46 protein-coding genes and 3 pseudogenes (2 of these 49 cut by a window edge) are annotated in these 57,671 nt (G+C 56.5%); 19 read left to right on the top strand and 30 right to left on the bottom strand.

Annotated features, from left to right (window positions below; all coding sequences use genetic code 11):
• The 7 genes in view from Q8X48_RS12875 to Q8X48_RS12845 are tightly spaced (at most 12 nt apart) and all read left to right on the top strand, a layout consistent with a single transcriptional unit that may run on beyond the window.
• Window positions 1-364 carry the final stretch of a 3-hydroxyacyl-CoA dehydrogenase NAD-binding domain-containing protein gene (locus tag Q8X48_RS12875; RefSeq protein ID WP_407800259.1) on the top strand. The gene continues 1,772 nt to the left of window position 1, outside the view, so 364 of the gene's 2,136 nt are visible here — the last part of the coding sequence; its start codon lies off the left edge, out of view; it ends in the stop codon at window positions 362-364.
• 12 nt (window positions 365-376) lie between these two features.
• Window positions 377-1,555, top strand: a complete 1,179-nt coding sequence (locus Q8X48_RS12870) for an acyl-CoA dehydrogenase family protein (RefSeq protein WP_407800258.1) — start codon at window positions 377-379, stop codon at window positions 1,553-1,555.
• 10 nt (window positions 1,556-1,565) lie between these two features.
• Window positions 1,566-2,348 (top strand): SDR family NAD(P)-dependent oxidoreductase, encoded by a 783-nt coding sequence (locus Q8X48_RS12865; RefSeq protein ID WP_407800257.1) that lies wholly within the window; start codon window positions 1,566-1,568, stop codon window positions 2,346-2,348.
• 7 nt (window positions 2,349-2,355) lie between these two features.
• A complete protein-coding gene (locus Q8X48_RS12860; protein WP_407802763.1) occupies window positions 2,356-3,369 on the top strand; it encodes a phosphotransferase family protein in 1,014 nt (337 codons plus the stop codon).
• Window positions 3,369-3,767 (top strand): DUF6285 domain-containing protein, encoded by a 399-nt coding sequence (locus Q8X48_RS12855; RefSeq protein ID WP_407800255.1) that lies wholly within the window; start codon window positions 3,369-3,371, stop codon window positions 3,765-3,767. The genes Q8X48_RS12860 and Q8X48_RS12855 overlap by 1 nt, the downstream gene beginning before the upstream one ends.
• Complete coding sequence (locus Q8X48_RS12850; protein ID WP_407800254.1) at window positions 3,764-4,420, top strand: TetR/AcrR family transcriptional regulator; 657 nt, start codon at window positions 3,764-3,766, stop codon at window positions 4,418-4,420. Before Q8X48_RS12855 ends, Q8X48_RS12850 begins: the two co-directional genes overlap by 4 nt.
• On the top strand, window positions 4,413-5,135 hold the full coding sequence (locus tag Q8X48_RS12845; RefSeq protein WP_407800253.1) for a histidine phosphatase family protein: 723 nt from the start codon (window positions 4,413-4,415) through the stop codon (window positions 5,133-5,135). The genes Q8X48_RS12850 and Q8X48_RS12845 overlap by 8 nt, the downstream gene beginning before the upstream one ends.
• A gap of 137 nt (window positions 5,136-5,272) precedes the next feature.
• Here Q8X48_RS12845 and fadB read toward each other — a convergent pair whose 3' ends face one another.
• From fadB to Q8X48_RS12815, 6 genes are all read right to left on the bottom strand, one after another.
• A complete protein-coding gene (fadB, locus tag Q8X48_RS12840; protein WP_407800252.1) occupies window positions 5,273-7,411 on the bottom strand; it encodes a fatty acid oxidation complex subunit alpha FadB in 2,139 nt (712 codons plus the stop codon).
• A gap of 1 nt (window position 7,412) precedes the next feature.
• On the bottom strand, window positions 7,413-8,396 hold the full coding sequence (locus tag Q8X48_RS12835; RefSeq protein WP_407800251.1) for an NAD(P)H-dependent flavin oxidoreductase: 984 nt from the start codon (window positions 8,394-8,396) through the stop codon (window positions 7,413-7,415).
• 20 nt (window positions 8,397-8,416) lie between these two features.
• The gene (locus Q8X48_RS12830; protein WP_407800384.1) at window positions 8,417-9,574 is read right to left on the bottom strand and encodes an acyl-CoA dehydrogenase family protein; all 1,158 of its coding nucleotides are present in this window, start codon (window positions 9,572-9,574) and stop codon (window positions 8,417-8,419) included.
• Between the two features lie 18 nt (window positions 9,575-9,592).
• Window positions 9,593-10,756, bottom strand: coding sequence for an acyl-CoA dehydrogenase family protein (locus Q8X48_RS12825; protein ID WP_407800250.1), 1,164 nt, complete (start codon window positions 10,754-10,756; stop codon window positions 9,593-9,595).
• Window positions 10,757-10,930: 174 nt separating this feature from the next.
• Window positions 10,931-12,109 carry an acetyl-CoA C-acetyltransferase gene (locus Q8X48_RS12820; protein ID WP_407800249.1) on the bottom strand — a complete coding sequence of 393 codons (1,179 nt, stop codon included), beginning with the start codon at window positions 12,107-12,109 and terminating at the stop codon, window positions 10,931-10,933.
• Window positions 12,110-12,289: 180 nt separating this feature from the next.
• Window positions 12,290-12,943, bottom strand: a complete 654-nt coding sequence (locus Q8X48_RS12815; RefSeq protein WP_407800248.1) for a TetR/AcrR family transcriptional regulator — start codon at window positions 12,941-12,943, stop codon at window positions 12,290-12,292.
• Window positions 12,944-13,136: 193 nt separating this feature from the next.
• Here Q8X48_RS12815 and Q8X48_RS12810 point away from each other — a divergent pair, with 193 nt between their 5' ends.
• Window positions 13,137-14,348 (top strand): oxygenase MpaB family protein, encoded by a 1,212-nt coding sequence (locus Q8X48_RS12810; protein ID WP_407800247.1) that lies wholly within the window; start codon window positions 13,137-13,139, stop codon window positions 14,346-14,348.
• A gap of 57 nt (window positions 14,349-14,405) precedes the next feature.
• Here the strand turns inward: Q8X48_RS12810 and Q8X48_RS12805 are convergent, their stop codons facing one another.
• Genes Q8X48_RS12805 through Q8X48_RS12790 form a run of 4 tightly spaced genes read right to left on the bottom strand, consistent with a single transcriptional unit; the run spans window position 14,406 to window position 19,975 of the window.
• Window positions 14,406-15,194: an enoyl-CoA hydratase-related protein gene (locus tag Q8X48_RS12805; protein ID WP_407800246.1), complete on the bottom strand. Its 789-nt coding sequence runs from the start codon at window positions 15,192-15,194 to the stop codon at window positions 14,406-14,408.
• Entirely contained in the window at window positions 15,191-16,705 is a 1,515-nt protein-coding gene (locus Q8X48_RS12800) for an acetyl-CoA acetyltransferase (protein WP_407800245.1), read from the bottom strand. The genes Q8X48_RS12805 and Q8X48_RS12800 overlap by 4 nt, the downstream gene beginning before the upstream one ends.
• Entirely contained in the window at window positions 16,702-18,813 is a 2,112-nt protein-coding gene (locus Q8X48_RS12795; RefSeq protein WP_407800244.1) for an acetate--CoA ligase family protein, read from the bottom strand. The genes Q8X48_RS12800 and Q8X48_RS12795 overlap by 4 nt, the downstream gene beginning before the upstream one ends.
• A 37-nt stretch (window positions 18,814-18,850) precedes the next feature.
• Entirely contained in the window at window positions 18,851-19,975 is a 1,125-nt protein-coding gene (locus Q8X48_RS12790) for an NAD(P)-dependent alcohol dehydrogenase (protein ID WP_407800243.1), read from the bottom strand.
• 209 nt (window positions 19,976-20,184) lie between these two features.
• On the opposite strand from Q8X48_RS12790, the gene Q8X48_RS12785 reads away from it, so the two are divergent.
• The 5 genes and pseudogenes from Q8X48_RS12785 (at window position 20,185) to Q8X48_RS12765 (ending at window position 27,160) form a co-directional block, all read left to right on the top strand.
• Window positions 20,185-21,129: a LysR family transcriptional regulator gene (locus tag Q8X48_RS12785; protein WP_407800242.1), complete on the top strand. Its 945-nt coding sequence runs from the start codon at window positions 20,185-20,187 to the stop codon at window positions 21,127-21,129.
• A gap of 14 nt (window positions 21,130-21,143) precedes the next feature.
• Complete coding sequence (locus Q8X48_RS12780; protein WP_407800241.1) at window positions 21,144-23,861, top strand: LuxR C-terminal-related transcriptional regulator; 2,718 nt, start codon at window positions 21,144-21,146, stop codon at window positions 23,859-23,861.
• Between the two features lie 381 nt (window positions 23,862-24,242).
• A complete protein-coding gene (locus tag Q8X48_RS12775) occupies window positions 24,243-25,496 on the top strand; it encodes an OmpP1/FadL family transporter (RefSeq protein ID WP_407800240.1) in 1,254 nt (417 codons plus the stop codon).
• A gap of 113 nt (window positions 25,497-25,609) precedes the next feature.
• A pseudogene (locus Q8X48_RS12770) lies at window positions 25,610-26,302 on the top strand (HAMP domain-containing protein); the annotation flags it as partial.
• A gap of 225 nt (window positions 26,303-26,527) precedes the next feature.
• Complete coding sequence (locus Q8X48_RS12765) at window positions 26,528-27,160, top strand: methyl-accepting chemotaxis protein (protein ID WP_407800382.1); 633 nt, start codon at window positions 26,528-26,530, stop codon at window positions 27,158-27,160.
• Window positions 27,161-27,212: 52 nt separating this feature from the next.
• Here Q8X48_RS12765 and Q8X48_RS12760 read toward each other — a convergent pair whose 3' ends face one another.
• Entirely contained in the window at window positions 27,213-28,160 is a 948-nt protein-coding gene (locus Q8X48_RS12760) for an oxygenase MpaB family protein (RefSeq protein ID WP_407800239.1), read from the bottom strand.
• 76 nt (window positions 28,161-28,236) lie between these two features.
• Window positions 28,237-29,661: an aldehyde dehydrogenase family protein gene (locus Q8X48_RS12755; RefSeq protein WP_407800238.1), complete on the bottom strand. Its 1,425-nt coding sequence runs from the start codon at window positions 29,659-29,661 to the stop codon at window positions 28,237-28,239.
• Between the two features lie 383 nt (window positions 29,662-30,044).
• Here Q8X48_RS12755 and Q8X48_RS12750 point away from each other — a divergent pair, with 383 nt between their 5' ends.
• Entirely contained in the window at window positions 30,045-31,598 is a 1,554-nt protein-coding gene (locus Q8X48_RS12750; RefSeq protein WP_407800237.1) for a long-chain-fatty-acid--CoA ligase, read from the top strand.
• Between the two features lie 19 nt (window positions 31,599-31,617).
• The gene (locus tag Q8X48_RS12745) at window positions 31,618-32,421 is read left to right on the top strand and encodes an enoyl-CoA hydratase-related protein (protein ID WP_407800236.1); all 804 of its coding nucleotides are present in this window, start codon (window positions 31,618-31,620) and stop codon (window positions 32,419-32,421) included.
• Window positions 32,422-32,865: 444 nt separating this feature from the next.
• Here the strand turns inward: Q8X48_RS12745 and Q8X48_RS12740 are convergent, their stop codons facing one another.
• Window positions 32,866-33,450, bottom strand: coding sequence for a serine hydrolase domain-containing protein (locus tag Q8X48_RS12740; RefSeq protein WP_407800235.1), 585 nt, complete (start codon window positions 33,448-33,450; stop codon window positions 32,866-32,868).
• Window positions 33,451-33,554: 104 nt separating this feature from the next.
• Window positions 33,555-34,397, bottom strand: coding sequence for an IclR family transcriptional regulator (locus tag Q8X48_RS12735; protein ID WP_407800234.1), 843 nt, complete (start codon window positions 34,395-34,397; stop codon window positions 33,555-33,557).
• A 327-nt stretch (window positions 34,398-34,724) separates the two neighbouring features.
• Between Q8X48_RS12735 and Q8X48_RS12730 the strand changes: the two genes are divergently transcribed.
• Entirely contained in the window at window positions 34,725-36,476 is a 1,752-nt protein-coding gene (locus tag Q8X48_RS12730) for an FAD-dependent oxidoreductase (protein WP_407800233.1), read from the top strand.
• A gap of 466 nt (window positions 36,477-36,942) precedes the next feature.
• Complete coding sequence (locus tag Q8X48_RS12725) at window positions 36,943-38,223, top strand: OprD family porin (protein ID WP_407800232.1); 1,281 nt, start codon at window positions 36,943-36,945, stop codon at window positions 38,221-38,223.
• A gap of 121 nt (window positions 38,224-38,344) precedes the next feature.
• On the opposite strand, the gene Q8X48_RS12720 is transcribed toward Q8X48_RS12725, so the two are convergent.
• The gene (locus tag Q8X48_RS12720) at window positions 38,345-39,193 is read right to left on the bottom strand and encodes a sugar phosphate isomerase/epimerase family protein (RefSeq protein ID WP_407800231.1); all 849 of its coding nucleotides are present in this window, start codon (window positions 39,191-39,193) and stop codon (window positions 38,345-38,347) included.
• A 382-nt stretch (window positions 39,194-39,575) separates the two neighbouring features.
• Between Q8X48_RS12720 and Q8X48_RS12715 the strand changes: the two genes are divergently transcribed.
• Both Q8X48_RS12715 and Q8X48_RS12710 read left to right on the top strand, forming a co-directional pair.
• The gene (locus Q8X48_RS12715) at window positions 39,576-40,913 is read left to right on the top strand and encodes an MFS transporter (RefSeq protein ID WP_407800230.1); all 1,338 of its coding nucleotides are present in this window, start codon (window positions 39,576-39,578) and stop codon (window positions 40,911-40,913) included.
• 193 nt (window positions 40,914-41,106) lie between these two features.
• Entirely contained in the window at window positions 41,107-41,847 is a 741-nt protein-coding gene (locus tag Q8X48_RS12710; RefSeq protein WP_407800229.1) for an SDR family NAD(P)-dependent oxidoreductase, read from the top strand.
• A gap of 106 nt (window positions 41,848-41,953) precedes the next feature.
• On the opposite strand, the pseudogene Q8X48_RS12705 reads toward Q8X48_RS12710, so the two are convergent.
• The 15 genes and pseudogenes from Q8X48_RS12705 to Q8X48_RS12635 form a co-directional block, all read right to left on the bottom strand.
• Window positions 41,954-42,120 (bottom strand): annotated as a pseudogene (locus Q8X48_RS12705) (AsnC family protein); the annotation flags it as partial.
• 12 nt (window positions 42,121-42,132) lie between these two features.
• Window positions 42,133-42,373, bottom strand: a pseudogene (locus tag Q8X48_RS12700) (histidine/lysine/arginine/ornithine ABC transporter ATP-binding protein); the annotation flags it as partial.
• Window positions 42,374-42,798: 425 nt separating this feature from the next.
• Entirely contained in the window at window positions 42,799-43,755 is a 957-nt protein-coding gene (locus Q8X48_RS12695; RefSeq protein ID WP_407800228.1) for a cyclase family protein, read from the bottom strand.
• 173 nt (window positions 43,756-43,928) lie between these two features.
• Complete coding sequence (locus Q8X48_RS12690) at window positions 43,929-45,173, bottom strand: OprD family porin (protein ID WP_407800227.1); 1,245 nt, start codon at window positions 45,171-45,173, stop codon at window positions 43,929-43,931.
• Window positions 45,174-45,356: 183 nt separating this feature from the next.
• Window positions 45,357-46,511 carry an iron-containing alcohol dehydrogenase gene (locus Q8X48_RS12685; RefSeq protein ID WP_407800226.1) on the bottom strand — a complete coding sequence of 385 codons (1,155 nt, stop codon included), beginning with the start codon at window positions 46,509-46,511 and terminating at the stop codon, window positions 45,357-45,359.
• Between the two features lie 17 nt (window positions 46,512-46,528).
• Window positions 46,529-47,683: an iron-containing alcohol dehydrogenase gene (locus Q8X48_RS12680; protein WP_407800225.1), complete on the bottom strand. Its 1,155-nt coding sequence runs from the start codon at window positions 47,681-47,683 to the stop codon at window positions 46,529-46,531.
• Window positions 47,684-47,692: 9 nt separating this feature from the next.
• Window positions 47,693-48,340, bottom strand: coding sequence for an ATP-binding cassette domain-containing protein (locus Q8X48_RS12675; RefSeq protein ID WP_223502624.1), 648 nt, complete (start codon window positions 48,338-48,340; stop codon window positions 47,693-47,695).
• Window positions 48,337-49,119 (bottom strand): ABC transporter ATP-binding protein, encoded by a 783-nt coding sequence (locus Q8X48_RS12670; RefSeq protein WP_407800224.1) that lies wholly within the window; start codon window positions 49,117-49,119, stop codon window positions 48,337-48,339. Before Q8X48_RS12670 ends, Q8X48_RS12675 begins: the two co-directional genes overlap by 4 nt.
• A complete protein-coding gene (locus tag Q8X48_RS12665; protein ID WP_407800223.1) occupies window positions 49,116-50,060 on the bottom strand; it encodes a branched-chain amino acid ABC transporter permease in 945 nt (314 codons plus the stop codon). The genes Q8X48_RS12670 and Q8X48_RS12665 overlap by 4 nt, the downstream gene beginning before the upstream one ends.
• Entirely contained in the window at window positions 50,060-50,959 is a 900-nt protein-coding gene (locus Q8X48_RS12660) for a branched-chain amino acid ABC transporter permease (protein ID WP_123722561.1), read from the bottom strand. Before Q8X48_RS12660 ends, Q8X48_RS12665 begins: the two co-directional genes overlap by 1 nt.
• 72 nt (window positions 50,960-51,031) lie before the next feature.
• A complete protein-coding gene (locus Q8X48_RS12655) occupies window positions 51,032-52,351 on the bottom strand; it encodes an ABC transporter substrate-binding protein (RefSeq protein ID WP_407800222.1) in 1,320 nt (439 codons plus the stop codon).
• A gap of 30 nt (window positions 52,352-52,381) precedes the next feature.
• Window positions 52,382-53,713, bottom strand: a complete 1,332-nt coding sequence (locus Q8X48_RS12650) for an ABC transporter substrate-binding protein (RefSeq protein WP_407800221.1) — start codon at window positions 53,711-53,713, stop codon at window positions 52,382-52,384.
• Window positions 53,714-53,999: 286 nt separating this feature from the next.
• The gene (locus Q8X48_RS12645; protein WP_407800220.1) at window positions 54,000-55,349 is read right to left on the bottom strand and encodes a sigma-54-dependent transcriptional regulator; all 1,350 of its coding nucleotides are present in this window, start codon (window positions 55,347-55,349) and stop codon (window positions 54,000-54,002) included.
• 7 nt (window positions 55,350-55,356) lie between these two features.
• Window positions 55,357-57,072 (bottom strand): sensor histidine kinase, encoded by a 1,716-nt coding sequence (locus tag Q8X48_RS12640; RefSeq protein ID WP_218497854.1) that lies wholly within the window; start codon window positions 57,070-57,072, stop codon window positions 55,357-55,359.
• Window positions 57,073-57,433: 361 nt separating this feature from the next.
• On the bottom strand, window positions 57,434-57,671 hold the 3' end of the coding sequence (locus Q8X48_RS12635) for a hypothetical protein (protein WP_218497853.1). 1,205 nt of this gene lie beyond the right edge of the window; only the last 238 of its 1,443 coding nucleotides appear in the window; its start codon lies beyond the right edge, outside the window; it ends in the stop codon at window positions 57,434-57,436.

The following is a 57,671-nucleotide window of genomic DNA, read 5'->3' as shown; positions in this document are numbered from 1 at the left end:
TGGATTCTATGAATTCCCCGTCGGCGGCCGTAAACATCTGTGGTCTGGATTGGCGGAACTGTACCCACCACGGGCCGAACAACCCGAAGTGCAGGAAATCATTGACCGGCTTTTGTATATCCAGGCCCTGGAGAGCGCGCGCTGTGTCGAAGAAGGTGTGATCACCGACGCCATGGATGCCGATCTCGGAGCAATACTCGGCCTTGGTTTTCCCGGCTGGACGGGCGGTCCGCTGTTGTTCATCGACACGCTAGGACTGGCTCCCTTTGTCGAACGTTGCAAGCAACTTGCGAGTCATCACCCTCGCTTCCAGCCCTCAGCCTGGCTGATCCAGCGCGCAGCATTGGGCAAAAACTTCTATTGAAGGAACACCGCTATGCCAGATTTCAATCTCAGTGCACGCCAGCAAGCGCTGCAGGAACGCACCCGGGCCTTTATCGCCGAAAAAGTCATACCTTACGAACGTGACCCGCGTTGCACCGCTCACGGCCCGAGTGAAGACCTGCGCCAGGAACTCATCAGCCTCGGTCGCGCCTCCGGCCTGTTGAGCAGCCACGTCAGCACCGACTTCGGTGGCCTTGCCCTCGATCATGCCAGCAAAGCCATCCTGTTCGAGGAAGCCGGTTACTCCCCGTTGGGGCCGGTAGCACTGAACATCGCCGCGCCGGACGAAGGCAACATGCACCTGCTTCAGGAAGTTGCGACGCCCGAACAGAAAGAACGTTGGTTGCGACCGCTCGCGGCCGGACATATCCGTTCCTGTTTTTGCATGACGGAACCTGCGCCTGGTGCCGGCTCTGATCCCGGCATGTTGCAGACTACCGCCCGCAAGGATGGTGATGACTACGTTATCGATGGGACCAAGTGGTTCATTACTGGCGCCGAAGGTGCCGGCTTCGCGATCATCATGGCCAAACTGGAGGACGGCAATGCCACCATGTTCCTCGCAGACATGGACAGTCCTGGTATCACGATAGAACGTGCAATGGGCGCCCTTGACAGCTGTTTCCCCGGTGGTCACGGCGTAGTGCGTTTCGACGGCCTGCGTGTCTCGGCATGCGACATTCTGGGCGCCCCCGGCGAAGGACTGCGCTACGCCCAGGTACGCCTTTCCCCTGCGCGACTGACCCACTGCATGCGCTGGCTCGGTGCCGCTCGCCGCTGTCATGACATTGCCAGCGACTATGCCCGCCAGCGCCAGTCCTTCGGCAAGACCCTGGGTGAACACGAGGGCGTGAGCTTCATGCTCGCTGACAATGAGATGGACCTGCACGTCGCTCGACTGGCGATCTGGCACTGCGCAGCAGTACTCGACAGTGGCGCTCTGGGCAAGCATGACTCCAGCGTGACCAAGGTCATCGCTTCGGAAGCATCCTGGAGAGTGGTCGACCGCAGCGTACAAATGCTGGGGGGCCAAGGGGTGACCCATGAAACGGTGGTAGCGCGGACTTTTGCCGACATGCGGGCCTTCCGTATCTATGACGGCCCCTCCGAAGTCCATCGCTGGAGCATCGGTCGCAATATCCTGCGTGGCCGCAAACCTACCCAACTCTGAGCGAGTCGACATGACCCTATCCTTCACCAGTGAACTGTTCGATCTCGCCGGCCGAAAAGCCTTGGTGACCGGTGCATCCAGCGGGCTCGGCAGGCATTTCGCCCTGAGCCTTGGACGCGCAGGCGCCGAAATCATTGTGGCGGCGCGGCGTGCGGAAAAACTCACCGAACTGCTCGAAGAATTGCATGCCGAAGGTATCAAGGCCCGTGCCCTGAACCTGGACGTCACCCGCGCGTCGAGCGTGCATCAAGCATTCAATACCATCGAACATGACGGAGGCCCGGCACGCATTATCGTCAATTGTGCCGGTGTGACCGTCACCAAAGCGCTTTTGGAGCAAAGCGAAGATGACTGGGATAGCGTGCTCGATACCAATCTCAAAGGCAGTTGGCTGGTGGCACAAGAAGCCGCACGTCGCCTTGTCGCGGTACAACGCACCGGCACTATCGTCAATATCGCCTCGATCCTTGGCGAACGGGTCGCAGGGGGTGTCGCGCCCTACAGCATCTCCAAAGCCGCGTTGATTCAAGCGACCAAAGCCATGGCCCTCGAACTGGCGCGTTACGGAATTCGTGTCAACGCGCTGCTCCCCGGCTACATCGTCACCGACCTGAATCGGGAGTTCCTGGCCAGTGAGGCGGGTGAACGTCTGCGAAGCCGTATTCCCAGCCGTCGCTTTGGCCAACCCGAACACCTCACCGGGCCGCTACTGCTGCTTGCCAGCGACGCAGGGCTTCACATGACAGGCGCAACCCTGGCAGTGGACGGCGGCCATCTACTCAGTTCGTTGTGAGGTACGTATGTCCAAGACATCATTTCAGAAAACCATCGAATTGTTCATCGCCCGTAGCGCTCCCGCCGATCAGGTGGTGATCCGCAACCTCAGTCTACTATCCGGCGGAGCGATCCAGCAAAACTGGGCTATCGATGCGCAGGTCATCGGCGGTCCGTTTGCGGGCGAACTAAACGTTGTACTACGTACCGACGCGCCTTCTGCAGTCGCCGCCAGTCATGGCCGTGCTCAGGAGTTCGCCTTGTTGAAGGCGGCCTTGCAGGCCGGAGTATTAGTCCCAGAGCCGCTCTGGTTAGGTGAAACGGAGATCATTGGCCGCCCGTTCTTCATCATGCGACGGATCAAGGGCAGCGCAGCCGGTCATCGCCTGGTCAAAGACCAGCGCCTTGGCGGCGATCGAGTGCACCTGGCGGAACAATTGGGCGAGCAACTGGCACGTATCCATTCGATCAGTCCTGCGTGCAACGACCTGGCCTTCTTGAGTCGCTCTGAATCATCGCCCGTGCACACCCTGATCCAGCGTGCGCAGGACTTTCTCGACAAGCACACAACGCCTCATCCGGTTCTTGAATGGTGCTTGCGCTGGCTGGAGCTGAACGCACCACCAAGCAACCAACAGGTGCTTTGCCATCGGGACTACCGAACCGGAAACTACATGGTTGATGAACAAGGGCTGACCGGTATCCTCGACTGGGAGTTCGCTGGCTGGAGCGACCCACTTGAGGATATTGGCTGGTTCTGCGCCAAGTGCTGGCGATTCGGTAACAATGCGGCACAAGCCGGTGGTGTTGGACAGCGCGAGGATTTTTATCGTGGCTACGAGCGCATCGCGCAAACTTCGATCGCCACAGAGCACGTGTTGTATTGGGAAGTCATGGCTCATCTGAACTGGGCGCTGATTGCCATTCAGCAAGCTGAACGCCATGTGTCCGGTCAAGAACGATCACTCAACCTGGCACTCACCGGGCACATCGTGCCTGAGCTGGAGTGGGAAATTCTCAACCTCACGGAGTACCGCTGATGCGCGATCGTCCTTATGGTCATGAACTGCTGGAGTCCGCTCGAGATCTGCTGCGCGAGGAAATCCTGCAAACATTGCCTGCAGATAAACGCCTGGCGGCATTGATGATCGCCAACGCCATGGGCATCGTGGCACGTCAGCTAGCGGTTGGCGATGCACCGGAGCAGGCTGAGCTCGCCAGGCTCGGCGAACTGCTCGGCAAACCGTTACCCATCCCAGTGTCGAACTCGCCTCACGAGTACCTGAAACGTTTGAATCGAATGCTTTGCGAGCAGATCCGGGCAGGCCAGGCCAATCCTTCCAGCCCGCGCTCCGCGCTGATTTTCAGCCACTTGCGCGAGGTAGCGCGCTACAGACTGATGGAGAGCAACCCCAAGTACCTGGAGCCGCACATATGACCAGGAATGAGCGCTATACATTTGATGCGGACTCCCCTTCGCCGCTCTGCGACCGTCGTACGCAGACGCGGATGAAAGCACTGGCACTATTCGCCAGCCGAGGGTTCCAGCAAGTTAGTCTGCGCGAACTGGGCAACCACCTGGGAATCAGTGCAGGATCTCTGTACAACCATTTCGAAAGCAAGGAAACCCTGCTGTTCGAACTGGTTGAAGATCTTTACGAAGAGCTTCTCGAACCGGTTCTCAGCCAATCGCCGACAAAGCTCGACCAAGGAGCACGCGTACGCGAATTCATCAGCCGGCATATCGCGCTGCAAAAGCTCAAACACGATCAATTTCAGCTCGCCGAACTCGAATTGCGTAACCTCAGCGTCGAGCATCTGGCACAAATCGAGTCGCTGCGCGGGCAATATGAACTGCGCTTGCTGAACCTATTATCAATGCCTGACACACCTATCTATAAAAGCGCGGTGCGAGGCCTGATGTCCCTGCTCAATAGTCTCCCCACCTGCGAGGCGGATACCCCACTCACAGACGAGCATCATCTCGAACTGGCGACTGGTATGACCTTGGGTGTATTGGCGGCTGCCAGGCAGACAAGCAAATCGATGTCAGCGCCCGTCATTGCCATGAGGGTCGCCAGAAATGTCTAACCTTTCGCTAGAGGCTGTAGAGAACTACCCCGCACAGCGCCGTCGGCTCTATCTGATGCGCCATGCCTCAGTGTGCTACTTCAATGACGATGGTAGCCCCGTCGACCCCAGGTATGTCCATCTGACGGAAAGAGGTCGACATCAGGCACATTCTGCAGCCCAGGTATTGGCCTCGGTGGAGTTGGATCTGGCCGTCTGCTCAGGCCTCACACGTACCCGGGAAACTGCCAGTATCGTTCTTGGCGACCGCAGTTTGATCCTCGAAGAGGTACCGGGATTCCGGGAGATCCGCAGCGGCCGGCTACGCGAACTGGCACCGGAACGGTTGGGACAAGAGTTGGCGTATCCCTACGAACTGGCAGCCCAACACGACAGTCGTTTTCTTGGTGGAGAAACCTACCTGGAGTTCAGCCAACGGGTGTTAGCCGCTTGGCATGATCTGCTCGCGCTCGATTGGCGGCATGCCCTGCTGGTGGCCCACGATGCGGTCAATCGGATTCTGCTTGGTGAAGCGCAACCCGGCAACACCCTGAGCGGCATGTCGGCGTTTGAGCAAGACCCGGCGTGCATCAACATCATTGACCTGGATATCGTCGAGGGCCAACTGAAACGCATGCTGCTACGCACCGTCAATTTCACCCCCTATGACCCACTCAAGCATTACGCGCGCCTTACAGTGATGGAACGAGTCCACCGCCAATACAAGCACGCTTGATAACGCGTACCTGTATTGGACTTGACCCGATTGTTCGAATGAGCGTTAGCGCAGCCTGCCTGGCTATAGAGTCATCATGTGGTACCGGCAGCGCCTGATCCATCGGCGCTGCCAATCACCGCTACCCTACTGCTGCATTAGTAGAACGTACGACCCTGCGCGGCCATTACCCGAAGAGTATCGGTAGCCTGATACATCGGCCCCAGTTCCGGTGCGTACGTATCGCACAGTGCAACCAAATGCGGCAGGCCCAACCAATCCGCATATTTCAGTGCGCCGCCAAGGTAGGCCGGAAACCCGATGCCCAGAAGCAAGGCGGTATCCAGCTCGGTAGCACTGGCAACGACACCCTCTTCCAGACAATGCACGGCTTCAAGAATCAACGGCAGCATACACCGCTCAATGATTGTCTCTGGATCGAAGTCTTGCCTGCCGACGGGCTGAACCGCAGCGAGTAATTTATAGGTATCGACTGCTGCGATTTTCTTTGGTTTGCCATTGGGATCCGCTTCATAGCGGTAGAAACCAAGCCCGTTTTTTTGACCAAATCGACCGTTTTCCACCATCAGGGCAACGGCATCCTTGCTCTGCCTGGACATGCGTTGCGGATAGCCGGCAGAAATGATTTCGACGACGTGGTTACCGGTATCCATACCCACCACATCCTGCAAGTAAGCGGGTCCCATTGGCCAACCGAATGCCTCGAGCACGCGATCCACGACAGCGAAGTCGGCACCGTCAGCCACTAACCGGGTAAAGCCCATGATATAAGGCGTAAGAATGCGATTGACCAGGAAGCCCGGGCAATCCTTGACTACGATTGGGGTCTTGCCCATCGCCAAAGCATAGCCGACAGCAGTAGAGACTGCTTCGTCGCTGGTTTTCTCGCCTTGAATCACTTCGACCAACGCCATGACCGGTACCGGGTTGAAGAAGTGCATGCCGATAAAGTTCTGCGGTCTTGCCAGTGGTGCAGCAAGATCATCAATGCGCAGACTGGACGTGTTGGACGCAATAACACAGTCGTCACGAGTGACTGACTCCAGTTCGCACAATACGGCATGCTTGACCTTGAGATTCTCCACCACAGCCTCGACCGCCATGTCCACTTGCTCGAACCCGGTGTAATCCAGTTGCGGTGTAATCGAAGCCAATATTCCCGGCGCCTTCTCTTCACCCAGACGACCATTTTTGACCTGTCTGGCCAGTAGTTTTTGTGCCTCGCCGATACCCAGGTCGAGCTGCGCCTGGGCGATATCCTTGAGGCGTACCGGAGTACCTCGCAAAGCACTCGTATACGCAATCCCGCCACCCATGATTCCAGCACCCAATACCGCCCCAAGGGTCAGCTTGCGTGACTGGTCAACATGCGCCCGAAAGGTCTTTTTGAGTTTTTGCTCGTTGAGGAAAGCTTGTACCAAAGACGCCGCAGCCTGACTTTTGGCGATTCGCGCGAAAGCTTTGCACTCCAGTGCCTGAGCCCCTTCACGAGACTCACCTGCCGCCAGGGCCATCAACTCCAGGGCAGCCAAAGCCGCGGGCTGGTGTTTCGGGCTACGTGCCTGAATCGGACCTTTGGCAGCTTCGAATAACCTTTTGGCCGGTGTCGGCAGTGGCCGCAGCTTGCGCGCACGTCGAGATTTCCAGTCCAAAGTACCCTCTACCGCTTCGCGCAGCAGCTTCAAAGCAGTATCGCGCAACACCTCAGGCTCAACCACCTGATCCACGACACCAGCAGCCAAAGCGGATGAAGACTTCTGCACCTTTGCACTGGTAATCCACTCGATGGCCACGTCAGCGCTTGCCACACGCGGTAGCCTCACGGTACCGCCAAATCCCGGGAACAACCCGAGCTTGACTTCCGGCAAGCCAATCTGCGCCTGACTGGACAAGACTCGGTAATCGCCACTGAGCGCCATTTCCAGCCCCCCGCCCAAGGCATATCCGTTGATTGCCACAACCGTGGGAACCGGCAGATCTTCAAAAGCGGTGAAGGCGCTATTGCTTTTCAAGCTATCGAGTTCCAATGCCTGCTCGGGCAACTTGAATAACTCACCGAACTCACCGATGTCGGCACCGACAATGAAAACCTCCTTGCCGCTAGTGACCAATACCCCACGCACGGCGGGCTGCATAGCCAGAAACTCAGAAGCTTGCCGCAGCTCATTGACTGTTCGCTTGTCAAGCTTGTTGACCGTTTCGTCGCCACGCTGGAAATGCAACTCGATCAAGCCGTCGCCCAACTCGATCAATTGAATGCTTTGTCCCTGAAACACGTTACTTACCCTCGCCAATGAAATAGCTGTTTGCCCGAAGCAGGTGTTCACGCGCCTCAGCGACCATTCGTTCAATCAGTTGCGCACAACTTGGTATGTCTTCAATAAGACCCACCACCTGACCGGCAGTGATAACCCCGTTATCCACCTCTCCGGCTTCCAGTGCCGCACGCCCGCGCACCCCGGCCACCAATGGCCGCAAGTCCTCGAATTCGCAGCCGCCGACACGCCGTTCGATGCTCACTACTTCTTCGGAAATGCTGTTGCGCAACACGCGAGCGGTATTTTTCAAACTGCGAAATATCAATCGGGTATCACGCTCGCTGGCACCAACCAGCGCCTGCTTGATGTTGTCGTGAATCGGCGCTTCATGTGTGGCGCAAAAACGCGTCCCCATGTTCACGCCTTCAGCCCCCAGCGCCAGGGCGGCAGCCAGCCCACGTCCCTCGCCGATACCGCCCGAAGCGATGACCGGAATCCGCAGCGCCCGCACAGCCAAGGGGATGAGGATCAGCCCTGGCACATCGTCTTCACCCGGATGGCCGGCACACTCGAAGCCATCAATGGAAATGGCGTCCACCCCATTACGTTCGGCGGATAGGGCATGCCGCACGGTGGTGCATTTGTGCAGAATCTTTACCCCATTAGCCTTGAACAGTTCGATGAACTCTTTCGGGCTATTACCGGCGGTTTCGACCACTTTGACCCCGCCTTCGATGATCGCCGCCACATATTCCGCATAAGGAGGCGGTTTGATCGACGGCAAAATAGTCAAGTTGACGCCAAATGGCTGGTCAGTCAGCTCGCGGGTCAGAGCGATCTCTTGCGCAAGCGCCTCTGGAGTCGGCTGAGTCAAAGCGGTGAGAACACCCAGGCCGCCAGCATTGGAAACCGCGGAGGCCAGGGACGCACGCCCTACCCACTGCATGCCGCCCTGGATGATCGGATAACGCACGCCCAGCAGTTCGGTGATTCGGGTTTTCATGATGTTCTCCAAAAAAACGCTCAGGTCAGCTTGCGCTCGTCCAGCCCCAAGCTACGCCCTATGATTTCCAGCATAATTTCGTTAGCGCCGGCAAAGATCCGAGAGACTCGAGCATCGGTATAGAGGCGGCTGATTCGGTACTCATCCATATAACCCGCACCGCCATGCAACTGCACACACTGGTCCACCACCTGCCCTTCCAGCTCACTGGCCAGCAGTTTGGCTTCGGAGGAAAGCTCTGAACTCAAACGCCCGGCATTACCGAGCATCACGCACTGATCGACGAAACACTGCACCGCATCCAGCTTTGCCCGCAGCTCGGCCAGGGTGAAGCGCACATGCTGCAATGCTCCCAATGGCTTACCGAATGCCTGGCGTTGCTTGACGAACTCAAGGGTGATATCGAAAGCCACCTGGGCGGCTGCGATTGAACCGATGGCCACCTGTAGCCGCTCAATAGCCAGGCATTGGGCCATATAGACGAAACCCTTGGTCGGCTCTCCGAGAAGGTTTTCCTTGGGGAGCCGGACGTTGTCGAAAAACAACTCAGCGGTGTCCTGACCATGCAGGCCCATCTTCTTCAGTTTCAACCCGCGCTCGAATCCCGGCATGCCGCGCTCGACGATAAACAGCCCGATGCCATACCGGTTATCCGGATCAGTACGCGCCGCGACTATCACCACGTCGGCCAGAATTCCATTGGAGATGTAAGTCTTGGAGCCATTGAGCAGCCAGTGGTCGCCCTTATCCTCGGCACGGGTCTTGATGCCGGCCAGATCGCTGCCAGCGTTGGACTCGGTCATCGCGATAGCCAGGATGCTCTCGCCACTGATCGCCCCTGGCAGGTACTTGCACTTTTGTTCCTCGTTGGCGAACTTATCAAGATACGGAGCGACCACCATGGAGTGCAGATTCTGGTAGAACGCTGCGTCGCCATGACGGATATTCTCTTCTTGAAGAATCTGCTCGTAACGCAGGTCCCGCAGGCCGCTGCCGCCAAATTGCTCGTCAGCCCACATCAGCAGAAAACCCTGCTCGCCGATCTTTTGATAAGCCTCACGATCGACGTAGCCCTGCTCGCGCCAACGTTCGGCGTGAGGGCCAATCTCTTTCTGCATAAAGCGTCGTACTGAATCACGGAACAGCTCGTGATCGGCGTCGAAAATCGTGCGTTGCAAACTCATCTTTGTGCTCCTTCAACCCAGTTGCCGAGGATCAAGCCCAAGGCCACGGCCGATGATCTCTTTCATGATTTCACTGGCCCCGGCGTAGATCCGTGAGATCCGCGCATCGGTGTACATCCGGCTGATACGATATTCGTCCATATAGCCGGCTCCACCGTACAGTTGCACACAAGCATCCATTACTTGCCCCTCTAGTTCCGAGGTCAGCAACTTGGCCGCCGAGGCGGCTTCTGCACTCAGCTGCCCCTCATTGGCCAACAACACGGCCTGATCGACATAGCTTTGCAAGGCGTCGATTTGCGCGCGCAGTTTTGCCAGCGTGAAACGAGTGTTCTGTAAAGCCCCAATCGGTTTACCGAAAGCGCGGCGCTCCTTGACGAACTCAAGCGTGATATCGAACGCCACTTGAGCATGGGCAATGGAAGTTATGGCGCTCATCAAGCGCTCGACTGCCAGGCACTGGGCCAGGTAGCTGAAGCCCTGATCGAGCTCGCCTAACAGGTTCTCTTTAGGCAGCTTGAGATTGTCGAAGAACAGCTCGGCGGTATCCTGAACATGCAGCCCCATCTTCTTGAGCTTGCGTCCGCGCTCGAAGCCCGGCATGCCTCGTTCCACCAGGAACAGACTGATGCCGTGACGATTCTGCTGATTGGTACGCGCAGCCACCACCACCAGATCAGCGAGAATGCCGTTGGAGATATAGGTTTTGGAACCGTTGAGCAGCCAGTGGTCACCCTTATCCTCGGCACGCGTCTTCATTCCGGCCAGATCACTGCCAGCATTGGATTCAGTCATGGCGATGGCAAGGATGGTTTCGCCGCTGATCGCACCCGGCAGGTACCTGTGCTTCTGTGTGGATGTCGCGAACTTGTCCAGGTACGGGCCGACCAGCATCGAGTGAGTGCCCTGAAAAAAACCAATATCACCGTGACGCACGTTCTCTTCGACCAGCACTTGCTCAAAACGCAAATCTCGCAGGCCCAGCCCGCCATACTCCTCTTCAGCCCACATCAGCAGATAGCCCTGAGCGCCGGCCTTCAGGAAGGCGTCACGATCGACGCAACCCTGCTCACGCCAACGCTCGACGTGAGGTCCGATTTCTCGCTGGTAAAAACGTCGAGCGGAATCACGGAACTGCTCGTGTTCGGGCTCGAAATGGCTTCTGGGGAAATTCATCGGTGGGACCTGGCATTTTTTCTTGTGAGGACCAAGTCTAGGGAGATGAGCGCTGGAGATTCCTCGTTCGTTTTGACTATTTCCTCTCGGGCTGCTTTGATGCCCGAAATGACAAAGCCCGGTAGCGTCAGCTGACCGGGCTTTATGGCCTGTCGAAAAGCAAGCAGACCTAAGTTAGAGCCGTTCGATGATCGTCACATTCGCCAATCCACCACCTTCACACATCGTCTGCAAACCGTAGCGCTTGCCACGATCTTTCAGGGCATAAAGCAAGGTGGTCATCAGCTTGGTACCAGAAGCACCGAGTGGATGTCCGAGAGCAATCGCGCCGCCATGCACATTGAGACGCGCCGGGTCAGCCCCCAACGCTTGCAGCCATGCAAGGGGAATAGGCGCAAAAGCTTCATTTACTTCGTACAGGTCAATGTCGGCGATATTCAAACCGGCTTTTTTCAATGCCAATTGCGTCGCCGGAATCGGCGCTTCAAGCATGACTACCGGATCGTGACCAAGGACTGTCATCTGATGCACACGCGCCAATGGTTCGACACCGAGTCTTTTCAATCCGCGCTCGTTGACCACCAACACGCCGGAGGCACCATCGCATATCTGGCTGGCGTTGGCGGCACTGATACGCCCCCCTTCCTGCAACAGTTTGACGTTGGCAATACCTTCCAGGCTTGCATCGAAGCGAATGCCTTCGTCGAACCGGTGTAGCTCGTTCGGTGCGTGCCCCTCGATAATCCGAACCGGCACACTGATGATCTCACTGTCGAATTTACCCGCCCGGGTTGCAGCACCAGCCAATTGATGACTACGCAAGGCATACTGATCCAGCTGCTCCTTGCTGATGCCATAGTTCCTGGCAATGGCCTCGGCGCCACTGAACTGGCTGAAATCCCCCCCCCGATACCGTTGCTGCATGCCTGGGCTGACATAGTAGCCAAGGTCATTTTTAAGCGGCAGAGAAACCGGCATTCCCATGGGAACGCGACTCATGCTTTCGACACCTGCGGCGATGACGATATCCATACTGCCGGACATCACGGCTTGGGCAGCAAAGTGCAGCGCCTGCTGTGAAGAGCCACACTGGCGGTCAATCGTGGTAGCTGGCACGCTTTCTGGCAGGTTTGACGCCAAAACCGCGTTACGCGCGATGTTGGTTGCTTGTTCGCCCGCCTGACTGACACAACCAAGGATGACATCTTCGATCAGCGCTGGATCGACATCCGCCCGTTGCACCAGTTCATTTAGAACCTGTGCGGCCAGATCAGCCGGATGCCAACCCGAAAGCCGACCGTTCCTGCGGCCGCCCGCGGTCCTTGCCGCCGCAACTATGTAGGCTTCTGCCATGAGGATTCCTCTTGCTTGATGAGTGAGAGATCGCCAAGGCTAGCGTCATTGCCGTCAGCCACCATTGTTCATTCGGACGATTTTTACTCCAGTCTGCCGACTGCAGCGACACACTCAATTGCTGCCAGGAATGACAGTCCCTTTTCTCGGAATCACCCAATGGCTACTCTCCAGAGCAACTCAGTCTCCGGGAAAGCCCTGCAAGAATAATTTAACGGCCCTGCGCAGCCTTTCCCGCTTGCCGTCATCAAGCCCAGGGGATTCCAATCCCTGGATGGCGCGATGGAAAGGCTCTGCAGCAACGGTCTGCATGAATTGACCAGCCACGAAGGCAATTTCTTCGTCATTCATCTGCACTTTCGCATGAGCGCGTAAAGTCGACTCGAACGCACGTGTCGCATCGACGACAGCGTACTCAGCCACCATGTGCGCCAATTGGGGAAATCGCTGCACCTCAGCGATAGTCATTCGATAAATTCCCAGCACATCCGGCTGCAATATCCATTCAAGCAAATGAATCCCCATGTCGTACAAACGCTTTTCCAGCGGCTGATCAGGAGCTGCGCTCACAGGCTGTGAACGAACATTGCGTCGCACATAGCGCAACACCACGGCCTCGAACACTTCGGCCTTTCCAGCGAAGCGCGTGTAGAAGGTACGTTTGGAAATCCCTGCCGCCTGCGCTATGGCTTCGACGCTTGTAACGCCGAACCCCTGTTCCATAAACAGCAGGCTGGCACGATCCAGGATGTCGTCGACCAGTCTCTCGGCTTCCTCCAACGAGGGTCGACCTCTACGTACTCCACGGACTTCTTGTTGAGTTGAAGCTTCCATCAATTGTCTCTCCTCACCGATGCTGTGGATGGTCGCACGGCTGGGCCCATAGGCCAAAGGCCTGGAAAGCGCTGCTTGCATTTTCATAAATATAAGAATAAAAGAAACGGTATCGTTTACTAAAATAAACGAAAGATGTCATCCCAACAACAATCCCGGGCAAAACCTTACGGGAAAGATAGAAGTCACGACCATGCCACAGACTCCCGACGAACTGCTGTCCAGCCCTCCATTCAACATCATCAACCGCGCCCATATCATTGAGCGTTTTGGCTCTGACAAACTGACATTACTTCTTGAAATGGCTGCCGCAGGCGATGCTCTGGCGGACAGCACAGTTTTCGAATTGAGTAAGGCGCCTGTCGGCACACAAGGGATCCTGGATGCAGGCATCCGCAAGGGACGTGACAGCCTGCAATCACCTCCCGATTCAGTCGGGGCATTGCTGGAGCAAACCGAGACGATTCCTCAGTGGGTCGATGAAACCAGCATTCAACGTGGCTCGGAGGCTTATCTGAGCATTGGCTCATTGTGGCTGACCATCTCGCTCGGCCCTGGATCTTTGGCGCACACCTACAGCTCACCAACCATTGCCAAGGTCCTGATGGGCACCGGCAATCTTGATGACCGTGCGGCACGACGACTGGCTGAGACTGCTACTTGGGAACAACGAGCGTTACGCCCCGGAGGTCTGATCAAGGGGTCGGAGGGTTACATCCATACCCTGCAGGTGCGCATGTTGCATGCTCGGGTAAGAGCAGGCCTGCGCAAACGAGGATGGAACCAAGCGGAGCTCGGCATGCCGATCAGCCAACTGGATATGCTCAGAACCTGGTTGGACTTTACCTATGTGCCATTCAGTGCCCTGGAAAAAATCGGTATCACCTTCGATCAACAGGAGTTTCAGGACCTCTATCATTTGTGGCAGTTGGTTGCTCATCTGCTCGGCATAGAACCTCGATTCTATCGACAAGTGGTTGATCAGCACTCCGCTGCGCAGCTTCTGGCGCTGATCGATGCATCCTGTGCAGAGCCGGACGAAAACTCGCGGGCACTCACAGAAAGGATGCTCACTGCACTCGGCCAACTTCTGCAACCCGCCCTTGGATTGCCGGAAGATGTAACGGTCTTGCTGATGCATGCCTTCTGCCGACGGTTCCATGGCGCCGAGCTTGCCGACAAGCTCGGCGCGCAAGAGAACTGGGCTGCCAATCTGCTACCGATCATCACAGATGCCAACCGCTATCAGCGTCAGCTGGAACGCTCGGACAGCGCCGTACGACAACGGAAGATCGCGCAGACGCTGACGTCTTTCGATAAGGCCATCGCGGCCCTCGAAGGCAAGACAACCTATCAGAGCAGTATCGACGCGGTCGCGAGTGAGGAGTTGCCACAGACTGCCTGATAGCCTGAGTGGCCCCGGAGTATTGCTCCGGGGCATTGATCGTGAACAGGCGCGCCCTCAGCGCCCCTTCCATTGCGGCATGCGCTTCTCTACAAAGGCCCGCGGCCCCTCGAGATAATCCTCAGTGGTCACCAGGTAATTGCGCGCCTGACGGCTCATTTGAAAAAGCTCCTCTTCGGAATGATCATCGGTCTGTCGTGCGATACGCAGGCTTTCGCGCACGGCTATTGGCGCATTGCGTGCGATAACCTGCGCCAGGCTCAAGGCTTTGGGCAGCACCTGCTCCGATGGCTCAAGATGATTGACCAGCCCCAATTGCCAGGCACGTTCTGCCCCCAGATTCTCACCTGTAATGATCATTTCAAGTGCTACGGCTCGCGGCAAGGCCCGTGGCAGGCGGTAAAGCCCACCGGCTAACGCCATCAAACCACGCTTGACCTCGGGCAGTCCAAACGCTGCCTGAGCAGACGCAACCACCAGGTCGCAAGACAATAGAATTTCCAACCCACCGGCCAGTGCCAGACCATTAACTGCAGCAATCCAGGGTTTGCTGCGGCGAGATTCAACAAAACCGGCAAAACCACCATCTGCGGTGAACAAGGAGGCCGCATTGCCTGCTGCCACTTCCTTGAGGTCAGCACCTGCACAAAACACCTGCTCGCCGCATCCTGTCAGCACCACCACCCAGATGTCCGGGTCACTCTCGGTCTGCCGTACGACGGCCTCAAGGGCTTGAGCCAGTTCAGCATTTACTGCGTTGCGCGCATGCGGTCGATTGAGCGTGACCAGTGCCACATGTTCACCGACTTGCTCGACGGTAACTGTTGCCTGTACGTAGTCATTCATCGTTCGCTACTCCATTGCAAGAGCCCATTATCCCCCTGAGAAACCTGTCCATATCCCCCAACAGGAGAGTGCAGTGGATCGGTCAAAAACGAGAGTGTCCGCTCATCATCTGCCGAAACTCGAGCCAGCAAACGCTGCCTCTGCGGCGTACGGGCAACGACAAAACCGAACTCCACCGCTCCATCGCGCTGATGCACCAACGTGAAAGTCTCGACGCTTGCACGCCCCTCGTAAGTCCCGATCAACTCAGGAATCACCCCACGTCGCGCCTCCACGATCGACTGCACGCTGTAATCCTGCGAGAGAGCCACCTGCGGAGCTGTCGAGGCCAGCACTAGGGCATGGTGTTTGGTAACGAACTCGCCTTGCCCATACAACAAACCCAGGCCATCGACCTGGTTACGCAGGCGACGCACCATAGCAGCCGCCGCATGGGTCATGTAATTGTTCAAGGGAGCACCGAAAAAGCTGAGACCGCCGGTCACAGTTGCCTCAACGCTGTCGTCCAGGCCCAAGGTGCGACGCGCCATCTTTGGCACGCAAGGAAAACAGCTATACAGCTCCAGAGCCGTGAATGCCTGTGCATCGCCGCCGACGCTGGTCACGACCGCTTCGAGTACCGCGTCCTGCGCATCGGAACGCTGGAGTTGTTCCCGCGCCAGGTAGTCCCTGGGTTCTCGAGCGGCGGCCCCTGCATGGACAAAGACCATCTGTTCTGGCGCGATTCCCAGTTCACGGGCATGCGCCAGGCTGGTCAACAGAATCGCGGCCCCTTGATTGACCATCGGGTTGGCCACCATCTGCTTGGTATACGGCCAGGCAATAAGCCGGTTCTGTGGCCCTGCTGCGACAATGCTCTCTGCTTCAGGGACATCCTGGCTCCATGCAAATGGGTTATGTGCCGCCACCTGCGCATAACGTCGCCACAGGTGTCCTGATTCAGTCAGCGCCTGCTCTGGGGTTTGCCCCCACGCCGCTAAAGTAGCGTTCTCATAGAGTGGGTAAATGGTAACCGGTGAAAAAATCCCATGCGCCAGTGAGAAGGGATGCACCAGATCCTTGCCACGAGTCATTCGCGGGTTAGCTTCACGCTCCGCCCATGGCAGCGTCAGGCCCACCTTCTGCGCCTTACTTACAGTGTGCGTAGCTTCCGCTCCGACTACCGCTGCCACGCGGCTTTCACCACGAGCAATACGTAACGCAGCCTCGTGTATAAATCGCACGGGACTTTCCCCACCGACCTCTCCATAGCAAGCATGTCGAGGTGTAATCCCCAGTCGCTGACCAAGCAGAGAGAGTGCATCCGGATACGGCCAGGACACTTCATTGACGATATCCAGCGCATCCAGCTCTGCCAGCAACTCAACACCGGCATCTTGCTCCGCACGCCGCAAGGCATACTCCATCAACGCAATGGGTTCCAACCCTTCCAGAAGTTGATCTGGACGGTCAGTGATCTCTCCGACACCGACAATGACCGGGATCCGCTCAGCAGACAGTTCGCTTTTCACAGCGCCTCTCCCTCTGGCTTGGAGTCCCAGATGGCTAAGGCATCCAGAGCCTCGATTCTCTCGCCATCACTCCACAGAGGATTAATTTCCAGCGACACCAGTTCCGGCCCCAAAGCCAATGCGGCATTGCCAATTTTTGCGATTATTTCAGCCAAAGCCTGGCGATCCACCGCGGGTGCACCACGGAAACCATCCAGTAATTTGCTTGCACGCAATTCCGAGAGTTGCTCCAGAACATCCTCGGCCTTTACCGGCAGCAACCTGAGGCTGGTGTCCTGTAAAGCCTCGACCCAAATGCCACCTAACCCCACCACCAGGACAGGCCCCCACTGCGCATCGCGCAATGTACCGACGAAGAGTTCGACCCCTTTGCCGCGCATCGGCGAAACCACTAGCCCTTCGACCTCCGCATCCGGCCGGGCTTGACGGACACTTTCACTGATACTCAGAAAAGCCTGCGCGACCGCCTGATCGCCAAGCACATTCAACTTCACGCCACCGATGTCAGTCTTGTGGGCGATATTCCTGGACGCCACCTTTAGCGCCACCGATTCGCCAATGCGGCGTGCGGCATCTACCGCTTCAACGGCAGAGTGTACCAACTGCGCAGGCACCACCGGCACCGCGTGACTGGCGAGATAAGCCAAGGTCGAACGTTCGGAGTCAGGACGCACATTAGCCTGGGTTACAGTCTCTTTTGTCGCAATCCCCTTGCGCCGTCTTGCTGACCAAGCGAACAGCCGGGACAACGCGGCCATGCCAAAGTCCACGCCGCAGCCCAGGTAAGCGATCCCGGCCTGGTGAATGATTTCCCTGGAACGCTCGGTCACCGGGCGAACACTATGGCTGATCACCAGTCCAGGCACGGGAATCTCACGCAAGGCGTTGCCAATATGTGCCAGCGCATTGCGGGCGAACTCGCCATCGTTGCTCTCGTCGGTGGGCACATCGAACACGGTTACCACTGCGGCGATATTCGGCTCTTGTCCCAAGCCATGTATCGACTTCTCAAAAATTTCCGGCTTGAGCATGGCCCCGCCAGTGACATCGAGCGGGTTATGCGGCGTTCCAAAACCCGGCAAGGCGTCGCGCAAACGTTGCACGGTATTTGAACTCAGTTCGGCCAAAGGCAAACCGACGTGGCTGGCACGGTCAGCCGCAATTTCACAGATCCCACCCGAGAGTGAAACAAGACCCAGGCCACCCTCACCCACCTCTCCCAGTTGCTGGAGCAAATCGCAAGTCACCACCAGATCCTCGATGGAAGCCACACGAATCAACCCCAGTCGTCGACAGGCAGCCTCGAATACACGGTCATCACCCACCAGCGCTCCGGTATGCGCCTGAGCCGCCTTGGCGGTGATCTCACTGGCGCCGACCTTGAGCACTACTACCGGTTTACCGGCTGCCAGGGCGCGCTCGGCAGCCCGGGCGAAAGCGTTGGCGTCGCGGACCGTCTCGATGAACAAGGCAATCGCTTTGGTATTGGGCTCATCGACCATGAAATCCAACACCTGCGCGATGTCCACATCGACCTCGTTCCCGGTGGAGACCAGGTAACTGAGAGCCAGTCCCTGCTGCTGCGCAAAATAGGAAATTAGTGCTGCAGTCGCGCCGCTCTGCGAAATGATCGCCAGCGAGCCAAAATGCCCCTGAGGACGCGGCGCCAGGGTCCATACCGGGGCTTTGTCGATATAGTTGATGAAACCCAGACAATTGGGTCCAAGCAAGGCTATGCCATGAGCGGCGGCGCGTTCGTGAAGGGCTGCCTGCAACTTAGCCCCCTCCTCACCCAATTCAGCAAAACCGGATGTGAGCATCACCGCATTAGCAATACCCGCGGCCTGCAAATCATCCAATGCTTCCAGCACGCCGGCAACCGGCACCATCAGCAAAGCCAGATCCACAGGCTCACCAATAGCGCTGGCGCTGACATAAACCGGCTGACCATAAACACTGCCAGCATTGCGGTTGACCAGGTAGACCTTACCGCTGTAGCCAAAACTGGTCAGGTTGCGATGGGCCGCATTCGACCAGATAGAACGCTCGGTAGCACCGATCAAAGCAATGGAACGCGGGCGCAACAAGGCGCCAAGAGAACGACTCATGTTTTATCTCTCAATAAGCAAAGGAGGAGACAGCCCGTCAGGCCGGATGCGGCATGCGCAGGATCGGCTTGAGGACCTCTCCGCTTTCCGCTGCTTCGATGGCCTGGTTGATCTGTGCCAGATCGAAAAAACTGTACAGCCGCTCGAAGGGAAAACGCCCCTGGCGCCATAGCTGAATCAATTCAGGAATGAACAGGTCAGGAATGCTGTCGCCTTCGATTACGCCACGAAGGGTTCTACCCATAAGCAGAGTGCGCATATCAAGCTCGACCTGGACTCCGGGCGCAGGTGTGCCAACATAACCACACTCGCCAGTAGGCCGTAGCGCCTCTACCGCTTGACGCAGGATCATCGGTGAACCGGTGCACTCCAGAGAAAACTGCACACCATCCCCGGTCAGGGCACGGATGGCCGCTACCGCATCCGTCTGGCGACCATCGATGCAGTCCGTGGCACCCAGTTCACGCGCCAAATCAAGGCGCTCTGACTTGATATCGATGGCGATTATGCGAGTACAGCCAACGATCCTGGCCGCCATGACCGCCGCTAACCCCACCGTACCAGCACCGAATATCGCAATACTGCTGCCAGCCGCCGGCTTGAGCACATTCATCACCGTGCCAGCACCGGTCTGAATGCCACACCCCAAAGGCCCCAGTAGTTCCAGCGGGACATCCTCAGGCACCTTGACCACATTGCGTTGCTTGGCCATTGCGTAGTTGGCAAAAGAGGACTGGCCGAAAAACGATCCTTGAACCGGTTCCCCATGTTGCGTAGAGAGTGCGGTTGAGCGATCAGCGCGCGTGCCGGAAAGGTTCAACTCCACGAATTTGGTGCAATAACTTTCACGAGCGCGCCGACAGTTAGGGCATTCACCGCATGAGGCGTAGGTCAGCACAACATGATCACCAGGCTTGACCTTGGTGACAGCACTCCCCACGCGCTCAACAACCCCAGCACCTTCATGCCCCAGTACGACTGGTGCGGTGGGTACCCCGGCGGCGCGAAAAACCAGATCCGTATGGCAAATCCCCGTGGCCACCACCCGCACCAGAACCTCATCCGCACGAGGCTCATCAATATGAAGGGTTTCCAGCACAAAGGGCTTCAATGGACTATGAATCACAGCGGCAGTAATGGCTTTCATTTTGTTATTTTCCAATGAACAACTCTGATCCGCCGACAGTGTTCCCGCGATCCGACAACTGATGCGAAACCAGAAATACTGGACGAACTCCAGCTCTCAAACTAAATCGCCAGACACTTCTCGTCTAAGACGTATGCTGGTCGATCAAGCCGGTTTTCTTATGGATCAGCACGCGCTATGCTAAAAGAAACGCGACCGGATACTTAAACTATAAAGGCCTCTGTATGCGCATTGATACTCGTTTGTTTCTGTACTTTGTCGCTGTAGCACAGGAGCTTTCATTTACTCGCGCGGCAGAACGGTTGTATATCGCTCAACCTTGGTTGTCCTCGCAGATTCGCAAGCTGGAGTCGATTCTTGGTTTCGACCTGTTCCTGCGTAACAGTCGGCATGTCGAACTGACCGAGCAAGGACGCGACCTTCTGCCCGATGCGATCAAGCTGTACCAAGCCAACCAGATACTGGAGGCATCGGTGCAACGTATTCGGCATACGCAGCAGAAGCGGCTGCGTATCGGCATCCCGCCCTATGGCGCCCATTTCGAACGCTACTTGAGTCTGATCGACAGTTTCACCCAGCAAAACCCGTCGATCAGCCTTGAAGTCGAATATGGCTGGTCACCACTACTTTTGAACCTGTTGCGCCAAGGCAATATCGACCTGGCCTTCACCATCGGCACCTTCCGAGATGCCCAATTGGAGCAGTTGCCCATCTCGCGCGCGCAAATGTTCTTATTGATGCAATCCCAGGATCCATTGATTCATCACGACCAGGTTCCTTTGGCTGCATTGGCCTCAAGACACGTTGCAGTATTTCCACGCGCGCTGAACCCTGAACTGCACGATGAGCTCTATGCGCCATTGCAACGCGTCGGCGCACAATTAGTAGCCATTCCTCAATGGGACTCAAAGTCCCTGAAGCGGCACATCGTTGGTTCCGGGCTTCTCTGGCTGGGTTTCGGCGACCTGCATCAGCGCCACGATCCTGGCGAAAACAGCGGGCATCTGACCCTGCGCTCGATCGTCGATAGCGATCGAACACTTCCCTTTTCCCTGGTGCGCCTCACCAAGAGCCACAGTGAAATCGTGGATTCTTTTTGGAGCCTGGCAAGCCAAATGCCGCATGAGAAACCGACACACGGAATGCCGCAAGAGAACCAACAAGAATAACTTGAAGGCCCCACATGAAAATATCTGCGCCCACCTCCGATGCGTCACCGGCGACCAACCGCTACCCACGCCTGGTCTTTACCAAACTACTGCCGCCACCCCTGCCGCAGACCTTGGTACGGCGCGAACAACTATTGAGGCAGATGCGCGACAAGCCTCAAGGTTGCAAATTGATTCTGGTGCAGGCACCGGCCGGCTTCGGTAAAACGACGCTGCTGCTGCAATACCTGGAAAACCGACGCACCGACGGAGCAGCCGTGTTGTGGCTGAGCCTGGACAACGCAGACAACGACCTTGATCGTTTTGCCCTGCATCTGCATGCAGGCTGGAAACGCCTCATTCCCGCACAGCCCGACAATGAAGATCAGGACTCTTTCGGGCTGATCGAACAGCTGGCAAGTTACACGCAACCCTTCACCCTCATCCTCGACGAGTTCGAAGTCCTGCAGAACCCGGCCGCCCTGCACTTCGTTCAGCAACTGATTGGCTACCTGCCGGCCAATGGCGAGTTGGTCATCGGCTCGCGGCATGTTCCCGAGCTCGGCGTGGGCCGCTTGCGGGCCCGCAACCAATTGATGGAACTGAGCCATGCCGAGCTCCGGTTATCCCTGGAGGAAACCAGCGAGCTGCTACAGGAACAACATGCACTGACGCTGAAAAACCAGGAAATCGCTATCCTGCACGAGCGCACCGAAGGCTGGGTCGCCGCCATTCATCTGGCCGCTCTGGCGCTGCCCAGTCACCGTGACCCGGGCCACTTTCTCACCTCGTTCTCTGGTTCTCACGCCGAGCTGGCACACTACCTGGCCGAAGATATCCTCGATCGGTTGTCCGCTTCGCAACATGGCTTTCTTTTACAGACCTGCATCCTCAGCCAATTGAATACCTCACTGTGCAACTATATCGGTCAACGTCATGACAGCCAGGCGCAACTCGACTCGCTGGCGCGCACCAACCTGTTCCTGATCCCGTTGAACAACGAACACAGCAGCTATCGCTACCACGGCTTATTCGCCAGTTTTTTGCTCGATCGTCTTAAAGCCTCTCAACCGCAAAACGTGTCCGTGCTTCACCGACGAGCAGCCGACTGGTATTTGCAGCAAGGCAGCCCCATCACCGCGATCGACCATCTGTTGCACGATCAAGACCAGCAAGCGGCCATCGCTTTGTTAAGCGAACATGCTGCCGGGCTGCTCGCCGAAGGGCGTGTACGACGTTTGCTGCGCTGGTTTGAATTACTCTCGCCAGCTGTGCTTCGACAACATCCAAAACTGCATCTGACGCTCGCCTGGGCACTGGTACTGAACCGACGTCATGCCGAGGCCCAATCCATCATCGATGATTTTTTACAAACCCCCACCACCCCCGACAAAGTCAAGCTGGTCCACGAAGCGCGCACAGTCGAATGTCTGCTGCTATCGATGACCGACCAGTTCGAAGCATGTTACCGAGCAAGCTCCGAACAACTCAAACATCTGCCGCTTGAGCAATCACTTCAATATGGTGTGCTGGCAAGCATCGTTGCCTATTGCATGATCGCCACGAATCGTTACGACGAGGCGCGCCAGACAATGTCTCAGGCAATGCAGCGCGACCATCATTTACGAACCACCTTCATCCGCTCACTCAGTGACGCCCACGAAGGCTGGATAGACTTGACTCAGGGTCGCCTCGGTCATGCGCTGACTCGCCTGCAAAGCAGCTACGAGCGAGCCTGGTCGACCAGCGGAAAAGCTATCCCCGGTGGCAAAGCTGTCATTGGCGTGCCTCTGGCAGAAGTACTCTATGAGATGGACGAGCTCGACCGCGCCAACCGCATACTTGGCGAATGCCTGGCCTATGCACGGGAAAACGGAACAGTCGATGCGTTGATTTCTTCCTATTTGCTGCTTTCGAGAATAGCCGGAGCACGAGGCGACCGTGAAAGCTCTCTTCGCTACCTGAAAGAACTCGAAGATGTCGGACTCGATACCGGCCTGCTGCGCGTCAGTGCCAGCGCCAAGCTGGAATCGGCGCGGCAATTCTGGCTTCAAGGTGATCTGAGCGCAGCGGAAAACTTACAGAACCAGATAGAGAGTTTGGGTGTCTGGCCAATTGCGGCTGGAGTTTCATTGCCTGCCCAAGATCTTGAGTCGCCAGACCTCATGCGCTGGCGCCTACTCATCGCCAGGGGCGAAACAGGACGGGCCGAAAGCGAGCTCAAACAGGCTCTCAAGCTTGCCAGTTCCACGCAGCGCCATCGCCGTGCATTGAAACTGCGGATTCTGCTCAGCAGCGCTTTGCTGGCAGCCGGCAAATCCAACCCGGCAATGCAAATGCTCACAGAAGCCTTGAAGGCGGCCAGCAAGGAAGGTTTTATCCGGATCTTCCTCGAGGAAGGCAGTGGCGTCACCGGATTGCTGATTCGCTGGTTTCAATTGCATGGCGAACACAACGAGAGTGTGCTCATAGCACCGCACTTCCTTGCGTCCTTGCGCAGCAAACTCAGCCCTGCCGACCTCTTGAAAGCGACTGTGGAACCGACTAACAGTATCTCCCAGGAACAACTCACCAAGCGTGAGTTGGAAGTTCTGTGCCATCTCGCCGAAGGCGAACGCAACCGAACCATCGCGGACAAACTATTTGTCTCGGAAACCACCATCAAAGCCCACCTGCGCAGCATCAATGCAAAGCTCGGTGCTCACGGCCGCACCGAAGCAGTCGCTATCGCTCGTCGAGAAGGGTTGATCTGAGCCAGCCAGCACCATGCCCCTTGTCATCACTCCTGCAAATTAGTTCTTTCGGATAACGCGGGGAAGACCCCGCCTTTCATAGACTTCTCTTCAGTCAGCACTGTCATCCGATTCTGGCCTTGCCATCGCAGAGCCTGATGCGGTGACCGTTGCCTGGCGGCTCATTTCAATAAGAAGAATGAAGTCATGATGCCAAGAACTGTAGAACCATCAGCTCGCAATCCAGCCCCTCATGCGGGTCCCCTTCCTGCAACCAGCTCAGCCTGCCGAAGACAATTGTCTTTGCGCCAGCAACTGCTCGAAATCTTTGCATCCCTGGCTCACTGACCCGCGAGAGCCAGCGTCTTACTGTGCGAACAACCCTGAATCCGGAGAATAATAATGATAAGAAAACTGACTCTTTGCGCCTTGAGCTGTGCGGTCTCGCTTGCCAGTGGGCAAAGTTCTGGCAATGGTTTTGCACTCAACGAACAAAGCGTCAGCGGGTTGGGTACCGCTTATGCCGGTCGTGCATCTTCGGCACTGGACGCCTCTACGGTGTATGGCAACCCGGCGGGTATGTCACAACTTGACAAGGAGCAAATCAGTGGGGGATTCGTCTACATCGTCCCCAATGTCAACGTCGACAATGACAGCGCCAGCAATGCCTTTGGCCCGGTTACAGGCAAAATGAGTTCTGACATTACCAGGTCCACTCCCGTGCCATTCGGCTACTACGTCAAACCCTTGGATGAGAGGTGGAGTTTCGGCTTCGGTGTCTACTCCCCGTATGGGCAAGGCGTCGGCTACGGCCATGAATCCACGGCGCGCTACCTGTCAGAAAAAACCGACTTGAAAATGATTACGTTCCAACCGACTCTCAGCTACAAGGTCACCGATGATCTGTCCGTGGGCCTGGGTCTGACAGCTAACTATGCAAACTTTACGCTGGTCAGCGCTTTGCCCGTCACAGAGGGCAAGATAGAGGCCAAAGGTGATGACTGGGGGTATGGCTATAGCTTCGGTCTGCTCTACCAACTGACCGACCGGACCCGCGTCGGCATGACCTATCACTCCAAGGTCAATCTCGATCTAAACATGCAAAGCAAGGTCCGCAACCTGCTCCCACTGCTGGGCCCTGCCAACGAAAATATTGACGGTAGCCTGAAGGGATCGACTCCAGAATCAGTCGACCTTTCTCTCACCCACGAGCTGAACGACGACTGGACGCTCTACGCAGGCACCACTTGGACGCGCTGGAGCCGCTGGCAAGACATCACCATCAACAACACGAACTCACCGACACCGATATTCGATGTTATCCGGCAAGATCTGCATTGGCATGACACTTGGGGGTATTCCCTGGGGGCCAGCTATAGACTCAACCCTCAGTGGGTATTGAGGGCAGGACTGGCGCTTGATGAGTCTCCCGCCGGCAATACCACCCAGAACGCCCGCCTCCCGGTAGCGGATCGCAAGATTTTGACGTTGGGTGCGGGTTGGAAAGTGGACGAAAACTGGAGCGTTGATTTCGCTTATTCGTACTTGCGACAAGACAAGTTCAACCTGCGCCAGCAAGACAGTACGGGAAAATTCCAGGCCGACTACAAGATCCAGGCGCAAGGCCTGGGTATTCAGCTCAATTACCTTTTCTAACGCTGAGAAGCGTGGGCTCTTTCATGAAAAGAGGGCCCTTCTCATCCTTCCCTTTCGAACACTTTGTCGTCCATCAACAACCGGACGCCCCCCCCTGCCGCTGAGGTTACAAGATGAACCTGAGAAACATCAGCATCATCAAACGATCGGTTATTGGCGTGATTTTTGTCTCCATCGGTCTATCTGCCCTGGGCGTTGCTCCTGTCCTGAAAACCCAGGAAGTCGCCTTGCACAAACAACAGATCGAACGCCTTTGGTTGCCACGACTCAACTTACTCTCCAGCATTGATGGCCATCTATCCTCACTTGACCGTAGTAGTAGCGCATCACTGGAGCCTCAACGTGCGGAAATGGACAAGGACTTCAGCGAATACCAGAAGCTGAGTACCCCAAATGAACAAGCCGAAGTAGAGCGCCTGCATGAGCAGCAGCGAGCTTATCTGCAACAACTGCAACGTATATTGAGCCCTGAGCGACCACCCAGCGTGCAAGACTGGCGAGATCTGCAAACGCAACGGGTCGAGATGAATCAGAGTATCGAGGCGCTACGCTCGGACACTCTTTCGGGATTGACCGCAACAACCCAACACATTGATACCGCTCTGTACACGTCAGTGGCACTCGCCATTGTCACGCTATCGATGATCATTATTACCGCCTGGTTGCTGACGAGTACCATTGTCTCGCCCCTGTTCCAAGCCATCAAAACTGCATCGATATTGGCCAAAGGCGACCTGTATCACCCTATTCAGATCAGTGGCGACGATGAAATCACCCGGCTGCTTGAATCATTACAAACGCTGCAGAACGATCTTAAAGCCAGTATCCAACTCATCTCCAACTCATCTTACCAACTAGCAGCCTCGGCCGAGGAGCTCAGCCGCGTCACCGAAGAAGAACAAAACAACCTTGCCAGTCACGATCAAGAAACCCGTCAGGCCTCCCTGGCGATTACTGCCGTCAGTTTCTCACTCGAAGAAATTGCAGACAACGCAAGCGGCACCTCGGACGAAACTCAGGCCGCGAACGCATTGGCGGTCCAAGGCAAACTCCAGCTATCACGCACTATTACCGCGGTTGACTCCCTGAGTGCCGAAATAACTTCAGCCAGTCAAACCATCGCGGAGTTGGCCAACAGTTCGAATAGCATCAATCAACTACTTGAGGTGATTCGCTCGATTTCCGAACAGACCAACCTCCTGGCCCTCAACGCTGCTATCGAAGCTGCTCGGGCAGGTGAAATGGGACGCGGTTTTTCTGTCGTTGCCGACGAAGTCAGAGCGCTGGCTTCACGTACTCAGGATTCAACACGGGGCATTGAAAGCATGGTTCTGGCCATTCTGGATGGTACGCGCACCTCGGTAGAGGCCATGCACAGAAGCAAGGCCTTGACCAAAGATACGTTGGAAGAAGCCAGATTTGCAGACAAGGCGCTCGAGCAAATCAGCGAGGCAATTTCGGCTATCAATGTCAGAAACCTGGAAATCGCCAGAACCTCGCAAGCCCAGGCGGGTGCCGTCAAGGCTGCGGAAAAGAGCTTGGCCAGCAGCCAGGAACTGATGCACCTTTGCGCCGCTGGCGCAGCACAAAGCAGTAGCTCCAGCCGCGAACTGGCGATCCTGGCCACGAAGCTCAAAACCGAAACGGAACGCTTCCGACTTTAACAAACACCACAACCAGGCCGCCGCCCCCACCGGGGGACGGCCAGTTGTCACCTCAACGTCCTTTTTCTGCGATAACCGTCTGCTTAACGAACTCCGCTGATTGCTGAGCGGCCTCTTGATGCTTACTCAGATGGACCGGCTGCACCTCTTCAATCGTGTAACCCTGGAGATACGTACGCTCCTTGCGATCCAGCACCCTACGAGGGTACCCGCCCAACGCAAATACTCTACGCACCCCTCCCACCAGCTTGAGCGCCCCTCGCACCGCAATACGCCGCAAGGAAGATGCTTCGGTATAGCCAACAGCCTTCAGGAATTTCTCTGACATCAAACAGCAGACGGTGGGCTTGACGCTGGACCGCAGGAACCCTGGAAGCCAGTTTTCCATAACCAGAACAGTGGCATCGGCGACACGTCGATTGACCTGCGCGTAGACCAGATGCTGCGCCTCATAACGCTCGATGAAAGTGTCGAATTCAGCCTTGCTCTGCGGAATTTCAACCAAGCCCATGCGTTGACCTATCTGCACCCAGAAGTTGAACCAGGCTCTCTGCTCATGCGCCGTCATGCGGCGACGGCCAAATTCGTTAGCCCAACGAATGGGAAACTCGATGAAGGTCCAGAGCACAAACAAAAAATCGTCATTAGGGATCGTGTAATGGCCATGGGTCTTGTTCATCCGCTCGAGCGCCTTACGACCGAACTCCCCATCCCAACCCGACTCGATGAAATGACCGATCAGGATAGCCGTGTCGTCATAACGCTTCTGTCCGTACTTTTCGAACTCAGCGGTACGTGCCAGCAAGGTAGAGACCGGGACACTGCCATAGGTATAAAACAGCGCCAGCTCCAAGGCCCTTTCAAAATCCCAGGAAAACTCATAACTCGCCAGCAAATGCACGATACGCTGAGCATCCTTGTGCTCATCAAGTGCTGCAATTTCCTCTGCAATCCTGGGATCGTGAAACAGTCCAAAACGTTTTTTGTATACAGGCTTCATATGCACACCTTTTTATTTTTCACGAGCAACAGCGGGGGCAGACTAACGCCTGCCCCCGCCGGCTTCACAGATGAGGTCACTTGCGACGGATCGAAATGGTCTGAGCATTGGTGTACTCATGCAGGCCATCGCTGCCGTTCTCGACGCCGACGCCCGACTGTTTGTGGCCGCCAAAGGGTGTATAGGGTGTCAGCACATGAATTTCGTTGATCCAGACCTTGCCCGTCTGCAAGCGCTGGGCGACAGCCTCAGCCTGGGCGAGATCCTTACCCCAGACCGAACCACCCAACCCGTATTCACTGGCGTTCGCGCGCTCGATAGCCTCATCGACAGTCCGGTACTTGAGCAGTGGTAGAATGGGTCCGAAGGGTTCCTCCACGACAATTCGCGAATCTTCCGGCGGATTATCAACAATCGTGAGCGGGAAGAAATACCCCTTACCCTGCAGCACCTCACCGCCCAACAGAATCTGTTGATCATTATTGCGGACATCAGCGAGCAGATTTTTTAAACGCTCAAACTGCACAGCATTCTGTACCGGACCCAGCTGCGAATCCGCCGCCGCGCCATCACCCACTTTGACCGTACGGGCATAGGCAACCAGTGCCTTGCTCAACGGGTCATAGATATCCTCATGGATATAAAGGCGCTTGATTGCCAGGCAGAACTGAGCACTGTTGCTGAATGCCCCCCAAAACAACTTTTGGGCGGTTTCTTCGATATCGACATCAGGCAATACAATCGCAGCATCATTGCCACCCAACTCCAGCGTCAGGCGTTTAAGATTGCGTGAGCCACTTTCCATTACCCGCCGACCGGTTGCCGTGGATCCCGTGAAGGAAACTTTATCGATATCCGGGTGCGCACTGATCCATGGGCCCAGATCATCACCGCCGCTGACGACATTGACTACCCCAGCCGGCAATACCTGGTTGATCAGCTCTCCTAATTTGAGGGCCGTCAACGGAGTGAAAGGTGACGGTTTGAGAACGATCGTGTTGCCCGCGATCAGCGCTGGAGCCAACTTCCATACGGCCAACAGCACTGGAAAATTCCAGGGCACAATCGCACCGACCACGCCTATCGGGACATGCCGGGTCTTGACCAAATGCTCCGGCGTATCTTCGATGATGATCTCGCTCGGCGCCATCTTGGCAAACTCACCAAACCAGGCCGCCGAGCCACCAATTTCGTAGCGCGCATAATCGAGCGTCTTACCCTGCTCACGAGTCAGGAGCTGAGCGAATCCTTCCAGGTTCTGCAGAATTTTCTCACTGATGGCGCTCACCAGTGCCTGACGCTCCGCCAGAGGCGTCGCCGCCCAACTCGGGAAAGCTTGGCGAGCAGCCGCCACAGCCGCATCGAGCTGTTCTCGAGTGGCATCAGGCACTCGCGCGATGACGTCTTCATTGGCCGGATTGATCACCTCGAGATGACGACCGCTGTCAGTCGGCTGACCATCGATGGTCATCAGGTAGTGGGATGTGAAATCAATACTCATAGGAGCTCGTCCTTTTTATTTGTATGCAGTCGCTGTAGATGGCCAACAAAGACAGCAGGAGAAAAAGTCGGTACTAGAAGGGTAGGCAAAAAGGCCCGCAGCTGACCCGTGTTGATGGTAGGCGCAAGCCAACTCTGGGAACCTTGTCCGAAAGGAGTATTTTTGCCCGGCACGCCCAAGGTCCAATACGAATCCAGCTCGATTCAGACTGATTTCGTCTAGAACCCTGACCGGTGAAAGATCTCCCCCAGCAGGAAGCTCAAGAAGCGCGCAAAATAGTTCCTTTGAACAAGGCATAGCCGCCTCGCAATCTTTATTGTTGACCACACTAGGCAGGACAACGACGCACTACTGCCGTGAACAATAATAATGGGAGATGAATCTTGTACCTGACCCAAGCCTTGCACAAAGCGGCTCGAGAGAAGCCGATGGCGATCGCTAGTGTTTTCCAAGGCCGCCGGACCACTTTCGCCGAACTCATTACGCGAGTCGCCAAACTCGCGGGCGCACTACAGGCGCTGGACGTCAAGCCCGGTGACCGCGTCGGCATGCTCGCCCTCAACTCCGACCGCTACCTGGAGTACCTATACGGTTCGTTCTGGGCTGGCGCCGTCATCAATCCGGTGAATACTCGCTGGAACCTTCTTGAAATCGCCTACTCGCTGAACGACTGCCAGACTCAGGTGCTGCTGGTGGACGGCACGTTCAAACATCTGATCCCGCCGCTGCGCCAGCACTGTCCGTGCCTGCGCAGCGTTATCTACTGCGGTGATGGCGAGCCAACGGCCGACCTTTTGGATTACGAGGCCCTGCTCAACAACACGCAACCGATTGCCGACGCCCTGCGCTGCGGGAAAGACCTCGCGGCAGTGCTCTATACCGGTGGCACCACCGGCACTCCCAAGGGAGTCATGCTTTCTCACAACGCTCTGGTGAGTAACGCACTGTCCGCCTTGGCTGCGGCGCCACGGCCCTTGATCGACACCACCCTGCATGTGGCCCCACTGTTCCATGTCGGCGCCCTTGCCGCGGTGCTGCAGGGAGCTCTGCGAGGTGCCACCCATATCATCCTGAGCCAGTTCGATAGCACGGCAGTCTTACGCGCCATCGCCGAGGAAGGCGTCAACGAAACCTTCCTGGTACCAACCATGATCCAGCGTATTCTCGATGATCCCGCCTTTACCGAATATGACCTGAGCAGCCTGAGAAACATCATCTATGGTGCCGCCCCCATGGACCCTGCGCTACTGCATCGGGCGCTGCATGCGCTGCCCGGTAGCGAATTCATGCAAATCTACGGCATGACTGAACTGGGTCCGGTAACCGCAGCTCTACCAGCCTACTACCACACATTCGAAGGGCAGAAACTGCACAAGCTTAAAGCTGCCGGACGCCCAGCCCCCAACTGCGAAGTGCGTATCGTCGATCCGGAAGGAAATGAGCTACCAAAAGGACGCTCCGGCGAAGTCGTCGTCCGAAGTTCCAGCGTCATGCTTGGCTACTGGAACAAGCCTGAAGAGACTGCCCAGGCCCTGCGCGACGGCTGGATGCACACGGGCGATGGTGGCTACCTCGATGAGGATGGCTTTCTGTATATCGTCGACCGTATCAAGGACATGATCGTCAGCGGCGGGGAAAACATTTATTCGAACGAAGTCGAAAACGCCATTCTGTCCCATCCCGACGTACGCATGTGTGCAGTGATAGGGATTCCAGACGAACAATGGGGAGAGTCAGTGCATGCAGTGATTGTGCTGCAGGAAGGTAAACACCTGGACAGCGAGCACATCAAACAACACTGCAAGAGCTTGATCGCCGGCTACAAATGCCCCCGTAGCATTGAGTTCCGTGAAGAACTTCCGCTTTCAGCGGCTGGCAAGCTTTTGAAGTACGTATTACGAGAGCCTTTCTGGGGCACCCAAACTCGCCGTATTTGAATCTGATGGGATCTTTGCCGTGACACAAAAAAACGTAACACTGGAGATCCATGAGCGGGTCGCCATTTTGACTCTGAACCGCCCTGACGTGCTTAACAGCCTGAATGAAACCCTGGCCAGAGACGCACGGGAAGCACTTGCCCAAGTACGCGAAAACTCCTTCCTGCGAGCGCTGATCGTGACAGGTGCTGGCCGCGCTTTTTGTGCCGGCGCAGAACTGAATGACGAACTCGCTGATAGCGACGAGCATCAATCAGCCGGGCAGCGCCTGAACGCTACGATGCTGGATTATTTCAACCCTTGGATAATCGATCTGGACAGCTTGCAGATTCCTGTGATCGCGGCCATCAACGGGGTGGCCGCAGGGGCTGGAGTGGGTCTGGCGCTTGCCGCCGACATCACACTGGCCGCTCGCTCCGCGTCCTTTATTCTCAGCTTCGCCCCCAAACTTGGCCTTGTTCCTGATCTTGGCACAACTTGGCGCTTACCTAAACGTATAGGCCAGGCCCGCGCCATGGCACTGAGTCTGCTGGGCAATAAACTCGATGCTCAAACCGCTGCAGACTGGGGCATGATCTGGCAGTGCGTAGAGGATGATGAATTGCTCAATGTCGCCATGAAAACCGCACAAGCATTAGCCCGGTCTCCTGCTCATGCCATTCTCGAAGTTCGTCGCGCTTTGCGGCTTGCGGAAACGAACAATCTGAAACAGCAACTGGACTACGAGCGTGAGAGACAGTGCCAACTGGTCGAGAAACCGACCTTCAAGGAAGGCGTGAACGCTTTCAAGGAAAAGCGCCTGCCAGTCTTCGACAGAGTTTAGCGTTGCCGCGTGGCTTGAGATATTCCAAGCTACGCTGACGCTGTCATCGAACTACATCTCCCCCCTATCTGGACGGTGACCATCTATTGGAGCCTCACCGCGTTGCAAGATATTTACCTCTGGTGGTGTTCAAGTTCATGGTCGCTCCGTCTCTTGTTTATTTTATTGTTGGCAACACTCATCCCGGCCACGGCAAAAGCGCGGGCTGGATGAAAGGGGTAGGGGCCGCCAGGACAGAGGCTGCGAACAGCGCCCAAGTGCCAGCGGGATGGGAGGGTCAGCCGCCGGCGGCGCTCAGGTTCGCTGCCGGCCTTGCTTCTCGCACCGAAGCCCCGGGCGCGGCGGCCAGCAGGGTCTGGGTGTAGCTATGCCGAGGCTGCACATGGCACCTCTTCACCAAGGCTGGGACGTGCCTGACAAGCCGCGGTCGTTCATACTCCCGCGTCAGCTGCGTTGCAGCTCTTCAACCACAGCGGCACAAGCACGGAAGTTATTCACCGTCCATTCTGAATTGATGAAATCCGGCCAACTGGAAAGTTTTACGATTGCCACTTCAGAAGCCGGATCGAAATAGATACTTTGCCCAAATACACCGCGCGCCGAATAGATGCCCTGCTCACTGTCCAGCACCCAGCACTGATTGCTGTAGGCGGCGCTTGGAAAGTGTTTGAGAAAGGGGCCATACAGGACCTCAAAAGCCGGTGTGGAACCACGACCACAAGCACGAACAAAATCCTCTGGAACAATCTGCTCCCCGTTAAAACGTCCACCTTGCAGATACATCTGGGCAAACCGCCCCAGATCGCGCAGCGTGACACTCATCCCGCCATCGGCTAATGCGGATCCAACACAATCGAGGGTGATATTTGCGTCTTGTTCCGTCCCCAGATTTGACCAGATCTCCCGACTCAGTAAAACGGGGAGCCGCTCGCCGCAGGCCCGCTCACAGACCCAGGCCAACATATCGGTATCCACTGAGCGATATTCAAAGAACTGACCATGTTCACGGTCTTTGCCCAGTGACTTCAACAAACCACTCCAGGTCTTTCATCACTAGTCTACTGAGGGTGAGCCCCCTATCCTCTCGGTACATGTCGAGGATTAGGTTATCACGCCCCCTAGAATAAACGGGGTCAGGTTCTTATTGTCTTTCTGGCAGCGCCCGGGCTCATCAGAGACGGAGAACCAGGAATCAACTGACTGATTTCTTCAGCAGATGCCACCAAAAGAGGAGCGAGTTCATGTAATCGGTCTTCAGCCAGCCGAGAAAGGGGGCCCGCCACGCTCACCACACCTATTGGTCTCCCACTTAGGGGGTGAATCAATACGGTCGCGATCGCAGCCATCCAATCCGAATAAGTCTGTATCCCAATCGCATAGCCTCGCTTACGAGCCTCGTGTATATGCTCCAATACCTTGGCGGCCGTCTGTGGCGCTCGCGGACCAAAGTCCCCGGGTGTTCCGTAACCCTGCTCTTCAATAGCAGCGATGGCATCCTTATCCTCCATTTTCGACAACCAGGCGAACCCGGTCGCCGAACATGAAAGCTTTGAAATCATGCCCATGTCAGGGTCATACCGAAGTCCGAATCGAGCGCCCTGGGCTTTAGCAACCCAAATCAACTGCCCATTGTCTTCGACCGCAAGGCGAACCAGCTCTCCAGTTTTTTCGGCAAGGCGATCAAGGACCTGCTGAGCGGCGTCGATGTATCCACTTGATGCCAGATGCCTGAATGCCAGCACCTGTAGCTTTGTTGTCAGAACATATATGCCGCGATCCTGCTCCTGGCGTATATAGCCATGTTCCGATAACGAAGTCATAAGCCGGTGTGTCGCACTGCGAGGGATTCGTAAAACCTCCGAAATCGACGTCAACGACATTCCCTCCGCCCGCCCGGACAGCAACTCAATTACTGCCAATCCGCGATCTAGCACCCCGGAATAGCTTGGTCCTTGTAAATCCGATGCGCTTACCATTAACAACCTCCGTGCATGCAATCATTGTAATCCGCCAATCATACTGGAATTTTTTTCCACCTCCTATGGACGGGTTTACCACAAAATCAAGGAAACGCGATCTTGTAGTACTCACCAGCATGCTTGCTAGCTCCACCCTCAGAAAGACATTCGTAGCGCTCCCTTGGCCAGCCTCGGACCGAGCGTCAAGACCCCTTGAAATAACGGCTGACAGGACCAGCCACACCGAGGATAAAATATTGTTTCGCGTCGACAGGAAACTCTTTCCAGTGACACTGGAATACTTTTCCAGTATCTTCTCTTCAGAATATTTATCTGGAGGCGAAAATGGCCGAACGTGCGTTGTGCTGTGACTTGTTGGTGATTGGGTCTGGAGCCGCTGGATTGGCCACTGCAGTTACCGCTGCGTGGCACGGCCTCAGTGTGATCGTCGTGGAGAAGGACGAAGTGTTCGGCGGGGCTAGTGCCTGGTCCGGGGGATGGATGTGGGTTCCCGGCAACCCACTCGCAAAGCGAGCTGGGATACATGAAGATCCTCAGCAACCGCGGATGTACCTCAGGAACGAACTCGGCTCTCATTACGACGAGGCACGTATCGACGCCTTCCTCAATAATTGTTCGAACATGGTTTCATTTTTCGAAACCCACACAGAGCTGCGCTTTGTCGACGGAAACGAAATCCCGGATATGCATGGCAATACTCCCGGTGCTGCCGTAAGGGGCCACCAGATCATTGCGGCCCCGTATGATGGTCGAGCAGTCGGCCCCCTAATCAACCGTCTGCGAAGAACAATGCGAGAGACATCGGTGATGGGGATGCCAATCATGGCGGGCTCAGATCTTGCTGCATTTCTCAGCCTGACGCGCTCACTAAAGTCGGTGGTTCATGTTGCGAGACGGGTCGGTCGACACTTATTGGATCTCGCATTTCATGGTCGCGCGATGCAACTCGTAAATGGCGTCGCGCTGGTTGCGCGCCTGGCAAAGTCCGCCGAGAAATTAGGAGTCACTTTGATTGAGTCAGCTCCGGCCAAGCGCCTGGTTATCGAAGATGGAGCTGTTCGTGGCGCAGTCATTGGTACCCAAACCGGCGAAATGGAAATTCATGCTACAAAAGGCGTCGTTTTGGCTACTGGCGGCTTCCCAAACGATATTGATCGCCGTAAGTTGTATTTTCCACGGACTCCGTCGGGCACTGAGCATCTTGCTCTACCACCCGAAAGCTGCAGTGGTGACGGTGTCACGCTTGGCGAATCTGCAGGCGGGGAACTTGCGACAGACCTCGCCTCTCCAGCTGCGTGGGCGCCAGTGTCACGACTGGTCTATAGGGATGGAAGTACAGGTCATTTCCCACACATTATCGACCGTGCGAAGCCTGGTAGTATCGGGGTACTTGCCAATGGCAAACGCTTCGTAAATGAAGCGAACGGGTACTACGATTACACAACAGCAATGATTGCTGCTGTCCCAGCAGACCAAGAAGTCGCTTCATGGCTCATCTGCGATCATCGTTTTCAAAGACGTTATGGACTAGGTCACGCACGCCCCTTCCCCTTTCCTGTCGGCTCCTACATTCGAAGCGGCTATCTAAAGCGCGGGGACTCAATTCCCGCACTGGCACAGCAATGTGGTATTGACCCAACAGGTCTTGCAGAGACCATTCGTTCTTTTAACGACCACGCGCGGCTCGGCGAAGACCCTCTTTTTGAGCGTGGTGCTACTCCTTTCAATCGTAAAAGCGGTGACCCCCTGCATATTGGCCCTAATCCTTGTTTGGCACCGATTGAGCATGGTCCCTTCTATGCAGTCAAAGTACTACCTGGCAGCTTCGGAACATTCGCAGGCTTGAGAACTAACGCCTCGGCCCAAGTGCTTAGAGGCAACAATGAGCCGATCATAGGCCTCTATGCCGCTGGAGCAGACATGGCAAGTATCATGGGTGGCCTCTATCCCTCTGGCGGGATTAACCTGGGACCAGCAGTGACCTTTGGATATATCGCGGGGCGACACGCCGCCGGAGTTCAGGATTACGAATCAGCGATGGAACAGCATATAAATAGCGCCCTCGCGACAAAGTAATGTGATGAGTAATTTCTACGTGCCTTGCGAACAATTCCCCAGCAGATTTTCATCATAGCGGAGGCGATGTTCTGCGGCTCTATATTCGCAAGAGCGGGGCAACTGCTCTTGAGCAGCAATGGCAAGGTTTGGTGAGCTTTCTGTGCCGTAACTTACTAACGCAGCAGCAAGCTGGAGTGATGGTATTCGCCCCAATCACTGCCTGTATTATTCCGCATTCTAAGTACTAAGGATGTGTTGGTAATCGCAGTTCCTGATAACCCCCTCACAGACGCTGGCCCCCATTAAGGCCGAGGGCAAAGCGACAGAGTGCCACGAGTAATCGCGACAAGCTTGATTAGCTGATGTTACGGGTGGGTGCACCATCCTTTAAAAGAGCTCCTACGTGCCACCACGCAGCCCCAAAGGCAGGCGTGACGGATTCTCCTCATCCGTCGATAGGGGCTCCACATGGGAAGATGACAAAATGAACAATAAGAACTCTACTCGGACCAAATATACTTATAGGGCGATTACTTACTTGTCTGCGTCTATTGCGGCAGGATTTCTGGGGGAGGCCGCGTCAGGGGCTGAAGGGGGATTCATCGAAGACTCCGCAGCCAGTCTGACGCTGCGCAACTTCTACATGAACCGCAACTTCGTCAATGACAGCGCTCAGGCCAAGGCCGAGGAATGGACACAAAGCTTCATCTTCGATGTTAAGTCCGGCTTCACTCCGGGAACCATCGGCCTTGGCCTGGACGTGCTTGGCCTATACAGCATCAAGCTCGACGGCGGCAAGGGTACCGCCGGCACCCAACTGTTGCCAGTGCACAACGATGGCCGCCCAGCCGATGACTTCGGTCGCCTGGCGGTAGCCGGCAAGGCGCACACCTCGAAGACCGAACTGAAGGTTGGCGAATGGGCCCCGGCGCTGCCGATCCTGCGTTCCGACGACGGTCGCTCGCTAACCCAGACCTTCCAGGGTACCCAGATTACCTCAAAGGAAATTGCCGGCCTCACCCTCTACGGCGGCCAGTTCCGCCAGAACAGCCCACGTAACGACGCAAGCATGGAGGACATGAGCGTCAATACTCGCCCCAACTTCAAGTCCGACCGTTTCAACTTCGCTGGAGGAGAATACCGCTTCAATGACAACCGCACCTTGGTTGGACTGTGGAACGCAGAGCTGAAGGACATCTATCAGCAGAAGTACCTGCAGGCACAGCACTTCCAGCCGCTTGGCGACTGGCTGCTGGGCGCCAACCTTGGCTTCTTCTGGGGTAAGGAAGACGGCAGCGCCAGGGCCGGCGACCTAGACAACCGCACTTTCTCCGGGATGTTCTCCGCCAAGCACGGCGCCAGCACCTTTTACGTCGGCTTGCAGAAGGTTATGGGCAACGACGAATGGTTCCGGGTGAATGGTGCCAGCAGCAGTACGCTGGCTAACGACAGTTACAGCTCCAGCTATGACAACCCCAAGGAAGACTCCTGGCAACTGCGTCATGACTATGACTTCGCCGCCCTCGGCGTGCCCGGCCTAACAATGATGAACCGATACATCAGTGGTAATAATGTACATAACGGCAGTACCGACGATGGTAGCGAGTGGGGGCGCGAGAGCGAGCTGGCCTACACTGTCCAGTCAGGCCCGCTGAAAACACTGAACTTCAAGTGGCGCAACTCTACCATGCGCCGCGATTGGGGTCGCACTAACAGTTTCGATGAAAACCGGCTGATCATCAACTACCCACTTTCACTACTATAGGCATTTGGAACTTGCCACGTTATTTTCTTAACAAGAAAGCCCCGCTTAGCGCGGGGCCTATATATTTAGGCACCAAAAATCAAGATCACGAACAAGATTTTTTATATATATCCTTTAGCAACTAGAGTTTCTTGCCGGATTTGAAGAAATCAGCGCTCCGCTGTGCTGCTGAGATGGCTCGTTTAGACGGAGAAAGAGACAGTTCGGCAGAAACTGGCGTTTCAATAACTAACTGGAGATCCTTCGGGAGTTCCCTGATTATCTCCCTCAAAGGAATTATGCCATCACCTAAATGAAGCCTTGACGTACGCGCCTCCAAAGCAAGCATCTCTACTGATGGAGAAATATCCGAGCAGTCACTCAGTTGCGCATATGCAATTCGGTCGACAGGTATCTTTTTGATGTCCGAGGGTGTTCCACTTCCACGAAAGAAATGTAGTACATCTAAAATCAATCCAGCATTTGAGGGATTGACCGCCTCAATCATATGTAACGCTTCCTGCCATGTTTTTATATCACGGTAAAGCATGAACTCCACACCCACTGTCAATCCAAATTGGGCAGCCTCATTACATAGGCGCCCAAAAAGGTCAACTCGCTGCTCGTCTGAAAGAAACTTAGCAGTAGCGCTTGGCTCTGTTCCAATCGACGAAATATGGGTGGCACCAAGTTCTGCCCCCAGTTCCAGCGCAGGCCTGAATTTCTCGAGATTAGTTTCCGGCGAAAGAACGAACGCCTCAATGTCAAACACACCAATTCCTGTATCACGAAGAGCTTGTTTTATATCGCTAATTGCCTGCGGTCTGCCCAGCACTTCATATTGAAGAGGCTGGGTGGTGGCTGTCATCAGAAGCAATCCAACTTTCCCGAATCCGGCGCCTGCAGCTGCATGAATTAGTTCAGACTGGGGAGTTCGACCTATTGTTAGGTTGGCCAATGACAGACTGCGAGTATCAGAATTACCACTCATAAAGGACTACCTCTTGAAAAAAATGAAGCGTTATTTCTCTGTGATACATTTTTTAGCTGTGGGAGGGAGATAGCGCGTTAGAAAATGATGACGCGTGGTACTTCGCCCATTAACGCTAGGCAAGCCCCTACCGTCTATCGTCAGTTGCAGCTCCCGACCGCCAGCCTTTTGCTTACCACGCAAAGGCTGGGCGATTATCGAACGCAATATGGAATAACCTTCCTGCACCACTGGAATACTATTCCACTTTCTCCCTGGCTGTGCCACTATAAGCTCAACGGGTGACCGAAACAAATCAAAAACATCGATACCCCCTGTCGCCCGCCTACATCTGGCTGTGTCATATCAACCGGAACTAATAACAATTAAATTGGAGCAGAGGATGACAACCAACCTTGACGTGCAGAGTTCGTCCCGATCGCCGCATACTGCCGCTCTTCCAACGCCTAAATCACCTGCGGATGCGCGCCGCGCTTCGCTCGCCGGCACTGTGGGAGCTATTGTCGACTGGTACGACTTCTTCCTCTATGGGACCGCTGCCGCTACTGTGTTCGCCCCCTTGTTTTTCCCTTCTGATGAGCCCACGACTGGCCTTCTAGTTTCGCTCAGCACCTTTGCCGTTGGTTTCCTTTTTCGTCCACTGGGGGGGGCCGTATTCGGGCACTTCGGTGACAAGATGGGGCGGCGGACAATGCTCATGCTCACTGTGCTGATCATGGGGCTGGCCAGTGCGCTAATCGGCGCCCTACCGACTTACGAGACTGCAGGTATATGGGCGCCGATCATGCTGGTGGCACTGCGTGCAATTCAAGGCTTCGCTGTGGGCGGAGAATGGGGAGGAGCAGCCTTGATGGCCGTTGAAAGCGCGCCAAAGGAACGCCGAAATTTTCTATCTGCTGGTGTACAGACTGGATCCTTCATCGGTCTGTTAATTGGTACCGCCGTCTTTTTCCTTTGTAAGAAGCTGACGACACCCGAGCAATTCCTGGAGTGGGGCTGGCGGATACCTTTCCTGCTCAGTATTTCTCTTGCATTGTTCGCGCTCTGGATACGTCGCTCCGTTCCAGAGTCTGAAAAATTCCAAGAAGTTAAAGAGCATCAGACTGAAGTAGCTGCGCCACTAAGCATCGTGCTCAAAACGAGACCCCTGCAAGTTCTTGCGGTCATCGGCATGCGATTACTCGATCAAAGCACCTATTATCTGGCCTTCACTTTTTCCTTGGCCTACGTCACTAATTACACGACAGCTTCACCTGACAGCGTGATGGTGGCATCAATGATCTCGATGACGGTCGCGATAATTACCCTACCAACGTTTGCCAAACTAGCGGACCACTTTGGAATTCGATGGTTCTACATAATAGCCTCCATAGTCGGCGCGATTACGGCCATCCCATTTTTTCACGCCTTACAAACTGGCTCGATACCGCTAATAGCACTTGGCTTTTTTTTCTTAATCAATATTTGCCATAATATGGCAACAGCGGTCCAGCCCGTATGGTTTTCAGGCTTATTTGATACAAAAGTTCGTTATAGCGGAGCGGGCTTTGGATATGCCCTCGCCGGTGCAACCGGTGGATTTATGCCATTGATAGCAACATTGTTAATCAATCACGCGAATGGTTCGTATCTTCCTGTTGCGCTGTTACTCGGTGGTCTTTGCCTAGCCGGCGGGTTGACCAGTCTCTGGTCATACCGCTGGGTCAACTTGCACGACTGAGACCTTTAGGGATGATTCAAGACGCAGACGCTCGGCAGTTGAAATTATATTATCAGCCACCGTGTCTACCGCAACGTTGCGCAGCGTCTACGACGACGAAATACCGGCGTAGCCACCATTGAAGCAAGACGGTGGCTATACCGTCCTTAAAATACGATCAATACACCCGACGCGGATATCGAGGGAGAAGAAAATGAGTACGACAGATGTAGTCCAGACAGCACTGATTACAGGCGGCGCTCGAGGGCTTGGCCTAGGTATCGCACGGCGGTTAGCCGCAGACGGCAAGAAGATCATCCTTTGGGATATCAACTTCAACGATTTTGATGTTGCTCAAGCAGGTTTTACTCCGATTTTAAATCAATGCGTCGACGTTTCAGATCAAAATGCAGTTCAAACAGCATTTGGTGAAGCACTTGCAGTCACTGGAAAAATCGAAATTTTAGTGAACAATGCGGGGATCAACGGAGTTATTAGCCCGACTTGGGACTACCCTATTGACGAATGGCAGAGAGTGCTAAACATCAATCTCACAGGAATTTTTAACACCTGCCGCACAGCGATTCCGCAAATGCGGGCGAATGGATATGGTCGCATTGTCAACGTAGCCTCTATCGCCGGCAAAGAAGGCAATCCTGGCAGTAGTGCGTACGCAGCAGCAAAAGGGGGGGTCATTGCCTACACGAAGTCCATCGCAAAGGAGTTAGCCGACTCAGGAGTTTTGGCGAACTGTATCGCTCCGACAATGGCCGAAACCGACCTCCTAAAACAAGTTACACCTGAGTTCATCGCAACCATCAAGGCCAAGATTCCGATGGGCCGCTTTGTAAAGATCGAAGAAGTCGCCGCGATGGTTGCGTGGATTGCAAGTTCCGAGTGTAGTTTTACGACTGGCTTTACATTCGACCTCTCGGGTGGACGTGCAACTTATTGACTCAGCGAGTGCCCTTCACTCAGTTCTGTACTTTTGCACATAACACCTTCGCATTTGCTGACTGATGCTATTCAGTCAGTAATGCCGTTTTTCGCTCCCCCCTAGTCTTATCCAACTTACGTACACGCTGCTGGTGAGGTCTCTGACTCAAATGGACAAGTGAGGCAAGTTTTTGTAAGTGATGCGCACGTTGTGACGCAGCACATCAATAATTGCCTCGTCGATACGCCCCAACGGTTCGAAAGTCCTGAGGGTATGTCTTCCGTTACTCATATAGAAGGTTTTTCACTTCAATCCATTGGGCAGAAATTGTTGCAGACGCTCGCTTCGGGGGTTGTCCGGAATTTCTGCCCCCCCTGCTCCGCGACCAGCCCCTGATGAAGAAACAGCAGTTGGTTCGAGACCTTGCGGGCAAAACCCATTTCATGGGTCACCATGATCATGGTCCGACCTTCTTCTGCAAGCCCTTGGATGACTTTCTGCACTTCTCCCACACCTCAGGGTCCAGCGCCGATGTAGGCGAATCTGGGTGTCGGAATTACCCTCCTCCCCCGCATATTCTGCGACACACTTGACGCTAACAGCTTCACGATCGCAGGAATCCGATCACCATCGCTGACCTGGAAAGTATCACTCGCATGGTGAAAGCAAGGCGAACCTTCTTTCGCGGCTAAGGCGTGGCTGGAGTTAGGCCGCAACATACTTGCATCGCCAGGTAAATTGCTCGAGGGTTCGAGCAATCACTCGGCCTAGCTGGTCGCAGCAAACGTTGTTAGATGAAAGTCGCGTGGCCTGGCTCGACTCTTGCCAAACTCACAAAGGAGCCATAGAGATCGCCCAGACACGGATGGATTCGTCTATCACCGAGCCAGCGAATGTACTAGATTGAGACAGGAATCGGCGGCTTTCACTTATGCTGAGGCAGGAGTAACCCTGCCCCAGCATAAACGACTATTTGATCACTACCGGATTGACCGGTGATCCGGCAGCGCGATGTACTTTTAGCGGGGCTGCCACATAAAGGAAAGTATACTGCCTGTCTTTAGCGCAACTTTCGGCTAGTTTTTCCAGGTCGCAGATTTCCGTAAAGGCGATACCAAGATTACGCATCAAAGCGCAGTGTAGTGGCAAAGCCACACCTGATACTGGGTCTGTCGTGACCTCATTGGCGATGGTATCGGTGACAAGGTTTGGAATTTCCTTGTCATGGAACCATCGAACAAGCTCCTCCGAATATGTAAGGCCTGGCTCGCAGAATCCGTCGTAAAACGCCTCGCCCTGCTCATAGAAAGCTTGAAGGAAGTTAGTCCTGATAATCAGGATATCGTGGGGCTCGATCGTATGGCCCTGAGCCTCTGCGCACGCCATAAGATCCATGTGAGTGAATGTCTCACCTTTATCCAGCATGCGCTTGCCACGATGCCGTGCCATATCCAGTAATACGCCGCGCCCGACCACTCCTCGCTCGCCGATAGGTGCGACACTGGCCTTGTCGAGGCCGCCCACAGTTGTTCGCGCGTCGTAGCCGTTCCATATTTTCCCGCCGTACCAGAGGTGGCCAAGCGCATCATATTGCGTGGAGCCTTGCAGGAACGCGTCGATCTTGTCATCAGCGTAGTGCAACCCGCCGGGATAACATGGACCATGATCATTGTCCCAGCTTGACTCATCGAGAACCATAGTACGTTCCGCCGGGGTACGGCCTGGCCAAACCGGATCGCCTGCGGGATCACCGATCATACGCTGTAAAGTAAATACGCTTCCCGTCTTAATGTGCGCAACCCCGCGCATGACTTCTTGCGCGGTCAGGTAATTCAGAGAGCCAACTTCGTCTTCCGCTCCCCACTTGCCCCAGTTAGAAGGAGCGCCCTTCAAAAAATCATCCATCGTAGGAACTTCAGCAGTCATGATTTCTTCCTTTTAAATCGCGGTGGTTATTGAAGCGCATGACTAATGCGCCTTGCGTCCTTACCGCTCAGGACATACAAAACATTGAAATGAAAGTGCTCGCTTAATGACAAACGAGCGGCGGCTACAAAAGTCTGTAGCCGCTGGCGTAGCGTGCGATCTATTTAGCGGTATTAAAGCATCGAGAAAGGGTAGCTGATAATCAGACGGTTCTCGTCGAACTCCAGGCTGCTGTAATCGCGACGCAGGGTGCTGTTGCGCCATTTCAGTGACAGGTTTTTCAGGCTGCCACTCTGGATCACATAGGCCAACTCACTCTCCCGGCCCCACTCCTTGCCGTCACTTACAGTCGCGGTGTGCACGTCTTCACCGCTGATGTAGCGGTTCATCAGGGTCAACCCGGGAATGCCTACACCAACGAAGTTGAAGTCGTGACGCAACTGCCAGGACCGCTCCTTGGCATTGTCGTAACTGGAGTTGTAGCTGTCGTTGGCCAGGGTGCCGCCGCTGGTGCCATTGACCCGCATCCAGGCGTTGTCGCCGCTGACCTTCTGCAAGCCCAGGTAAAAGGTGCTGCTGCCATACTTGGCCGAGAACATGGCGGAGGCGGTTTTGTTGTCCAGCTCCCCTGCCCGCTCGCTGCCGCTTTCCTTGCCAATGAAGTAGCCAAGATTGGCGCCCAATACCCAGCTACCCACTGTTTGGCTGTGCACCAGGTTGATGAACTGCTGGTTGTAGATGTCCTTGAGCTCGGCATTCCACAGGCCAATCATGGTTTGCTTACTGTTGAAGCTGTACTCGCCCCCGGCAAAGTTGAAACGATCGGAGGTAACCCCGCCCCTCCCGGTCATCGACATATCGTCCATGCTCGCGTCGTTGCGTGGACTGTTGCCGCGGAACTGCCCGCCGTACAGGGTCAAACCGTCGATATCCTGGGAAGTCACCTGGCCCCCGCGGAAGGTTTGCGGCAGGGCGCGGCCGTCATCGGAACGCAGGATCGGCAGTACCGGCATCCATTCACCGACCTTCAGTTCAGTTTTTGCCAGCCGAGCCTTCACCGCCACGCCCAGTCGCCCGAAGTCATCGGCTGGACGGCCATCGTCATGCACTGGCAGCAACTGGGTGTTGGCGGTACCGCGACCACCATCGAGCTTGAGCGCATACAGCCCCAGCACGTCCACACCAAAACCCACGGTGCCCTGGGTGAAGCCGGACTTGGCGTCGAGGATAAAACTCTGAGTCCACTCCTCGGCCTTGCTCTGCGGGTAAGCCGGGTTGGTAAAGTTGCGGTTGATGTAGAAGTTGCGCGACGTAAGGCTCGCCTTGGCGTTTTCGAGAAAGCCCTCGGCAACGGCCGGAAAGGCAGACGCGGCCAGCGCCAGCCCTAAGACATGGGTACCGACGACAGGTGCCAACATGCGGCTGTTTTTATTGCAGCAGTTCATTATTTTTATACTCATGGTTAAAAAAGCACACAAAATCCTCCCCTCCGCGTTGGCAGACGATGTGAATAAAGGAGGAACAAATGGATACGCACTGTCGAATCAGAGCGCGTATCCCTTCGGCGCACCGCCCGCTAATGGGCGATGCGCGTCAGTCGGTTAGAAGATGCTGCGGTAGAGGGCTTCTACGTCCTGCTCGGTCATGTCCCTGGGGTTGCTGTCGATCAGGCGACGCAGGTTCACCACCACCGAGTTGGCCATTTCGGTGAGGGCGGGTTCGTCCACTCCCAGTTTCGACAGCCGGGTTTCCAGGCCACTGTCGGCCACCAGCGCTTCAATTGCCTGAACAAAGGCTTCAGCGGCCTCGGCTTCGTGCTCGAAATGGCGGCCCGGCAACAGGTACGTCGCGAGCTCCGCATAGTGGCTTTGCGTCGCGCTCAGGTTGAAACGCAGTACCGGCGCCATCACCAGGGCATTGGCGTGGCCGTGGGGAATGTGAAAGCGTGCCCCTAGCGGATAGGCCAACCCATGAATCGCCGCCACCGAAGCGTTGACGAAGGCCATGCCCGCCATCAGCGAGCCTTGCAGCATCGCCGTACGCGCCGCCACGTCCTGACCGTTGGCCAATACTTTGCGCAGGTTGGCGCCCAGCAATCCCAGGGCGGCGGAGGCCAAGCCATCGGCAATCGGGTTCTTGCGTGTGCGACTGGTGTAGGCCTCGATTGCATGCACCATGGCGTCCAAACCGGTGGCGGCGGTGACCCTGGGCGGCAGTCCAAGTGTCAGTTGCGGGTCCAGCACCGCCACGTCCGGCATCAGTTGCGACGAATACACCGCTTGCTTGCGCTGTTGCTCGTCAGTGATGACGGAGACCCAAGTGACTTCAGAGCCGGTGCCTGCTGTGGTCGGCACTAACACCAGCGGCACCCGCTGCCCCAGGGCTTTGTCGGTTCCATACAACCCCTCCAAGGGCTGTTCGCTGTTGATCAGCAACGCCACCAGTTTGGCGGCGTCCAAGGAACTGCCGCCGCCGAGGCCCAGCACGCCATCGGCCTTGAATTGTCGGGCCTGCTCGGCGGCCTCTTTGACCACGGCGGACGAAGGGTCGGGAACCACTTGGTCGAACACTGTGACTGCGCAGCCAGCCACCTCAAGCGAGGCCTGGGCCTTAACTGCAAAACCCAGGCTGACAATGCCAGGATCGCACACCAGCATCACCCGTTGCGCACCGAGATCCTTGAGCACCTTGCCCACGCTGTGCAACGCGCCCTCTTCGCAGACTATGCGCGGCACGCTTCTGAATTCATAACTCATCGGTCAGTCCTTTTTGTTTACAGCACCGAGGCATAGATGGCGCGGGTATCTTGGCGGGTTACCGGGCGCGGATTATTGATAAGCAGGCGTTCGACCTTCATCGCGTCATCGGTCAGGCGATCCAGGTCGTCGGCAGTCACGCCCACGTCCCGTAGCCGCTGGGCAAACGGCATGCGTTCCACCAACCGGGTCATGAACTCAATAAAGGCATCGCAGGCCAATGCCTCGCTGGCAAAGCACTGCTCTGGCAGCACCGCCGCCGCCAGTTGCGCGTACAGCGCCTCGGCTGCAGGACGATTGAAGTTCAGCACCGGCACTAGCACCAAGGCGTTGCTCAAGCCGTGGGACACATGGAAGTGGCCGCCTAACGGGTACGCCAGGGCATGCACCGCCGCCACCGGCGAGTTGGCAAAGGCCATGCCCGCAAGCATCGAGCCGAGAAGCATGTCGGAACGGGCCGGTAAATCCCCAGGCGTCGCCAGGACCCGATCCAGATTGCCCGCCAGCAGGCGCAACGCCTGCATTGCCAGGCCATCGGACAGTACATTCTTCTTGTGCACGCTGGTGTAGGCCTCGATGGCATGGACCATGGCATCGATACCGGTCATGGCGCTGACGGCTGCTGGCAAGCCGACGGTCAGTTGGGCATCCAGCAGCGCGATATCCGGATACAGCAATGGGCTGACAACGCCCTTTTTCTCATGGCTGGGAGTGGTGACAATCGCTACCGCCGTCACTTCCGAGCCCGTACCTGCCGTGGTCGGCACCTGGATCAATGGCAAACGTGGGCCTTGGGCCAGGTTGATACCGTAGATCGACTCCAGCGCCTGCTCGCGGCCACAGAGCAAGGCTACCAACTTCGCGGTGTCCAGGGAGCTGCCACCGCCCAGGCCGATCACTGCTTGGGCGCGGCAGTTACGGGCGGCATCCACCGCGTGCTGCACCGATTCCGACGGCGGATCGGCCTGCACATCGCTGTACAGTGTCGCGTCGACCCCGGCTTCGCGCAGGGCTCGCAAGGGTGCATCCAGCAAACCGGCGCGCAACAACCCCGGATCGCTGACCAGCAATACCCGCTCGGCCTTTAGCTCGCGGCATAAGGTGCCCAGGCGCAACGCGCCATCGATCTCACAGATCACACGTGGTGTGGTTTCAAAGTTAAACGTCGACATACATCTGCCCTACCCTGCTGTCACGCTGCCGCGCTCGATGCGAAACAACGCATCGACTAGGTCGGCAGAATGTGTGTCATCGGATTCGGAGATCAACACGCACAGGCCTTCCTGGCCCAGCTTGGCAATCACCTCGCTTAAACGCCGGGACAGGACCGGCGCTACGCCCTCGAAAGGTTCGTCCAGAATCAACAGTTGGTTGCCCGGCATCAGCGCCCGGGCCATGGCCACCAGCTTCTGCTGGCCACCGGACAACTGCATCGCCTTGCGGTCACGGAACTGGGCGATCTCTGGAATCAGGCTGTAGACCCATTCCAGACGCTGTTTGCTGTCGGCCAGTTTGTTGGCCCACACTGGCAGCATGATGTTCTCTTCCACGGTCAGCGACGGAATCAGGCGCCGGTCTTCGGGCAAGTAGCTGATACCCGCTGCGGCGCGGGTAAAGGCCGGCTGCGCCCGCAGGTCCTGTCCGCCAAAAAACATCTCGCCGCGGTCCGTGGGCAACAAACCCATGATGGCGCGGATCAAGGTGGTTTTACCGGCGCCGTTGTGGCCGATCAGACCGACCATTTGCCCGGGGCCGATGGACAGCGACACGTCATTGAGGATCGGTATGCCTTCTATAGATACATTGAGATTGCGAATTTCCAGGCTCATTTCACGGCACTCCTTTGCGCCTTGTCGTGGGCTTTGGCGCCGCCAGTGACGAACTCCTGCACCCGGGCATTGGCCAAGACGTCTTCCGGGGCGCCGTCGGCCAGGACTTCACCGCTGTAGAACGCGAGAATGCGCGACACATAGCGGCGTACCACGTCCATGTCATGCTCGACGAACAGCACGGTTACTTGATGCTCGGCAACGACGCGCATCACGGTGTCCATCAGCGCGGTTTTCTCTTCAGCGCTAACGCCGCTGGTGGGTTCGTCGAGCAGCAACATCTGCGGATCACCAATCAACGCCATGGCAATGTCGATGAGTTTGCGCACCCCTTGCGGCACCGCGGTGACCAGAGTGTCACGCCATTGCGGTATGCCGAACTCGACAAGAATGGCGTCGGCGCGGGCAATCCGTGAGGCGCTGCGCATAGGCACCAGCAGCGCTGGAAACGGGCTTTCGGCCGCCGCCACCGCAATCAGCAGGTTGTCTAGCACGCTCAATTGCGCAAACAGTTGGGCGACCTGGAACGAACGGGCCATGCCCGAGCGGGTAATCGCTCGAGGCGTGCAACCAATGATCGACTGGTTATTGAACAGGATCTCGCCCCGACTCGGCTTCAAGTAACCTGTGACCATATTGATGAAAGTGGTCTTGCCGGCGCCATTGGAGCCGATCACACCGACCACTTCCCCTTTGTTGATCCGCACATTGACGTCCTTGGCTGCAGTGACGGCGCCGAACTCCTTGCACAGACCCTGGGTTTCGAGAATGCAGGTCATGCTTTAGCCCTCCTAGCGTTACCGGTAAACAGGCTCCACAAGCCCTTGGGCAGGAACACGATGATCGCCAGTAAGGTGAAGCCCAGAATCATCTGCCAGCTATGGGGCACCAGTTCGATGGCGTAAGTGCGCACCACGGCAAACACGATGGCGGCGATAAAGGGTGCGGCCACGTGGGCGGTGCCGCCGAGTAAGGCGATGAACACGAACTCACCGGAGGTGATCCAGTAGGCCATTTCCGGGTCGATATGCCCGGCGGACAAGGCCATGAAACCACCTCCCAATGCCGAAACGGCCGCGGCGGCTACGTAGTTCATGTACAGCACCCAGCGTGGGGACTGCCCGAGGTATTCGACACGCACTTCGTTTTCACGAATTGCTTCACACATCATCCCGGCATTGCTGCGGCTGTAGCGATGCAGCAACACCGCCAGCACCGCCGAACTGGCAACGATGATCATGAACAAAACCAGCGGTCCCTGCCCGGCGGCCGGCGACCAGCCAAACAGGGTCCAGGCCTTGACGTTGAAGCCGTCAGTACTGCCCAGGGCCGAGCTTTTCACCAGCACGCCATAGAGGATCATCGAGAACGCCAGCGACAGCATGGCGAAGAAAATCTCCCGATAGCGGGTCATCAGCAGACCTAGAATCATCGCCAATAGAACCGCGGAGCCAACGCCGATCACTAGCAGCAAGGCTAGGTCGGTAATGTTTAGGAAATGGCCACTCATGCCCACGGCATAGCCGCCAACGCAGAAGAACAGGCCCTGACCAAAGGTCACCAGTCCGGCGCGCATCTGCATCACCACGCCTTGCACTACCATGGCCTTGGCCAATGCCATGGTCAGCAAAAACACCAGCCATTGCGGAGCAATCCAGCCACCGGCGGCCAGCAGCGCTGCAACCGCCAGCAGAATCAGTTCGGTTTTATCCATGCGCATTAGATTTTCCTCGCTAGCACACGGCCGAACAGGCCTTGCGGACGTACCGCCAGAACCAGCGCCATGACGCCGTAAATCACAAAGAGTTCGAATTCCGGCGCATAGTGCACCGCCGCCGCACGGCTCAGTCCTACTAGCAAGGCGCCTACCGCCGCGCCTTCGATACTGCCCATGCCACCGATCACCACCACGGCGAAGGCCAGGACGATAATTTCCACGCCGATGCCCGGCGCTACGGAAATCGCCGGAGCGGTCAAGGCGCCGGCCAAGGTACCGAGCATGGTGCCCAACACAAAGACCAGGGTGAACATACGCTTGACGTTGACGCCCATGGCCATAGCCACTTCACGGTCGTGGATCACAGCCCGCAGGACCTTGCCCTGGTTGGTGCGTTCCAGCCACAGGTACAAGCCCAGTCCAAGCACTAGCGACACGCCTACCAGCATCAGGTCGTAATTGGAAACCTTCAGCCCGGCCAAGGCGCTACGGCCCATTTCGGCATAGGGTTGATAGGCAAAATAGGGGTTCACGCCCCAGATCATTTTCATGGTGTCTTCCAACACCAGCAGCAGCGCGTAGGTGATGATCACCATCAGCACTTCGTCTCGGCCGTACATAAACTTGAGCAGCCCGCGCTCGATAATCAGGCCAACGATCAGTCCGGCCACCAGGGCACAGCCAAGCATCAGTAGGTAACCGGCCCAGACCGGGCCGATACCGTTATTGAAATACCAGCCCACCAGCGAAGCTGCGGTGTAGGCGCCAATGGCATAAAAACTGCCATGGGCCATGTTCAGGATCCGCATGACCCCGTAGATCACCGTCAACCCTGCCGCGACCAAAAACAGCCACGAGGCATAGATGGTGCCGTCAATCAGCACCGCGAAAAGACTCATCATAGAGGTCCTACCTTGGCATAAAGGTGGCGACGCCGAACGGGCCGCCACTTCGGAACAATCAATCGAGATTGATCAGTTGCACTGGGCACCGGGGAAGCCAGCCTTGATCCATTCCAGGGCGGGAGTGCCGTCTGGTGGAGTCACGCATTCGCCGGAGAAGGCGATGACGTTTTGCACGCTGCCTGTCTTGCTCGCCTTGTCGAATTGGTACTCGCCATAGGAAATGCCCTGCATCGCCTGATGCCCCCCGGCGCGAGCCATTTGCACCGTGCCGGACACCGACTCAAAGGTCGCGCCCTTGAACGCCTTGGCGATCTCCTGCGGCGCGGGGATCTTGCCCTGTTCAACCTTGGCGTTTTCCGCTGCGTGCTTAAGGCCGAGAATGGCTTGGGCCATTTTGCTCGCCGGGTAAGTTGGCGCGGTGTTGTACGCGGTTTGGTACTTGTCCTTGAACCAGCGATTGAGTTCGTTATCTGGCGCGAACGCACCAAACGGGCCACGGCCACCTATGACCATGCCGTTGGGAGCCTGGTCCTTGTAGCGGTCCAGGGCGGACTCGCCGCAGGTCAGGACCGCGGTGGCGTCTTCCAACAATCCACGGGCATTGGCTTGCAACACAAGCGCTTCCATGTCGCCGCCCCAGAAGCTGGAGTGGATGATGTCCGGGCGTTTGACCGACAGAGCGGAAATCTCGGCGCCGTATTGACCCTGGAAGACCTTGGGCATCTGCGACTCGACCACCTTGGCCTTGGGCATCAACTGCTCCATGGAGTGGGTGAAGTCTTTCCAGCTGTCTTGTCCAAAGGCGTAGTTCTGCTGGATACCGGCAACTTTCTGCGCGTCGGGGCGGGTCTTGGTCAGGTAACGGGCGGCGCCGATATTGTCCACGGCCGCATCAAGGCCGGTGCGGAACACAAACTGCGGTGTCTTGTCTTCATTGAACAGCTGAGAAGTGCCGCAATCGTAAAACACGGTCATGGCCCCCAGCTCTTCGGCCACAGGCGCAACGGCCAGGCAGTCGCCGGAGGAAATGTAGCCCACCACTGCATCGACCTTCTGGCGCTGCACCAGGTTACGGAACTCTTCGACCTGTTTAGCCGCGCCGCCCGCTTCGTCGATGATCACCACCTCGATTTCGGCACCGTTGATACCAATGGTGTTGTAAGGCGCCGGGAGCTTGCCTTGGTTTAGCCCTTCCACCAGCACTTTGGCGGCGTTCGCGGACGGCTCACCGAACGGCCCGGCTGCTGGGCCCGATAGGAAAGTCACCACGCCGATACGAAACTTACCGTTCTCGGCAGCCATGGCCGAGGAGCCCATGGACAGGGCCACGCCAGCGGTAATAGCGAGGGTCAAACGGTGCTTCAGTATGTTTTTCTTATAATTGTTCATCTGTGCTTCCACTTTCGATTGATGAATTGACTAGGGACTCTCGGGACGACTCTTTTTCGAGTTAGGGCTTTCAGCGTTCATTCGACGCTTGATGGTTGTGCTGTTCTGCTGCAGTTCCTGGGCGGAATACACCACCCAATTACCCAGCATCACCTTGGCGGGCGGGTAATCGTTGTTGAGCACCGGAGTGCCAATTGCCTGGGTCTGCTGGATTTGGTGGGTTAGCGGATCGATCCTTGAGACGAACCCGGGCGGATCTTCTGGCAAGGCAATTTCCAAGCCTTCCAAGGCATGTATCAACTCCTGGGAGTCGACACTGCCCAGCGCTTTTTCATAGGCTTTGGCTAACACCATGACACCGGTGTAGGCACCTTCGGCAGCGTAGGTCGGGTAGCGACCGTTGATGGCCTGGAAGCGCTCGACAAAGGAACGATTGCGCGGCGTATCCGGCCAGTTGTTATGGTGCCGTGCCGAGAGGATCAGCCCCGGAAGCGCCTGGTCGCCCAGGGACACCAGGAAATCGTAGTTACCACCGGTGTCGAAATTGGCGAGGCGCGAGGTGGCGAACAACCGGGTGCTTGCTGCCTGCTTGACGAAGGCCTGGAAGTCACCGCCCCACAGGGCCGAGACAATGATGTCGGGTTTAGCGTGTTCCAGAGCAGCGATATAGGCGGAGTAGTCAGGCTCATACAGGCGTGGCCAGAGTTCGGTGACGTCCTCGAACTTGACACCCAGTTGGGCAAAGGCCTCGTGCAAGTCATCGCGGGACACGTGGCCGTATTCGTAATCCGGGCCTATGAACGCCAGGCGTTTCCATCCGGTTTGTTGTTGCAGGGCTTGCAGGTAGCGGGCACCGGCGGCCATCGAGGTCCAAGTGTCATTGGTGACGCGGAAATAGTACGGGTGGCCGTTTTCCAGGGTCATGCGCGAGGACGCATGGTCGGTGCCGATCATCAGTACTTTCTCGCGCTTGGCCAACTGACTGACCGCCAGCCCCACGCCGGACGAGACCATACCGCACAGCACTTGCACACCGTCCTGATGAATGAAGTTTTTCGCCAGGCCTACGCCATAGGAAGCCTTGGACTGATCGTCATCGATGATCACGCGCAGACGTGGCACTTGCTGGCCAGCCTCGCGCTGCGCCTGCAACTCACCTAGGGCAATCTGGATCCCGGCGATGCTGTCCTGGCCGTAGATCGCTGCGCGCTCGGTCATCGGGTAAAGGCAGCCCATCGTCAGGTCCGCCTGAGAGGCGGCAGCGCCCAACTCCACGCGGCCGACCTGAGCTGAAGCAACAACGCTCAGCAAAAGACTGCACACTGTGAACGAGCAATAAAACCATGGACGTGGCAGTGACATAAGTATCCTTTAGGGCGTTGGCAACGCCTCTTGTTAGTTCGCCAGAGGGATAGAGCAAAGGGTGTGCCAGAAAGGCTGAAAAGCTTGTAGGAGTTGCCTAGGCAAGTGGCTGCGATCGGACGCATAGCGGCCGCCAGCTTGGAAATGCAGTCTGCCAGGCATACCTGGGCGCCCGGGGTGAGCGCACTTGAAATTGATCGCAGCCACGTGCCTCGGCAGCGGCTACTGAGATTTGCGACGATTGCATTGAGCGCTTAGCGCTCAACCTGCGCGCATTGTTGAGCGGTTACCGCTCGGTCGAGCGATCCAGTCCCAGGCGATGCAGACGGCGCTTGAGCGCGTGCCGGGAAATCCCCAACAGGCTTGCTGCCAGGCCCTTATGGCCCGATGCTCGGCTCAGAGCATCGGTGACCAGATCACGCTCGGCGAGCTCGAGCTGCTCGCCCAGTACCAGTGGCTCGATCTGCAGGCCTTGCAACGCTGAAGGCAACATCGCCACGCTAATCGCCTGCCCTGGTGACAGTATGGTCAAGCGCTCTACCAGGTTTTTAAGCTCGCGTACATTCCCCGGCCAGCGGTGACGGGCCAATGCCTGGGCACTGTCCGGCAGGAAGCGGATCGGTTCGACCCCTTCCTCCACAGCCTGGCGCCGGGCGAAATGCTCGGCCAGCAACAGCACGTCTTCACCGCGCTCGCGCAGTGAAGGAATATCCAGTGTGATCACGTTCAGGCGATAGAACAGGTCCTCACGAAACCGTCCCGATTGCACGTCATCGGCCAGATCCCGATTGGTCGCCGCCACCACCCGCACATCCGCGCTACTCGCGGCATTGGCGCCCACGGCTCGGTAGCTGCCGTTCTCAAGAAAATGCAAGAGCTTGGCTTGAAGTGCCAGCGGCAATTCGCCGATCTCATCGAGAAACAACGTGCCGCCATTTGCCTGACTGACCAGCCCGGCACGCTTTTGGTGAGCGCCGGTATACGCGCCTTTTTCCGAACCAAACAACTCTGCCTCGATCAACTGCTCCGGCAATGCCGCACAGTTGACCTCGATAAACGGTTGCCCGCCCCGCCCGCTATGGTTGTGCAGGGCTTGGGCGACCAAAGTCTTCCCTGTGCCGGATTCTCCAAGCAACAAAATCCGCGTTGCGGAACTACGGGCAATGCGCCCCACCGCTGCGTGCAAGGTGCTCATCGCCGGGCTATGGCCGAGCAGGCCAGCGGCCAGTTCATCACTCACCGCCACTGCGGGTTCTTCGCATCTGGCCAATGACAAGGTGCTGGTGATGGTCGCCAGCAGGTCGTCGAGTTCAAAAGGTTTTGTAAGGTAGTCAGTGGCGCCGCTTTTCACTGCCTGTACGGCGGCGCGGGTGTCACCGTGAGCGGAAATCATGATCACCGGCAGTCGTGCGTGAAGCTGGCGTATACCGTCCAACGTGGCTAGGCCATCGATGCCCGGTAAACCGAGGTCGAGCAGCACGATATCGATGCCGGTGGTCTCCTCCGCCAACAGCTCCAGTGCTGCCTCACCACTGCCGGCCGTGCTGATGCGCATTCCTTCACCGCGCAGGGCATAGCTGAGGGAGCGCACCAGCGCCTCTTCGTCATCTACTATCAAAACGTGAATGTCAGACATCGGTGGTTTACTTCGCCTCGTTCCCTGGGGGCGCGGGAAAGTCCAGGATCACCTGAGTCCCTACGCCAAGCGTGCTGATAATGTCCATGCGCGCACCGTTGGCATCCAGCAGTTGCTGACTGATGCTCAGCCCCAGCCCGGTACCCCGCGCCTTGGAGGTAAAAAACGGTTGGCGGATGCGCTGCAAGTCCGCCTCGGAGATACCACATCCCTGGTCAATGACCATGACTCGCACCTGCCCGCCCCATACTTGGGCGCACAGGCGCACGGGGTTCTGGTTGTCGCAAGCCTGGAAGGCATTCAAACAAAGGTTGACCAGGATCTGCCGGATCTGGTCCGGGTCGACGTAAAGCTGCAAGCCTGGTTCTGTTTCGCACAGCAATTGCGGGTCGTCCGGCCCTGCCAGCCGGACGATCTGCTCGAACAACGACGCGACGGCAACCACCTCGGGTTGAGCCGGGTGAGGCCTCCCATATTCCAACAGATCGCTGGTGACATGGGATAAGCGGTCGATTTCCTTGCCCAGGTCGGTCAGCAAGTGGCGTCGCTCGGGTTCTTCTTCTCGGCGCAGCAAGGCTTGCACTGTAGTTTTCATGGTTGTTAGGGGATTGCGCACCTCATGGGCCACGCCCGTGGCAAAGGCTCCCAGTACCGCGAGATTTTCTGTCCGCACAGTGTTTTCCAACATGTCCGCCAAGCGCGCGGCCATTACATTGAACGCCCGCGCTACATGGTTGATTTCGTCGTCACGGGGCTGTTCAGCCAGGCGATAACTGAGGTCGCCCATGGACAACTGATGAGCGCCCTGTAACAAGGTGCTGACCCGCGAGCGCAACTGTCGCGACAGAGTAAAAAACACTATGAGGATAAACACGATAAAACCAGCAGCTATCCAGTACAACCACCAGCGTGCATCGTTCAACGGCTTAAGGATGGCCCCAGGCTGCACTCTGAACACCAGTTGCCAACCGGGAATTATCTGGGGGCCGTCACGCCACTGATTCGGCGCCTCAACCGCGCGCCCGGTGGGGTCGATAAAGGCACCGCCTGGCACCCGCAGCAACGGCGCAACCACCCCGCTCATCCCGGCACTGACGAGCAACTCGGTGAGTGATGCAAGGCGCAGGTGCAAGGCGATGCGCACACGGTGATCGGTGCGACCATTGCGGATGGTCTTGCGGATCAAGAAGCCACCCGAGCGCCCGGGTTCAGCCAGCAATGGCCCGATCACTTCGATATCACCTACCCACTGGATCGGCAGTCCGGCGATAGACCAATGAGTGTTGGTCCAATAGGGCTCACCAGAGGCGGCTTGCCCCGGCAGCACGTTGACCAAATGATCCTGTTCATCGAAAAACAGCACGCCATACAGGAACGGAAAATCCGCTTCGATCTTGAGCAAAGACTCCACGTCACTGCCGGGCGCGGACTGATCGGCAATAAACCCCGGCATGTTCGGGTGATTGGACAATGCCGAGACCTGGTAAAAGCGATCATCGAGAAATGAAGACAAGCGGTTCGCCGTGGACAAGGCCTGGGCGTCCAGACGTTCACCAGTCAAGCGATTGAGCAAATCTTTGGCCAATTGCTCATAGAGCACTGCCAGCATAATGAGGGCGATGCTCATCACAAAGACGGACAGCAAGGTATAGCGTGCCACCAGGCTGCCGTGCGGCCGGGCGAGCCACTTGCGCAGCAAGCAGAAGTAAGCAGTACGGTTCATGGCTTTTTTTGATTGTTTTTATAAAGTCGCTGCCAGCATAGAGACGACAGCTTGTATCTGTCTATTCGTCTCGGTGGAAGTACGACTGCGAATTGTCGGAGATACCCTCCTCCCCGCATATTCTGCGACACACTTGACGCTAACAGCTTCACGATCGCAGAAACCCGACCACCATCGCTAACCTGGAAGGTATCGCTCGCATGGCGAAGGCAAGGCGAACTTTCTTTCGTGGGGCATGGCTGGAGTTAGCCCGTGGCTCCTCCCACAAATGGATGAGTGTTGATCACAGATGACGTGATCAATACAAAACCTGTGGGAGGAAGCTCACCGCAATAGTGTCAGATTGAGCGACTCAGGCCTGTCAGTCAGCCATAGCCTCTTCTGCTACCTTCTTAGTAGTCTTGGGCGACTCAGCACCTTTGGCCGGCTTGGTATCCGCCGCCTTCAGATCCTTGGCAAATGTCCCATCCACCTCGCCTTTGAAGAAGTTTTTGCCGTAGATCAGCAAACACAACACAACGCCAATCCCGAATGCCCAGCTCGCACCCTTGATCGCCAGTACCGCGCCGATCACGCCCGCGATACCCAAGTCGCGCTGG

This window comes from Pseudomonas sp. QLc11A, assembly GCF_052112305.1.
GTDB lineage: Bacteria > Pseudomonadota > Gammaproteobacteria > Pseudomonadales > Pseudomonadaceae > Aquipseudomonas > Aquipseudomonas laurylsulfatiphila.
This window is presented reverse-complemented; position numbering and strand designations above follow the sequence as displayed.

Coding starts and splice junctions, on each gene's coding strand:
- Q8X48_RS12755 (WP_407800238.1), bottom strand. CDS start 29,661: ATGAGTATTGATTTCACATCCCACTACCTGATGACCATCGATGGTCAG.
- Q8X48_RS12775 (WP_407800240.1), top strand. CDS start 24,243: ATGATAAGAAAACTGACTCTTTGCGCCTTGAGCTGTGCGGTCTCGCTT.
- Q8X48_RS12725 (WP_407800232.1), top strand. CDS start 36,943: ATGAACAATAAGAACTCTACTCGGACCAAATATACTTATAGGGCGATT.
- Q8X48_RS12645 (WP_407800220.1), bottom strand. CDS start 55,349: ATGTCTGACATTCACGTTTTGATAGTAGATGACGAAGAGGCGCTGGTG.
- Q8X48_RS12835 (WP_407800251.1), bottom strand. CDS start 8,396: ATGAAAACCCGAATCACCGAACTGCTGGGCGTGCGTTATCCGATCATC.
- Q8X48_RS12690 (WP_407800227.1), bottom strand. CDS start 45,173: ATGTTGGCACCTGTCGTCGGTACCCATGTCTTAGGGCTGGCGCTGGCC.
- Q8X48_RS12805 (WP_407800246.1), bottom strand. CDS start 15,194: ATGAATGACTACGTACAGGCAACAGTTACCGTCGAGCAAGTCGGTGAA.
- Q8X48_RS12665 (WP_407800223.1), bottom strand. CDS start 50,060: ATGCGCATGGATAAAACCGAACTGATTCTGCTGGCGGTTGCAGCGCTG.
- Q8X48_RS12680 (WP_407800225.1), bottom strand. CDS start 47,683: ATGTCGACGTTTAACTTTGAAACCACACCACGTGTGATCTGTGAGATC.
- Q8X48_RS12860 (WP_407802763.1), top strand. CDS start 2,356: ATGTCCAAGACATCATTTCAGAAAACCATCGAATTGTTCATCGCCCGT.
- Q8X48_RS12780 (WP_407800241.1), top strand. CDS start 21,144: ATGAAAATATCTGCGCCCACCTCCGATGCGTCACCGGCGACCAACCGC.
- Q8X48_RS12810 (WP_407800247.1), top strand. CDS start 13,137: ATGCCACAGACTCCCGACGAACTGCTGTCCAGCCCTCCATTCAACATC.
- Q8X48_RS12870 (WP_407800258.1), top strand. CDS start 377: ATGCCAGATTTCAATCTCAGTGCACGCCAGCAAGCGCTGCAGGAACGC.
- Q8X48_RS12730 (WP_407800233.1), top strand. CDS start 34,725: ATGGCCGAACGTGCGTTGTGCTGTGACTTGTTGGTGATTGGGTCTGGA.
- Q8X48_RS12815 (WP_407800248.1), bottom strand. CDS start 12,943: ATGGAAGCTTCAACTCAACAAGAAGTCCGTGGAGTACGTAGAGGTCGA.
- Q8X48_RS12670 (WP_407800224.1), bottom strand. CDS start 49,119: ATGACCTGCATTCTCGAAACCCAGGGTCTGTGCAAGGAGTTCGGCGCC.
- Q8X48_RS12795 (WP_407800244.1), bottom strand. CDS start 18,813: ATGAGTCGTTCTCTTGGCGCCTTGTTGCGCCCGCGTTCCATTGCTTTG.
- Q8X48_RS12715 (WP_407800230.1), top strand. CDS start 39,576: ATGACAACCAACCTTGACGTGCAGAGTTCGTCCCGATCGCCGCATACT.
- Q8X48_RS12735 (WP_407800234.1), bottom strand. CDS start 34,397: ATGGTAAGCGCATCGGATTTACAAGGACCAAGCTATTCCGGGGTGCTA.
- Q8X48_RS12685 (WP_407800226.1), bottom strand. CDS start 46,511: ATGAGTTATGAATTCAGAAGCGTGCCGCGCATAGTCTGCGAAGAGGGC.
- Q8X48_RS12855 (WP_407800255.1), top strand. CDS start 3,369: ATGCGCGATCGTCCTTATGGTCATGAACTGCTGGAGTCCGCTCGAGAT.
- Q8X48_RS12640 (WP_218497854.1), bottom strand. CDS start 57,072: ATGAACCGTACTGCTTACTTCTGCTTGCTGCGCAAGTGGCTCGCCCGG.
- Q8X48_RS12850 (WP_407800254.1), top strand. CDS start 3,764: ATGACCAGGAATGAGCGCTATACATTTGATGCGGACTCCCCTTCGCCG.
- Q8X48_RS12825 (WP_407800250.1), bottom strand. CDS start 10,756: ATGAATTTCCCCAGAAGCCATTTCGAGCCCGAACACGAGCAGTTCCGT.
- Q8X48_RS12710 (WP_407800229.1), top strand. CDS start 41,107: ATGAGTACGACAGATGTAGTCCAGACAGCACTGATTACAGGCGGCGCT.
- Q8X48_RS12655 (WP_407800222.1), bottom strand. CDS start 52,351: ATGAACAATTATAAGAAAAACATACTGAAGCACCGTTTGACCCTCGCT.
- Q8X48_RS12660 (WP_123722561.1), bottom strand. CDS start 50,959: ATGATGAGTCTTTTCGCGGTGCTGATTGACGGCACCATCTATGCCTCG.
- Q8X48_RS12845 (WP_407800253.1), top strand. CDS start 4,413: ATGTCTAACCTTTCGCTAGAGGCTGTAGAGAACTACCCCGCACAGCGC.
- Q8X48_RS12695 (WP_407800228.1), bottom strand. CDS start 43,755: ATGACTGCTGAAGTTCCTACGATGGATGATTTTTTGAAGGGCGCTCCT.
- Q8X48_RS12760 (WP_407800239.1), bottom strand. CDS start 28,160: ATGAAGCCTGTATACAAAAAACGTTTTGGACTGTTTCACGATCCCAGG.
- Q8X48_RS12865 (WP_407800257.1), top strand. CDS start 1,566: ATGACCCTATCCTTCACCAGTGAACTGTTCGATCTCGCCGGCCGAAAA.
- Q8X48_RS12675 (WP_223502624.1), bottom strand. CDS start 48,340: ATGAGCCTGGAAATTCGCAATCTCAATGTATCTATAGAAGGCATACCG.
- Q8X48_RS12820 (WP_407800249.1), bottom strand. CDS start 12,109: ATGGCAGAAGCCTACATAGTTGCGGCGGCAAGGACCGCGGGCGGCCGC.
- Q8X48_RS12785 (WP_407800242.1), top strand. CDS start 20,185: ATGCGCATTGATACTCGTTTGTTTCTGTACTTTGTCGCTGTAGCACAG.
- Q8X48_RS12650 (WP_407800221.1), bottom strand. CDS start 53,713: ATGTCACTGCCACGTCCATGGTTTTATTGCTCGTTCACAGTGTGCAGT.
- Q8X48_RS12720 (WP_407800231.1), bottom strand. CDS start 39,193: ATGAGTGGTAATTCTGATACTCGCAGTCTGTCATTGGCCAACCTAACA.